Here is a 57671-nt window from a genome sequence, read left to right as displayed (position 1 = left end):
GAATCTAAAACGTGTTGGTTTTTAAATTTAAAGTATAAACAAACATTTATACTTTAAATAAATATCCAATGAAAAAAGTAACACTATACCTCGTATTATTTTTCGGAGTTACAATCATATTAAGTAGCTTTAAAAATATTGAAAAACCAACAAACAATCCACCTTCAGAATTTGAACTTTTGGTTCAATATTTAGAATCAAATGGAAATTTTATCAACACCTTAGCTCCTGCACTAATTACAGCTGAAGAAGTTAAAGAAAATCTGAAAAACGAAAAATATTTAGTTTTAGATATTAGAAGCGGCGACTGGTTTGACTATGGTCATATTAAAAAATCTAAAAATGTAAAAGGCCCAGAGTTATTAGATTATTTTGAAAACAAAATTGATCCTACTGCTTACGACAAAATCACAATTATTTGCTATTCTGGTCAATCAGCATCTTACTACACAAGTTTATTACGCTTATACGGATTTAACAATGTGTATAGTTTAAAGTGGGGAATGAGCTCTTGGGCTGAAGAATTCGCAACAAATATTTGGATTAAAAATTCAAAAGATGAATATATAGATCAAGTTGAGAAAACTGCAAATTCAAAACTTGAAGCTGTAAGTACTCCTATGTTAAACACAGGAAAAACTGATGCCAAAGAAATTTTACAAACACGTATTAAAGAAGCATTTGCGAAACCTTATAAAGAATTTATTGTAAAATCTGCAGTAGCTTTTGAAAACCCTGCGGACTATTTTATTGTGAATTATACTTCCGAAGAAAGCTACAATGAAGGCCACCTAAAAGGAGCCGTTCAATACCAACCTAAACAATGCTTAGCTTCATCTACTAGTTTATACAAAATTCCTGCGAACAAAAAAATATTGGTGAATTGTGATACTGGACTATCAGCTGCCTATGCTGTTGCCTACTTAAATGTGATAGGCTATGATGTTTATAATTTAGCATACGGCTCAAACAGTTATATGAATTCAACCTTAGTTGAAAAAGGACTAAATGGATGGACTAAAAATGAAATTAAAAACTTCCCTATTGTAGAATAATTAAAATAATACAAACATAAACAACCAAACAAATCATGAGAAAATTATCTTTAATAGTAATCGGACTATTGTTAGTCCCAACATTTTTATTGACCTCCTGTGACCAAGGTGACGAACCTGAAGTTTTAACACCTGCTTTCACATTAATGAAAGATTATATGATTAACAACAATCTAGACATTGATAAAATTATTACCAATGCCGATGGAGAAAAATTTGTTGTAGGAGCTCCCGCTGAAGCCGATTTAGCATCGTTTTTAGCTAAGTACTATATTATTGATATTAGAAGTGGTACCGATTTTGCTAAAAATCATATTGAAGGTGCTAAAAATGTTACTTTCAAAGACATTTTAAACGAAGGTGCTGCTGCAGGGTCTAAACCTGTATTGGTAGTTTGTTATACGGGACAAACTGCTTGTTACGCAACTGCTTTAATGCGCTTATATGGTTATTCTCATACACGCGCTTTAAAATGGGGAATGTCGGGCTGGAACACAACTACGGCAGGTTCTTGGAACAACAATATAAAAGATGTAGCAAAAGGCACACCTAGTTGGAGTTACGACAAAGAAATTGCCCCGTTAGTACTAAGTGATCCAATTATTTCAAGTTTATCTCAAAATGGTGAAGCAATTTTAAAAAGTAGAGTTGAACAAGCAGTGCAAGATGGTTTTAAAACCGTTACAAATGCCGATGTTGTTGCAAACCCTAGCGGTTATTTTATAAACAACTTCTTTAGTGGTGCAGATTATATTGGGTTTGGGCATTTAACAAATGCGTACAGAATACTTCCGCTAACATTGGCTAGTAATTCTTATAAAGGGCTAGAGCCTACTCCTGGAGCAAAAGTAGTAACTTATTGTTATACAGGGCAAACATCAGCGGTTATAACTGCATGTTTAAGAGTTTTAGGTTATGATGCTTATAGTTTAACTTTTGGTATGAATGGTTTATACCATTCAAACAGTGCTTGGACATCAAACCAGTGGAGTGTTGGGTCAAGTGTTCCAAAGGAATTACCATTAGTAAATTAACACCTATCAACTTAAATAAATCATTAAAATCAAGCCTTAAAATAAATTTTTAAATAAATTCTTTTCAAAAAAAGAACCGTTTTAAGGCTTTTAAAATCTAACACAAATGAAAACAAAAATAATTTACCTATTCACCATCGTATTAGTTCTTAGTAGTACTTCAGTATTTTCTCAAGGATGTGAAGATGATTTACCTGCTACTTCAACAACAGGTGGAGCTCCAAAAACCAGTAGTTTAATATTTTTTGGATACATTCAGCCGCAATTTGTAGCGCATTTTACCGAACCTTCTACCAATACATTTAACTTTAAAAGAGCACGTTTTGGTGTTAGAGGTAGAGCTAATAGAAGCTTTTCTTATTATTTCTCTATCGAATCTAGTGATTTTATTTCTGCAGATGGAAACATGTATTTACTAGACGCCTTTGTTACTTATGATAAATACAAATGGGTAAAGGCTTCTTTAGGTTCTTTTAAACAACCTTTTAGTTTGGAAAACATCACTGCTTGTTATGGATTAATGACCATTGACCGATCAATTGTTGTAAACCAAATTGTAGCTCCTCAAAGAGATTATGGTCTAATGCTATTAGGTGGAGATAATACCACTAAAGTTAGATATAGAGTTGCTTTAATGAATGGTAGAGGACTTGGAGTTGTTGATAATAATACCAAAAAAGATTTTATTGGAAATGTTGTTTATACTCCTTTTGATTTTCTAAATATTGGTGCAAGCTTTAGATATGGTTACCCAAATAATAACACCCAAGAAAGATCTACTTACGGATTTGAGTTTGTGGCAGATTATGAAGGTTTTGCTTTACAAGGTGAATTTATTCATGACAATGGAGATTATAATAGAGCCGCTGGTGGTGGTTGTGGTTCAACTCCTTTAGAATTAGGAGACAACAGACAGGGAGCTTATTTAATGCTTTCATATATGTCGAAAATTAAATTACAACCTGTCTTAAAGTGGGAGTATTTTGATGCAGATACAGACATTAAATATTTAGGCTACCAAGAAATGCTTACAATAGGTGCTAATTATTTCTTTAACGATAAAACACGTTTACAAGTAAACTATCAGAGCATAAGCGAAACACCTTCTGTAAAAAACGATGCTTTACTTTTTCAAATGCAAATAAGATTCTAATCTAAATTATATTTTAAGTTTAAAAAACTTCTAACAAATGTTAGGAGTTTTTTTATGAATATTTGTAACTTTGTTAAGAGTGCACTATTCTCATAAAAATATGACTACAGATAAAGAAATTTTACGTGAAAAACTAGAAGATTATTATACTACTGTTTTTGAAAAGGAGCTAATTGACGAAATTATTAAGGTTGGTATTTTAAGAACCATCCATAGCAATGAGATTTTAATTGATATAGGTGATAAAATGACCCATGTTCCTTTAATTTTAAACGGTGCTGTTAAAATTATTAGAGAAGATGATAACGGAGAAGAAATTGCACTTTACTATATAGAAAAAGGTGATACTTGTGCAATCTCTTTTGTGAACTGTCTTCATAGAACCGAAAGTATGTTTAGAGGTATTACTGAAAAAGATACTGAAGGTATTTTTATTCCTGTTGATATGATTGATGCTTGGCTGGCTAAATATAAAACTTGGCGAGAATTTGTGATTGACACGTACCATATGCGATTAATTGAAATGGTAGAATCTATTGATAGTTTGGCTTTTATGAAATTAGACGACAGGCTTCACAAGTATTTGATAGACAAAGTTAAAGTGCTTGACACCAATATTTTAATCATTACACATCAAGAAATTGCAAATGACATCCACACATCAAGAGTTGTTGTTTCTAGATTGCTTAAAGTTTTAGAAAACGAAGGGAAAATTAAAATACGTAGAAACAGAATTATTATTGAAAATATTTAATTTTTTATTAAAGAAGAAATCAATAAAGCCGTTTAAAACGGCTTTATTATTTTTATAATTTAATTGTTTTCTAGCATAGCCATATAATCTAATTCTGAAATAATTGGAATCCCCAAACTTTCAGCTTTTGCCAATTTACTAGGTCCCATATTATCCCCTGCAATTACATAATTGGTTTTTTTAGAGATTGAACTCGCTACTTTACCTCCATTATCTTCTATAGATTTTTTTAAGTCGTTTCTATTAAATTCGGTAAAAACACCTGAAACCACAAATACTTGTCCGGTAAGTACTTCAGTTTTACCTTCAAGCGATTCTTCAGAAACTTCTAATTGTACACCATAAGACTTTAAGCGATCAATCAATTGAATATTAATTAAATTCGAAGAAAAATTAAGAACGCTTTCTGCAATTTTATCCCCAATTTCATCAACTGTAATCAGTTCCTCAAAACTTGCACTTAGCAACGCATCAATAGATTTAAAATATTTTGCCAGTTTTTTAGCTACAGTTTCACCAACAAATCGAATTCCCAAAGCAAACAAAACTTTTTCAAAGGGGATTTCTTTTGATTTTTGTATTCCTAAAATAATATTTTTAGCTGATTTCTCAGCCATTCGCTCTAATGGAATTATTTGCTCTTCTTTCAAATCATACAAATCTGCATAATTATGAATCAACCCTTCCTTAAACAATAACTCAATGGTTTCTGCTCCCAAGCCATCAATATTCATTGCTTTTCTGCTAATAAAATGTTGAATTCGACTTGTAATTTGTGTTGGGCAACCATATTCATTAGGGCAATAATGCTTGGCATCGCCTTCATTTCTCACCAATTGAGTATTACAATCAGGGCAATGAGTTATATAGTTAGTAGTTTCAGAATTTTGTGGTCTTTTATTGAAATCAACTCCAACAATCTTAGGTATAATCTCCCCTCCTTTTTCAACATAAACAGTATCTCCAACTCTAATATCAAGCTTTTCAATTTGGTCTGCATTATGTAATGATGCTCTTTTCACTATTGTTCCTGCCAATTCCACAGGTTCTAAATTTGCAACAGGAGTAATAGCACCTGTTCTTCCAACTTGATACGTAATCTCTTTTAAAATAGTACTTTCTTGCTCCGTTTCAAATTTATAAGCAATTGCCCATCTTGGGGCTTTTGCAGTGTACCCTAGTTCATCTTGCTGAGCTAATGAATTTACTTTCACAACAATTCCATCTGTGTCATAAGGCAAACTGTATCGTTTCTCATCCCATTTTTCAATAAAATTAAAAACAGCATCAATAGTTTTACAAACTTCTATCGCCTCGGGAACTTTAAAACCAATTTTTCTGGCCTCATTTAAAATATCAAAATGTGTTGATTTTGGATAACTATTTGCAACCACATGGTACAATAAACAATCCAATGGTCGCTTTGCAACTTCTCTACTATCCAAAAGTTTCAAACTACCACTTGCCGTATTTCTTGGGTTTTTATAGGGTTCCTCACCAATATCTATCCGTTCTTCATTCATTTTGTTAAACCCATCAAGAGGTAAAATAATTTCTCCTCTTATTTCAAATTCATCAACAAAATCATGCTGTAACACCAATGGAACAGATTTTATAGTTCTTACATTGGCTGTAACATCATCTCCTTCAACACCATCTCCCCTGGTAACTGCACTTAGTAGTTTTCCTTCTTTATAATATAAATTTATAGAAGCCCCATCATATTTTAATTCACAAGTATATTCAACATCATTGGTGCCTAATAATTTTACTGTTCTTTTCTCCCAATCTATTAAATCTTCTTTTGAGTAAGAATTAGCCAAAGAATACATTCGGTTTTTATGGGTTACTGTCTTGAACTTTTTTGTGATTTCACCTCCTACACGTTGCGTTGGAGAATTAGGATCAAAATATTGTGGATTTTCTAGTTCTAATTTTTCTAACTCTTTTAACATTAAATCAAACTCATAGTCAGAAATTGTAGGGTTATCAAGTACATAATAATTGTAATTATGAATTCTCAATTCCTCTCTAAGTTTTAATATTTTTTCTTCAATATTTTTAGGCATACTTCATAAATTATGGGTTAAAAGTAATCATATTTTTTTGAATTTTAGAGCAATATCATACACACTAAAAATTAATTGCACCCCTTTAGTGTGTAACCAAAGTAACATAGTTATGTGACATTTATCATCTTAAAAAATATGTAACCTAAGTAACTTTACTAAGTGTTTAAAAGCTATGATTAAAAGTTCATATTTTATAAACTAAAACTAAAATACTCAATATGAAAAACTTAGTAATATTAGGAGCAGGAACAGCTGGAACTATGATGGCCAATCATCTGCGACCAAAGTTGTATTCAAACGAATGGAATATCACAATTGTTGATCAATATAAAACACATTATTATCAACCTGGTTTTTTATTTCTTCCTTTTGATATTTACTCAAAAAAGCAAGTAAAAAAAGTTGGAAAGAAATTTATTCCAAAGTTTGTAAACTACATTCAGAAAAAAATTGAGAAAATTATTCCTGAAGAAAACAAAGTTGTATTAGAAGATGAAACGCTAAACTACGATGTACTAATAATTGCCACAGGTTCTAAAATAGCTCCAGAAGAAACTGAAGGGTTAATAGGCCCGCTTTGGAAAAAAGATATTTTTGATTTCTACACTTATGAGGGTGCTGTTGATTTAAGAAACAAACTAAGAAATTGGGAAGGTGGAAAATTAGTAGTTCACATTACTGAAATGCCAATAAAATGCCCTGTAGCGCCTTTAGAGTTTTCATTTTTAGCAGACACTTATTTTAGAAAAAAAGGGATTAGAGATAAAGTAGATATTACGTACGTTACTCCGTTATCTGGAGCTTTCACAAAACCAACGTGTACCAAAGCTTTAAACTATCTTTTAAATGAAAAAGATATAAAAATTGAGACTGATTTCGCTATTGAAAGTGTTGATAACGACCAAAAAGAAATTGTAGATTACGAAGGACGAAGAATTCCTTTTGATTTATTGGTAACTATTCCAACAAATATGGGAGATGAAGTGATTGAAAAATCTGGTTTGGGAGATGATTTAAATTTTATTCCTACAGATCATAACACACTTCAATCTTTAGCCCACGAAAATATTTTTGTGATTGGAGATGCAACCAATGTCCCAGCTTCAAAAGCAGGTTCAGTGGCACATTTTCAAGCAGAAACCTTGACTGATAATATTCTTTTATACATTGATGGATATCCATTGAAAAAAGAATTTGATGGTCACGCAAATTGTTTTATTGAAACAGGAAACAACAAAGCTTTACTAATTGATTTTAATTATAAAACCGAACCTGTACATGGTAATTTTCCATTCGCAAAAATTGGTCCTTTAAAATTATTGAAAGAAAGCGTATTAAACCATTGGGGAAAATTAGCCTTTAGATGGATTTATTGGAATATGTTGCTAAAAGGTATTGCTATTCCGTTTGTTTCAAGAAATATGAGTTTCAAGGGAAAAGTTTTTGATATTAAACCTGAAGAAAAATAAAATTATTAACTATAAATAAAATAAAATTATGTCATTAAAAACAATAGCAGGAGTTGAGTTAAATGTTTCTGAAGAAGGATACTTAGAAGATATGACTCAATGGAACGAAGAAGTAGCAAAAGAAATTGCAAGTGAAATTGGAATTGAATTAACACCAAAACACTTTGAAGTAATTAATTATTTACGTGAAAAAACAGCTGCAAAAGAAGCATTAACAATTAGAAATGTTGGTAAATCTGGGATTGTTACAATTAAAGAACTGTATGTTTTATTCCCTAAAGGACCGCTAAAATTCTCATCAAAAATAGCAGGAATACCAAAACCAACAAGTTGCATCTAATAAAAACCTAAAAAAATGGAAACAAAAGAAAAAAAACCTTTAGAAAAAGTGTGCTTAATATGCGCCAAAGGAAGCTTAGAAGATGTGTATGCTAGTTTAGTTATGGCAAATGGAGCCGTTATGGAAGGTATTGAAACCAAAGTGTTTTTTACGTTCTTCGGATTGGATGGTATTACCAAAAAATCAATGAATCATTTACACACTGCAACAACTGGAAACCCTGCAATGCGTATGCCTGGCGGACTTCCATTTCCAACTATGCTAGGTGGTTTACCAGGTGTAGAATCGGCAGTTTCAGGAATGATGCGTAAACAAATGGATGAACTTGGAATGCCTCCTGTTGATGAATTTTTAGAAATGATTACTGCTGGTGGTGGTGAAATTTACGCTTGTAAATTAGCTATTGACATGTTTAAATTAAAAAAAGAAGATTTATCTGAGGAAGTATCCGATATTATTACCATTGGTGAATTTTATGAAATGTGTGATGGAGATCGAACACAAATTATTTTCACTTAATAAGATACCTACTTATTTTGATAGTTTTAAATATCACAAATCCACAACTAAAAAAACTATTTTGGTTGTGGAATTTAATATTTATGCCATGATTATTTTTTTTAAAATAAATCTGTTTTTAAAACAGCTCCGTTACTAGCATTCGTTACCAATGCTCTGTACTGCTTCAACCATTTTGAATTTAACTCTTTTTTAATTGGAACAAATGCCGCTTTTCTTGCATCGATTTCTTCTTCACTTAAATTTACGGATAAAATATATTGATCTACATCAATATGAATTTCATCTCCATCTTTAAGTAATCCTATCATACCTCCTTCTGCAGCTTCTGGACTTACGTGCCCAATACTTGCGCCTCGGGTTGCGCCACTAAATCTACCATCTGTTATTAATGCTACTTTAGCACCTAAGCCCATTCCCATAATTAATGAAGTAGGCGCTAACATTTCTTGCATCCCTGGACCTCCTTTTGGACCTTCATACCTAATTACGACAACATTACCTGCTTTTACTTTCCCTCCTAGAATACCATCAATGCATTCTTGTTGGCCATCAAAACAAACAGCAGTACCTGTAAAAACTCTATCACCAGTAATTCCGGCAGTTTTAATAACAGCACCTTGTTCAGCTAAGTTTCCATATAAAATAGCCAAACCACCTACTTTTGAGTATGGGTTATCTATGGTATGAATAATGTTGGTGTCTTTTATAAAAGCGTCTTTTATTTTTTCTAAAACTGTTTCTCCTGTAATTGTAAGATTGTCAATTAACACATTATCTCCCCTTTTCGACATTTCTTTCATTACAGCATTTACACCACCTGCAGTATTGATATCTTCCATATGTACGGTTGATAAACTTGGTGAAATTTTAGCGATATGAGAAACTCTTTTTGAAATAATATTGATATCTTCCAAATTAAAATTCACATCAGCTTCTTTAGCGATTGCTAACATATGCAAAACAGTATTAGAACTTCCCCCCATTGCCATATCAACAGCAAATGCGTTTCTAACAGCATTTTCATTCAAAATATTTCTAAGTTTGAATTTTTCGGTTGCTGCGTTGTCTTTGGCAATCTCACAAATTCTTCGTGCAGCTTGCCTGTAAAGTTGCTCACGCTCTTTTGTTAAAGCTAAAATAGTTCCGTTTCCTGGCAATGCAATTCCCATTGCTTCCATTAATGTATTCATTGAGTTGGCCGTAAACATTCCTGAACAACTTCCTCCACTTGGGCAAGCATTGCACTCAATATCATTCAGCTCTTCATCAGTCATTTCACCAGCTTCGTGTTTACCAACAGCCTCAAAAGCTGTAGCCAAATCAATAGGTGTACCATCTTTTGTATAGCCTTTTTTCATTGGGCCACCACTTACAAATATTGTAGGTACATCAACACGTAAAGCCCCCATAATCATACCTGGCACAATTTTATCGCAGTTTGGAATAGCTATCATTGCATCTAATTTATGTGCATTCATAACTGTTTCAATAGAGTTTGCTATAATTTCTCTTGACGGTAATGAGTAAAGCATTCCATCATGCCCCATAGCGATACCATCATCAACACCAATAGTATTGAATTCAAAAGGCACACAACCATTGGCTTTAATTTCTTCTTTAATAACTCTAGATACCCGGTCTAAAAAAAAATGTCCTGGAATAATTTCAATATAGGAATTTGCAACCCCTATAAATGGTTTATCAAAATCTTCATCAACCAAACCAGTTGCTCTAAATAATGATCTATGTGGGGTTCTTTGATGCCCCTTTTTTACTTCATCACTTCTCATAATATATATACGCTAAATTTCTATGTTTTCTATTTAAGAACTTCAACAGTCCTAAATTTTCGATAAAATTAATCTATTTTTTCTAATCTATTTTTTTCAATGAAAATTAAACTTTTTTATGAAAAATGAACAAATTCTTAACAAAAACAGTCATAGACTAAAATATTTCAGTAATTTTACAAGAGAAAAATATAGGCGAACAGTTTAGTTAAATCATAAAATACAAGTACTATAATTTACTAAATTTATCGCTCTTTTGGTATAATATTAAACACTCTTTGTTAGTTGAATTTACGTTTATATGTATAATATTCATTCAAAAATCATTAGTATTCATTCAAAATTTTCAAAATGATAATTGAAAGTTATTTTGAATTAATTCTACTTATGGGAGGTGTTTTATCCTTTCTATTATCAATTTATCTTATTTTTTACCCTGGTAATTTTTTTCCGAATAGAATTTTAGGTGCTTTGGTATTTTCGTGGACCATTACTGTTTTTGTTTTTATTTTGTATTCAACAGATTTTTATACAAGGTATGTACACTTATATGCGGTTTTCGATGTTTTCACGTTGATGTTTTTTCCATTAATGTACCTGTATCTAAGAAATTACTTATACAGAGACATTAAAAACCCAAAACGTCAATTTTTTCATTTCATACCTGCAATTCTCTATTTATTTGTGTTGATGCCTTTCTTTCTTCAAACTGGAGATGCAAAACTAAAAATGCTTGAACAGGGTTTTCCCCTGTGGTATAGAATTTCACAATCCGTTTTTAACATTGTAATTATTCTTCAAGGTGTATTTTACAGTATTTTTTGTTTAAGAGAAATACACCGATTTCAATATTTTCGTAAAAAGCATCTTTCAAAATTTCAATTATCAACACTTCATTGGTTAAGATTATTTGTTTTAATAAATATAATTCTTTGGATGTTTGGTACTACCGGTACTATCTTAGATATATTAAGTATTAAGATATTTGTAGATCTTTTTAAAATATTTTATGCAGGTCTAAGCTTATTTACAATAATTTTAGCAATCTTCACTATTAACAGACCTGAGTTATTTTCTGAATCTGAAGATATTATAAACTTAGTTCGTATTAAAACACCTGGAAACAAAACAATTACTGACCAAAACAAAGATGATTTTGAAATATTATCTCAATTTATAGAACGTGAAAAACCTTATTTAAAAACAGATCTTAAAATGCAAGATCTTGTGGATTCAACAGGTATTGCCTATAAACGAATATCAGAAGTATTCAATAAAAATTATAATAAGACCTTTTATGAGGTAATGAATGAGTTCAGATTGGAAGAAGCAAAGGGTTTAATTGAAAAAGGGTTTCATCAAGATCACACCTTAAATTATTTAGCCGAAAAAGCTGGGTTCAATTCTAAAACAACCTTCAATAGAATTTTCAAAAAATACACTGACCAAACTCCTTCAGAATACATCAAAAATTTAGATAAATCTTCGATATAAAATAGTTACAACTACCCTTATTTTAAATATCACACCACTTCGTTAACTATTTAAAAATATTCATACCAATATCGCTTTTTCTATATAAAATTCACACTAAACATCAACTTCGCCTAGATTAAACCTAATTACAAAGCAATTACGCTCTTTTTTCACTTACTCTAAAAAAACAAGATAACAACCTGATTGTAAATAATTTAGCGAAAAGTCTCATTATGTAAATCCGTATCAACACATGCAATGACACCTATAAATACTTAGCGGTACTGTAATTTTCAAGTAAATATTTAATTATGCCAAAGCTGAATGTGAATTTTAACTAAATATTAAATATTAATTAACTTAAATTTTAACTTATGAAAATTAGAACTATTACTGCTTTAATGTTAGCAGGTATGTTATCGCTTAGTAGTTGTGTCAATAATGGAGATATTGACGAATTACAAGATCAAATTAACGATTTAAACTCAACCGTAGAAAATATTCAAAAAACGCAACAAGAAGCTTTATTAGCTGCAATTGCTAGTTTAGAAGCAGACCTAGTAACCTTGGAAAATGAGTTAGGATCTGATATAAATGAATTAGGGACTGATTATCATGCTTTATTAGCTGATTTAGGGGTTTTAGAAGAAGAAGTTGAAGGAAATGCAAATGCTGTTTTTTACGGAAACGTAATAACTGAAGCAGATTATACTGCTTTAACAACACAAGGCGCTACTATTATTACAGGTAAAGTTGTTATTACAGGTGATGCTCACGTGCTTGCTTTAGCTAATATAAAATTAATTGGAAAAAGCCTTGAAGTTAAAGGTGGTTCAACTATTACAATGGATGCTTTACAAAGTATTGGAGAAGACTTAATGGTTATGAGTGTTGGCGCTAATGCTAGCATAAACTTAGCTAAATTATCTTCAGTAGGTGGAGATGTTGAAATTATGAATAATACAGGTTTAACAAGTTTCATGGCTAACGAGCTTGCGTTAATTTCTGGTGGTTTGAGTTCAGAGAAAAACGTAGCTTTAACTACTATATCTTTAGCAAAATTGGATCAAGTTTACGAGGTTAATATTAATGAATATCTTGTTGACGATCCAGAATATTTAAATATAGGAGCGTTAGCTATGTTAGATCTGTCATCAGCCAATGTTACAAAAAGTGTTGAAATAAGTTATGTTGGTGCAGTTGAAAACCTAGCGCTAGGTAGTGTTGGTGGAAACTTGATCTGTGAATATTCAAAAGTAAAAAAAATAACTCTAGATGGAACTTCTTTAGGTGGAGATTTTGTTATAGAAAACAACCTTTCTATATCAAACATTGATGTTCCAAACCTTTCAAGAATAGAAGGGAAATTGAGAATTTATTACAATTATGATTGGAATACTGCAGGATCTGGATTAGTTACTATGCCTTCTTTTGCAGCTTTAACATATATTGGCGGTGATGTTTATATTTCAAATAATTCAAATTTAATTACTGCTGAAGCTTTTAATAATGTAACAGAAGTAAGAGGTGAAAATATTGAATTCTCTTATAACGGTAATTTAGAAAACGTAAGTATATTTAATGCGTTAGTAGACACTAATAATCCTGCTAGTCAATGGGGAGATAATTCACACGCAGATATAACTGTTCAAGCTAATACATTTTGGTTTGATGGTTTTAATTCTCTAGTAGAAATTACTAATTTAAATGTATCAGTATCAAAAACATCTGGGGTATTTGATGAGACTACCGGAATGTTTGAACCAGGTGGAGACACTGCTAAATTAGAAGGTTTCGATGCTTTAACGGATGTTTCCTCTTTAAACTTAACTGTTACTGAAGCTACTGATTTTAATGCATTTGCTTCATTAAACAACTTCAAAAACTACCAAACATACCTTACAGTTGCTATGCCTAGTGATACTAATGTAGGATTATGTACTATGGAGCCAATTTTCACAAGAATAAAAAATGGTGATTTTGAAAATTGGAACAATACTAGAATTCCAGTGTTTAAATATAATTGGTCTGAGATGGATAGAGATACTGCTATCGATCAGTTACTTGCTCCTTGTGGAGTTTAATTAAATACTATAAAAAAAGATTAATAAAAATCAATTTCCCTGCATCCTTAATTCGGGTGCTGGGAAAATTGATTAAACAAACACCTTCTATACTAGTAGGTAATTTAACATAATTATATCATTATATTAATTCAATAAAGAATGAAAAGACTAAAAGGCTACCTTATTTTATTGTTCCTTATGGGGGTAAATTACACATTTGCCCAATCAATAACAGTAGAAGGTAATGTAAATGATGAGAAGGGACTACCCTTACCCGGCGTAACAATTGTGGTAGCAGGTACTAGCCAGGGATCATTAACAGATTTTAATGGTTATTATGCAATAACTGCTCCTAGTGGAGATGCTAAGCTTGTCTTTTCGTATATCGGAATGCAAACATTAACAGCGCCCGTTAATAACAGATCGGTTATCAATGTTGTCCTAAAAGAAAATTTAGAAGCATTAGAAACCGTTATGATTGTAGCTTATGGTACTACAACAAAAGAAGCTTATACAGGAGCTGCTGCAGTTATAGATAATAAAATTATTGAAGACCGACCAGTAAGTTCTTTTGAAAAAGCGCTACAAGGTACTACGGCTGGTCTTATGGTATCAAACAGTTCTGGACAACCAGGAGCTGGATCTACTGTAAGAATAAGAGGTATTGGTTCTTTAAGTGCAGGTAGTGCACCTTTATATGTTCTTGACGGGGTTCCAATGTCAGGATCAATTTCAGATATCAATCCAAATGATATTGAAAGCGTAACAGTTCTTAAAGATGCGGCCGCATCATCACTATATGGTTCACGAGCAGCCAATGGTGTTATCCTTATTACTACAAAACAAGGAAAATCTGGCTTTACAAAAATTAGTTTTAGTAGCCAATTGGGAGTTTCCCAAAGAATTTCAGAAGGGTATAAATTAATGAATTCAACCCAATTTTACGAACAGTCATGGATGGGATTATACAATCAAGCAATCCTAGATGGACAAACAGTTGATCAAGCGCAAGATTATGCGCACAATGAAGTAGAACAAATTGTAGGTTACAATCCGTTTGGAGTTGAAAACCCGTTAGACAGTAATGGTAAATTAATTCCAGGAACACAAGTAGTTACCAATACAGACTGGAGAGATGAAATTTACAAAACAGGTATTATTCAAACCTACAATTTAAACGTATCAGGAGGTTCAGAACTAACTAAAATGTTTATGTCGTTAGGTTATTTTAACGACTCAGGAACGACTATAGGTTCTGATTTCTCTAGAATTACTAACAAAATTAATGTATCACATCAAATTAATAGCTTTCTAAAAGCAGGGATTAACTCTCATTTATCCTATTCCAAAACCAATGCACCTCCAAGTGGTTCAGGTGGCGCTAACCCAGTAAGATCTGCTGAAGTAATTAACGCTGCATCTCCAGTTTACGACGGTGCTGGAAATTACGATTGGGGTAACAAAGCTATTTTTGACTTTAACCCAGTTGGTTTAGCGGCTTTAGATAAATATATCTATAAAACTAAAAGAGCGGTTGTAAACATTTATTTAGATGTGAATATTTCTCCTTCTTTTAAATTCCGTACAACAGCTGGTGTAGATAACAGTATTTCAGATGGATTAAATTATTACAACCCAGAGCATGGGAATGGTGCTGGTGTTAATGGACGTAGTTCGGCTTCAAGATCTGATAACTTAGCTTGGAATATTTCAAATATTTTAACCTATTCTCGTTCAAAAGATATATCCTATTTTGAAGTATTACTTGGGCAAGAGGCTTTAGGTTCTGATTATTCTGTATTATCAGCTGGTGTAACAGATTTTGCTGTACCAGGAAAACCAGATTTAGTATGGGGAGCAAAACCTGAACAGCCAGGAAGCCTTACTTCTTCATGGAATATGGTATCTTATTTATCTCAAATAAAATACGATTATGATAGCCGTATTTATTTATCAACTAGTGCACGTGTAGATGGTAGCTCTAGATTTGGAAAAAACAACAAATATGGTCTATTTTATTCTTTTGGTGCTGGATGGCAATTATCAAAAGAAAGTTGGATGCCACAATGGACATGGTTAAACAATGCCAAACTAAGAGCTAGTTATGGTACATCAGGTAACAATAACATTGGTAATTATGCTTCTTTAGGTTTATATGGAAGTGGTGCAAATTATGGTGGCTACCCAGGATTAACACCAGTTCAATTAGCAAATGAAGACTTAAGTTGGGAAAAAATTCAAAGTTCAAACATTGGTTTAGATTTAGGTTTTTTCAATAAATTAACTGCTTCATTCGAATTTTACAACCGTAACTCTGATGGCTTATTATTTGCTAGACCTTTATCTGCAGGTACTGGTATTGGCTCAATTCTTTCTAACCTAGGAGCTATGAAAAATTCAGGTATTGAAGCTTCATTTAAATACAATTTAATTGACAGTGATAAATTTTATAGTTCAATAGGCTTTAATATTTCAACCAATACCAATAAAATTATTGATTTAACTACTGAAAAAATTGTATCTGGAACTAAATTATTAGAAGAAGGAAGTAGTATTTATCAATTTTATATGCGCGAATGGGCTGGTGTAAATCCTGATAACGGAAAACCAATGTGGTATGTAAATGCTGATTCTGATGATAAAGATGAAAATACCCTACCCGATTCTGCTTACGATGACCCTTTAGGTTCAGGTAAACAAGTAACTAGCGAATATACTGATGCTGAAAGAAAAAGGTTAGGAAATTCACTACCTAAAGTATATGGTGGACTTAACTATGATTTAAGTTATAAAAATTTCGACCTTAACTTTTACCTATACTACAGTTACGGAGGTAAAGCTTATAATAGTGATTATATTGCTAATATGCACGATGGTACACAATCTGGTAACAACCTTGCTTTAGATGCTGCAGATGCTTGGACACCAAATAACAGATATACAAATGTACCTAGATATGTGATAAATAATACGAACCAATCTGAACAAATGTCTTCTAGGTTTATTGAAGATGCTTCTTATGTTAGATTGAAAAATGTGAACATATCTTATAATTTACCTGTAAGTACCTGTGAGTCTTGGAAGTTAAAAAGTTTTAAGGCATATGTTTCTGCAGAAAACTTATTTACACTTACAAGTTTTAAAGGATTTGATCCGGAGGTTGCTATTAACGGTATTACAAATAATAACATTCCGGGTGTTAAAGTTGTAACAGTAGGGTTTAAAATAGAGTTATAGAAAAATGAAAATATTTATAATGAAGAAAAAAGTATTAAATCTAATAAAAACTGCATTTCTAACCTTAGTTTTAGTAAGCTGTAGCAATGATTTTTTAGAATTAGAACCAACAGATGCCATATCTGAAAAAGAAGTTTTTGATTCTTATGTGACTGCCAATTCAGCATTAATGGGAGCTTATGACCAATTAAGTGGTTTTAATTTTGGTGGTCTTTACAACCCTATTATGGCTGACATTATGGGTGAAGATGTGATGATTAATTCAGTAGATAACTGGAATTGGTTTATTCCCGTTTATCAAATGACGTTATTACCAAACTATGTATATATTGATTCGCCTTGGTGGGCTGGATTTAAATTAATTTATGATGCCAACAGCATTATTAATAATTCCATTTATATTCCAGATGCAACACCTGAACAAATAACAAATTTAGTAGGACAAGCTCAGGTATTACGTGCATATGCTATGTTAAAGTTAGCTCAAATGTACAGTCCTGCTTATGCTAAAAACCCTGAAGCTCCATCTATATTACTTAACACAGGTACAGATGATCTTTATTCAGGTTTTGAGCGCGCAACATTAAGTGAAGTTTATGCTCAAATTGAAAGCGATTTAATAGCTGCAGCAAGCCAGCTTGAAGAAAATAACGACAAAGGCTTTTTCGATGGCCGTGCAGCAAACGCTCTTTTAGCCAGATTGTATTTAGACATGGGTGAATGGGAAAAGTCAAGAGACCACGCAAAATTAGCTTCAGAAAGTTTAACATTAATGAGTTTAAACGATATGTTTGCTGGTTTTAGTACTAGAAATTCAGAAACTATTTACTCCATTGCTTTTACGCAAGAAGACAATAATACATACCTATCATTACCTTCATTTTATTGGCCTGTTGGTGGGTATAGCTCAATGCGTGCAAATAACAATTTTGTAAGTGAATTTTCTGCGGCAGATGCTAGAAAATCTTTCTTTCTAAAATACGATGAAATTGACCCAGACAGATACATTATTGTTAAGTTTGGACATAATAATTCTGTAGGAAATGCTGAAAGAATTTGTATTCGTGCTTCTGAAATGCTTTTAATAGAAGCTGAATGTGAAGCTGAATTAGGCAACTATTCTGAAGCTCAAAATGCTTTATACGAAATTCAAAGAAGATCAAATCCTGGAGTTTCAAAAAGTACTGCAACCGACCAAGCTTTAATTGACGAAGTTTTACTAGAAAGAAGAAAAGAATTATTTGGTGAAGGCTTTAGATGGCAAGATATTAAAAGAAGACAATTGCCTTTTATTAGAACTGGAGATCATTGGGTTACTTATTCATTTACAGCACAAGATCCTGATTATTTTAGATTAACATTTCCTATACCACAATCTGAAATTGATGCAAACCCTGCATTATCTAATTCAGATCAAAATATTGGGTACTAATACATATTAGAAGATGCTAAAAAATATAGTAATAAAATTTAAAAACACTAAAGAAATACTAAGTTGGAGTATATTACTTCTAACTATAGTATTTCTTATAAATGCCTGTTCTAAAGATGACGACGAGCCTTTGCAATTATTTCCAAATGCTGGCCCTAGCTTTATAGATATAGAGAATGATGGATATGTTGTACAGTTAAATGCTGTACCCGTTAAAGAGCCACTTACTGGTACTTGGCGTATTTATAATGGAGAAAATGGTTCTTTTGAAAATGTTAATGATCCAAAGTCTAAATTCTATGGTGAGCCTGGAGAATCTTACACTTTAGGTTGGGAAATTGGCAATGGGAATGATTATGGGGCAGCTAGTATCACGGTATCTTTTGTGCCTCTAAATCCGGTTATTATAGCACCTACCTCTACTATTGACACCCTAACAAATAATGTATCTGCATATCTAAAAGCAGAAGAACCAAAGTTTGGAGCAACAGGTAAATGGGAAATTGTGAACGGAACCAATGGTAGAATTGAAAATAGCGACAATTTTAAAGCCGAATTTATTGGTAAGGAAAAATCTGACTATAAATTACAATGGACATTAAGTTATGGTTCAAAAGCTGTTTCAACGGAAGTTTCTTTTGTTACTGATGTGTTAAATGCTGATGCAGGACCAGATCAGTTAGATGTAAAAAACCTAAAAGAAGAAACCGATAAATACTTTTCTCTAGAAGCTTATTTACCTGCAGGAGCAACTGCTGTATGGGAAATAGTTGAGAATAAATCTTCAGCAACTATTTACGATACAAACAACCCTAATTCATTAATAAAAGGAATTGAAGATACAACCTACACACTTAAATGGAAGGTTGAATTAGACGAATACACTTCAATAGATAGCGTAGCCATTAGATTTAGAGGCAAGTGGGGTGTTTGGAAAGACAGTAGAGACAATCAAACCTATAAATTTGCTGAAATAAATGGGTTGGAGTGGATGTCTGAAAACTACAATTATGCTGCAGATCCTGGTAATGGTTCTTGGTATTATGGACACGCTTATAGAGCTGTTATTGAAGAGGGTTATCCTTTAGAAACCCCTGATGATCGTAAAAAATATGGTCGTGTTTACACTTATTTAACAGCAGCAGATTATGCACCTGAAGGATGGAGATTACCTACAGGTGAAGAAATGTATAATTTAATTGTTTCACAAGGAGGAACATTATATGCTAAAGACAAATTAACAACTGGAGGAAAAACCGGGTTTGACCTCAATTACCCAGGGTATTTAGAGTTCTCTAGTTTTAGTGATCCAGCTTTTAGAAATGTATTTAGAGGACAAGACAAAACAGCATTATACTGGACAAACGATTACAACGAATTTAACGGTGCTGCTGTTGCTATTGCGACTTCAATTAATGGTGAATCTATAGATTCAACAGTGTTGTTTGAAAGTTATTATGCATTACCTGTACGTTATGTCAGAGAAATTCAAAATTAATGGTTCATATTGTGTGATTCTAAAATGAAAAAAATGAAAAAATTTAAAATATACATGCTTCTTATATTGGGTATTCTTCACTTTAGTGTTTCGAATGCACAAGTTGAAAGCAATCCTGAAGATGATATTGTAAAAGGTAAAATCAGGTTAAAATTTAAGCAAGAGTCGCTTAACCAAGCCAAAAGTGTAAAGGTTACAGAACTAAAAAAAGATACCAAAGAAGTTGGTCTACAAAATATAGATAAGGTTAGTAACCAAATTGGGATTACTAAAATAAAAAGAGTGTTTCCTTTCTCTCCTAAATTTGAGGCTAAGCATCGCAAATATGGACTTCATTTATGGTATGAAGTAGAGTTTGATACAAATAAGTCGGCGAAAGAAGTTATGCACCAATATGAAGGTTTAGCTGAAATAGAAATTATAAAACCTATTTATAAAAAAACCAGAATAGACGCTAACAAAAAACCCGTTGTTTATAAACCTGAATCAGTAAATAATTTAAATAGTATAGCAGCTTTTGAAGCAAATGATCCTTATATAACAGATCAATGGCATTACGAAAGTGATGGACGCTTTGGTGAATTTAGTTCAGACATCGATTTATTTGATGCTTGGGAAACAACTACAGGGAGCTCAGATATTATTATTGCAATTGTAGATCAAGGTGTTGACTTTAACCACGAAGATCTTAAAGATAATATGTGGGTAAATGAAGCTGAATTAAATGGTGAAGAAGGTGTTGATGATGATCAAAATGGGTATATAGACGATATTTACGGAACAAACTTTAACGTTCCTGGAGCTATTACTCCAGGAGATCACGGTACACACGTTGCCGGAACTGTAGGTGCCGTAGGAAATAATGGCATTGGTGTTGCTGGTGTTGCTGGAGGTGACGGCTCTGGAAATGGTGTTAAATTAATGTCAACACAAGTGTTTGATGCTCGTTCAAACGATGGTATTAATTTTGCAGAAGCTATTGTTTACGGGGCCGATAACGGTGCTGTAATTTCTCAAAACTCTTGGGGATACAATAGAGCAGATTATTACGAACCTGAAGTATTAGATGCTATTCGATATTTTATTGCAGAAGCAGGTCAATATCCTGGAAGCCCTATGAAAGGTGGAATACTTTTCTTTGCAACAGGAAACAACGGACTTGAAGTTACCAGATATCCAGGTGCGTTTGATGAAGTTGTAGCTGTTACTGCAACCGGACCAACGGGCTTACCTGCTCCTTATACAAATTTTGGTGACTGGGTAGATATTGCTGCTCCAGGTGGTGATTCAACAAATTTTGGTGAAGAAGGTGGTATTTTAAGTACCCTTACAGGAGACCAATATGGTTATATGGAAGGAACTTCAATGGCTTGCCCTCATGTATCAGGTGTTGCTGCATTGATAATTTCTAAAAGTGGAAATGAAAATCTTACTCCAGATGATTTAAGAAGAATCATTTTGAATTCTGCATCTCCATTAAGATTTCAACATAACAGTAAATACGGTAAAGGAATTTTAAATGCATCAAGAGCACTTGTTGATGATAATAGAATCCCTCCTAACCCTATAACAGATTTAATAGCTAGTGAAACTTTCCACAATGAAATACGTTTAGCATGGACTGTTCCAGATGATGAAGACGGTTTTAGCCCAAGTTACTATTATTTAGCTATAGGTGAAGAACCTATTACAGCAACTAACTTTGAAAACCAAGGTCTTTTCTTAGTTGAAAATAATATTGAATCAGGTAAAACTTTCAACTTAAATATTGGTGGACTCATTAAAGAAACCGAGTACTGGTTTGCTGTAAAAGCATTAGATCAGTTTGAAAACATCTCTGATACCTCTAACATTCTTGCTGTTACCACCTCTAGCGAGCCTCATTTTATGGCTTCTACAAGAAGTATTGATGTAACTATTGATATAAATAATGATGCATTGGCTAATATTCCAATCACATTTTCAAATATTTCAGAAGGTATTATTTATTGGGAAAGTTTAATTTCAAACGAGACCTACTTCAGAAGTATTGATGAAACTACAACTGCTTCAAAAATAAATTACAAATCGGCACTTTCAAATCCAAATACTGACAATACCGATTTAGGAACTCCCTTTGAAGCTGTAAGATATTTAACGGATGCTGAATTAGCAGGAAGTTCAATATTGGCAAATGAACATTGGGAAAATGATAGCCCAGAATTTATAGCTGGACTATCTTATGAAAATGGCACACCTCCAGCATTCTTAGCCGGTTCAGGTAATACCAATGCAGGATTAATCATGGGAACACGATTTGATATTCCTTATGATTATTCTTTTAATTTAACACATCTTGAAGTTGCATTGTTGCCTGAAACTAATGAGTTTCCTATAACTATAGAAATTAGAAAAGGGTCTAGAAATGATATGACTAAAGCGGTAACAGTCTACCAACAAGAATACTATCCTGATGTGGCTAATGAATTAAAGTATTATAGAATACCAATTTATAAGCCTCAAAAATTTCAAGATAACGAATCGTTTTGGGTAGTATTTAATTTCCCTAAAGAGATGCTTAATCCACAGCTTATGCAATTTGGTGGTGGCGAATATAATGAACGATTTATTGTATCTCGAGATAATGGTAGAACTTATATTCAGGCTAGAGATTTATTATTCAGACCTGCTTTTCCAATGCTTAGAGTATTTAGTACAGGTGAAAATGGTTCTTTTGTTTTTCTAGATCCTAATAATGGTGAAATTCAGGAAACCTCAGAACAAAATGTTGATATTACGGTTGATGCTAATAATTTAACAAATGGAAATCATTTGGCGTCTATTGGTATTTTAACCAATGATATTCATAAACCGGTTGTGAACATTGAATTAAAGCTTAAAGTAGAAGGACAGGTAGCTGTTGTTGATAATACAGCATTGCATGAGTATGAAGCTTTTACTAACGTTGAAAACAATCTAGAGTTCGAAGTACAAAATACCGGTTTAGCTGATTTTGAAGTATATGGATATACCATTCAAGCTGCCGGAAATACTGAGGTGTATGCAGATACCTTGGTTGTAAAACCATCAGATTTAGCTACAGTTCCTTTCAAATATACGCCAAGTGTAGAGGGTGTAATTAATGATAAAGTAACCCTAAATACAAACATTGGAAATTTACCATTTTCAATACGTATAATTAGTGAGCAAGGTCCAAGCATTGGATTAAGCTTGTCATCCTCAAATATCGAAGTAAATTATGATTCTAAAAGACAAGTATCGTTATCCATAACAAATAGTGGTCCCGGAGCAGCTTTAGATTACGACCTAAGTCATTATAGCATTGCAAATAAGAATTTAGGCTTAATGGATCAGAAGTTCAATTATGCGATGAGTTCTTCATTAGATATTGATGGTCCAGAGGCAAATTTATGGGATGATATTTCAGATTTTGGAACCGTAATTTATAGAGAAAATTTAAGAAATGCTATTCCTTTAGGAATGAAATTTCCGTTCTTTAATCAAATCATGGAATCATTAAATGTTGAATTATATGGAGCTATTCGATTGTTTGATTACAGAGCTTTAGTACCCTTAATTATCAAGGGAGAACCTTTAAATGTAACGCGATTTTATTATCATGCTTATGGCGATAGAACGGTTTTATCATTAGAGTGTAATTTAATGAAAAACGCTTCAAAGGGCTATGCTCATTATGGTCAAACAGTAGAATTTCAGATCGTATTGTTCAAGGATGGCGCTATCGAGTATCGTTACAAAGATGTAAATGATGTTACACCAGATAAAGATTATACCATTTATTTACAAGGTATATTAACGGAAGATAAACTGGTTTTTAGAGATTATGGGGATACCCTTGAATTATCAAACGGACTTGTTGTTAGGTTCACACCAGATCGTTCTGTTTCCATGATTGGCGAAACAAATAAATTAGACGGTACAATACTAAGTGGTAATACCGATAATGTAAATCTAAACATTGAGCCTAAGGCCTATGGAATAACAGCAGGGACTTATAATGATACTATTGTATTGTATAATAATACTGCCTCAAAGTTTAGTAAAATTCCGTTAGTTATAAATGTATTAGGGACACCAGAAGTAAAAGTTAATGATTCATTACATTTTAAAGAACCTGTATTTATTGGAACATCTAAAACTAAGTATTTAAAGGTTGAAAATACAGGAGGTGATGCCATTAATGTTACTTCGTTGTCAACTAATTTATCACAATTTTCGATAGATACATCGTTATTCCCAATTCGTTTGAAAGGGGCCGCAAATGTGATGTTACCAGTAACGTTTACTCCTGTAAATTCCAACGAATTAGTTGGGAATATAACAGTTGGTTTCGAAGATGGTTCTATTCAACAAGCAGTTTTAAGAGCTAAAGGTATTGAAGATGCCCAGTACACGCACAATTTGCCGCTTCCTATTACTGTTAACTTAGTTGGAGGAGAAACAACTTCTCTACCTTTTTATATTACGAATACCAGTAATTCTTTAGAACTTGACTATGTGTTTAGAAATAGCACTTTTACATCGGTAGCTAATGAAACTACTGGAAAAGCCATTGGAGAGAACAGTCGTAAAGCAACCGAAGACTATGGTTATGCTTGGGAATTAAGCGATTCTTTAAAAGTTTTCCATAAATGGGACGCACTAGATATAAATGAGGGGAGATTAGAACTTGAAGTAAACAAATATACATCTATAGATTTACCATTTGAGTTTCCATTCTATGGGGAATATTATAATACTATTTGGATTTCTACCAATGGTTATATTTCTGTAAAAGAGCCAAAAAATCAACCTGTAGAGCCTGATTTTATTATTGGTGATGATTTTAATGGGATTATAGCTCCATTATGGACCAATTTAATTCTTCAAGAAACAGGGGATGGTTTAAATTACAGATTAGAAGACGATAAACTTATTGTACAATGGAATGATTTAGCGGCACAAAACGCTAGTTTAAACCCTGGTGCTTTAACGTTTCAGGTAGAAATTAATTCAAACGGATATATTAAATTTCATTACAAGAATATTGAAACTTTTGGTGGATTAATAAAGTATGGAATAAAAAGTCCAGACGGAACTGAATTTCTTGATGAAGCTAGGTCACTAATTATCAGTTGGGCTAATATAAAAGATAATACATCCTATATTATTGCACCGCCACAGGTTGGAAATATTGCTCTTCAACAATCAGAAGCTTTAAATTTAACTGTTTCTGCAGAAGATATTTATTATCCAGGTACATACCAAGATACTATCAGTATTGTATCGAATAGTGATAATCAAAAAACTTTAGATATTCCAGTTGAAATAAAAGTAACAGGTTCACCTAAAATGGCTGTTACCGATACTATAAAATGGGATGATGTAATTTTTAGAGAGAGCCTTACACTTCAAAATACCATTCAAATCACAAACGGAGGCTATAATATTTTAGAGTTAACACAAATAGCTTCTGAAGGCTTAGATGGATTTAACCTGTATGATGATGCGGGTAATAAAATTATAAGAAGCAGTTCGGGTATTTTACTTAATAGTTTACTTATTAAGCCTTGGGAAACGTTCACGTTAACTGCAGAAATGTCAGTTTTGACAAACCAAAATCAGGCTGGTAAAATAATTTATACTGGTAATACTGGAACAAATGAAACTATTGTTGAAGCAACCATTGTAGATTCGCCTGTGTTTAGTTGGGATGCCGAAGATCAGGAGTATACACTTCCGAGTATTCAAAAAGAGGTATATGCATTTAATGTTGAAAATAAGGGAGAATCAAAATTGTTCTATAAATTATCACCTGCAACAATGCCTGAGGTATCTCCAACCCCAACAGAGCCCTACATTTCAGAAATAGAGGGAACGTACGATTTTCAGAAACGGGTAACAATAGACTCATTAGCTATAGAAACAAAAGAGGTGGGTGATGGTGTATTAACGCCGTTTGCTATAGGAGCTAATCTAGCATTTGCCAATCGTTTTACGGCTCCAGCAGGAGGTTTCAGTTTAACGCATATCAGAGCATATACCTATTTAGATAAATTGGAAGAAATTGTTAATGTGATGGTTTATAAAGGTGGTGATTTACCTCAAGATGGGGAAAAACTTTATGAGCAACAATTTGTTATAAGTGAAAATGTAGATCAGGAATGGGTTTACTTTCCTTTAGAAAAACCATTTTTTATACCGGAAGGAGAAGTTTTTTATATCATCATGACGCATCCTGTTACTAATAAATATATGGGATTTGATAATTCTGAAGATGAATCAATTCTACAACACAGTTTTTCAGGTGTATATCAAGGTAAAGATAATTATTATTGGTGGGGTAATTATGTACAGAGTATGCGTGTAATATGGAAAATCAGACCTTTAACCGCATCAGGTAAAAACAAATGGTTAACCTTAGACAAGTATGAAGGTGAATTATTAGGGGGAGAATCTTTAGCCATTAATGCTTCCATAGACCCGGCAATTGCAGGAAAGGGACAACATATAGGTAAAATTATTGCAACCTCGAACGATATTAATAATCAGAAAGAGGAAATTACAATAACTTTAAATGTAAATGGTGGTCCAGAATTAAATTTCTACCCGAATATTTATAAAGATACTTTAAGTATTGTTGAAACAGAAACTAAAGTATTCAATTATTTATTCGAAGATCCTGAAGGTGAAGAAATAACTATTTCTATGGACGAAACTATAAAAGGTATTGAGTATGAATTGTCTCAAACAAGTTCAAGTACAGCACAAGTAACAGTAAATACCGATTATGAAAGTGAAGGTTATTATAAAATCCCTGTGGAATTAAAAGATGCTATAGGTAATGTAAAGAAGGATACCATATCAATTGAAGTACTTGAAAAAAACCGAGCTCCTGTATTTAATACAAAATACGAGATTATTACGCTTAATATGGCAGCTTCTAATAAAACGGTAACTATTGATCCGTTTGATATGTTTAAAGATCCAGATGGAGATCCAATACAAGTACTAGCAGGTAATTACAGTCCAGATATTGTAGATATGGCATTGGGTAGTAGCTTTATCAACTTAAACCCTCTAAAAGTAGGAACTGGCCAACTGGTATTTGGAGCAGATGATGGAAAAGAAGGTGGATTTGTAATATATTTAGTATACGTAAATGTAATAGATGATTCTGAGGCTGCAGATGGTGTTTTAGATGGAGTTTTTAACAGAATTGGGTTTGGCGAATTAGAAATCCCAGCAATTTTTGCTCCTAATCCAGTTGTAAATGATGTTGCTAAAATTTATTACAAGTTAGATGAGCCTGCAAATGTAAGTGTTAAACTATACAATTCGTATGGTCAATTGCAATATGCTACAAGTAAAGACAACGTTGCTGTTGGTGAACATGTTGAAACAATGTCTTTTGAAAAATTTGTACCAGGACTTTACATCTGTGTTTTAAATGCGAATGACAAAGCTTATAAAAGTTTTAAAATCATTATAAAATAATACCTTATAAAAAATGTCAGGGTAAATTAATCACCCTGACATTTTTTAAAAATTGAAAACTTAAATAACAAAATTACATTTCATTTATGTCTTGGGAGAATTTAAAAATAGTGAGAAATATGATGAATCATGATATAATTTCATCTGATGAATTGAACGAGGAAGAATTTGAAATTACTAGTGCCGAAGCCAAACATTGTGATGGTGTAAACAAGATTATAGGTGAATTAACAATTACCAATAAACGTATAATCTTCTCTGCAAAATCAAGAGAAGATATCTCTTTAGGCTTGGATGAAATTGAGTTGGTTAAATCTAATAAACCTATTTTTTCTATGAAGGATAAACTTACCATTGTAGGTAAAAAGAAAGAAAATATATTTAAATTAAACTATTCTGAAGATTGGGTTTCGTTAATTGAACAATTATTAAAAACTAATTCAAAAGACTTAGAATAAAACTGATTTTTAATAAAAAATTATCCTTAAATAATTCAATAATTTTCTTTTATAGATTCTTAACTAATAATAACCAAACTATATAAACCCTGTAAACAAATTTGTTTACAGGGTTTTATTTATTAAATAAATTTAGGCGTATCCTAGCTGTTATTCCGAAAATAGGACATCAAGTGTCGGCATTTTAAATCAAATCTATATTTATAGTATCTTTGGCATAATTCATGTAATACCATGTTGTAAATTAAAAAATTAAAAAATTATGAAGATCTTTTTTAAGAATATAAAAATCATTGGATTTTTGTTTTTTATGCTAACTACAATAGTAGTAAGTGCACAAGAAACAAATTCAACCTGGCCAAAAGACATTAAGTCTGGTGATTATATTATTACTCTTTACAATCCTGAAAATGAAAGCTATTTAGATAATAAATTGATTTCTAACATTGCTTTTGCAATAAAAAAAGACGGGAATGAGCCAATCTTTGGAATGCTTTGGACCACATCAATACTTGATGTTGACAGGACTACAAGAATAGCATCACTTGCTTCTGTAAAAATAGATGAAGTAAAACTTTCCGAAGAAATTTCAGAAAATGACAAGAAAGCGTTTGAAACTCTAATTAATAATGAAATCCCTAAATGGAACATTGAATTTCCATTGGATGAGTTTATAGAAAGTTTAAAGCAAGTAACGGTAAATACCTCTGAATTAAATAACGAAGCTCCTACAATTGTTTTTTCTAATGAACCAGCTGTTTTAATTTTAATTGATGGTGAACCTAAATTAAAAGCTGCCGAATCAGGTTACGAATTGGTTGAAAATAGCGATACTTTTATTATTAAAAAATTAAAATCAAATACCTTCTATTTAAAAGGTGGCCAATTTTGGTATACTGCTAAACAAGTAATTGGACCTTGGACCACTATTGATAAAGTACCTTCAAAAATTAAAAAAATTGCAAAAAAAGCCCAAACTAACGATAAAGATAGTGAGGATGAGTATACAGGAGAAGCCCCAAAAGTTATCGTTGCCAGTCCACCTACAGAATTGATTGTTTTTGAAGGAGAACCTAAATTTACTCCAATTCAAAAAACTAATTTGCTTTTTATTGAAAATACTGGTAGTAATATTTTCATGAATATTACCAACCAAACCTATTATATTTTATTATCTGGAAGATGGTTTACAACCAAAGATTTAAAAGCAAAATGGACTTATATTGCTTCCGAAAAACTTCCCGAAGATTTCAAAAATATAGGAAGTGATAGCACAAAAGCTGAAGTTTTAAGTAGTGTTGCAGGAACTAAAGAAGCTAAAAATGCGATCTATGATGCACAAATACCACAAACAGCTGCTGTAAAAAGAGATACAAAAGCATCAACAGTAACTTACAACGGTTCACCTGAATTTCAAAATATTGAAAATTTAGAATTACAATATGCCGTAAATACAGAAAGTGATGTTTTTAAAGATAATAACACTTATTATTTATGTGATAATGCTGTTTGGTTTAAATCTTCATCTCCTAATGGTCCTTGGCAAGTTGCCGATGAAAGACCTTCTGAAGTTGAAAAAATTCCTGCAGACAACCCTAAATACAATACCAAGTATGTTTATATTTATGAAACCTCTCCTACTGTAGTTTATGTTGGTTACACGCCAGGTTACTACGGCAGTTATGTGTATGGCCCAACAGTTGTATATGGAACAGGTTTTTATTACAACCCTTGGTATAGAGGATTTTACTATCCACGCCATTATACTTATGGTTTTTCAATAAGATATAGCCCTTGGTACGGTTGGAGTTTTGGATTTGGATTTGGATCTCCTTATGGTTGGTATGGTCATTCATATTGGGGATATCATCGTCACCATTGGGGACCACCTTATTACAGACCTCCTTATCATAGACCACCACATCACAGGCCTCCAAATCACAGACCTCCAAATCACGGTGAAAACAGGCCAAGACCAAGACCTTCTCAACCAATTTATAAAGATAGAGACGGCATAAAAGATTATACTAGACCTGCCCAACGTCCAAGTACACAACCTTCAACAAGGCCAAGCACTAGACCTAGTACGCAACCCTCAACAAGGCCAAGCACTAGACCTAGTACACAACCCTCAACAAGGCCAAGCACTAGACCTAGTACACAACCTTCAACAAGGCCAAGTACTAGACCTAGTACACAACCCTCAACAAGGCCAAGCACTAGACCTAGTACGCAACCCTCAACAAGGCCAAGCACTAGACCTAGTTATACACCAAACACAAGGCCTAGTACTAGACCAAGCACTCCTAGTTATCGTCCTGCTCCTAGGCCAACTTCAAGACCTACAGCTAGACCTTCAACTCCAAGTAGAAGCAGACCGGCTTCAACTGGTATGAGAAGAGGTTAAAAGCTATTTGCAACAATAAAAAAAGCTGTTTAAGAAGTAAATCAATTTACTACTTAAACAGCTTTTTTATGTATCTCAGTTTTAGATTTTCTAAAACTTTATTTATTTAAAATGTAATGGTATTGTTTTTAATAAAATCTTTCTTCAAAAACTGAGGTGTATATATAACAATTCCTAATTCAAAACCAGCACCTTTTTCACCATTTAATGCTGCACCATATGTTCCTGCAAGAGTAATCCAAGCATTTGGTTCCCAACGTAAACCTGCCTTATACTCAGGTTGTGAATACGCTTTACCCTCAGTTCCATAAATTTCGCCTACTATGGCTGTTTCAGGTATTACTTTATAAATAGCAACTCTGGAACTGTAAGTAAAACCCCAAGCCGTTGTTTTTTTAAGATTTTCTTCAAAACCAAAATCAACCAAGGCTCCAGGCATGATATCCCAAAAAATTGAATTGCCAATAGGTATAGTTACAGGAACTGCAGTCCAATAATTTTGGTGCATCTCAGAATATTCATTTTGGGTATAATACCCTGGAGATCTTCCCATACCTAAAAAAACAGCACCTCCTCCATTGTCTTTTTTATTTTTCCAAAAAGTATACTTTCCGTAAATATTTGTAGTAAAATGATTTGGAATAGCATTAGACACATTTTCTTTAAACAGGTTGGTTTGTATATTTAATTCAAAATTATTGAACAATGCAAAAACCATATAAAAAGAAGCGTCTCTTTCTCCATAATTAACAACAAACGTTCCTGTACCTTTAGGCATGGTCACATAATTATCAGAATTGAATTGTTGTGCTTTTGTAAATGTAACTGTAATAAGAAATAAAAAAATAATACCTATTTTTTTTCGTATCATAAATTTGGGTTTAAAATGTATCATATAGTGTACTAAACTTATGCTAAATATTTAACAAATATATAATTTACAAAACATCAAAAAAAACTTATTAAACTAATTTCAAAATACATATTGCTACATTATATAAATCAATATAAAATTACAGGTTGCTTTTAAGCAAAAAGAAGCTGTCTTTACAAACAACTTCTTAAAATATGTAATCTAACAATTATGTTAGCCTAATTAAATCGATATCTACAACCAAGCATCCAGTAAAAGGTTTCTTTTAAATCCTCTTTAACAATGGTATCATCAACAACAATAGTTGCTTCGTTAAAAGGAAAAACTAAGGAAGGCATAAATGAAACTGCAAATGATTTATGAATGTACCACATTGGCAAACTAACCTCAACAGCCATTAAATTAAATTTTTCACTTTCCTGAATTACTAGTTCTGAAATTACTTGTGAATCAGAGGTAGTTATAGTTCCAGAACCTGTTCCTGAACCATTGCTTGTGCCGCTGCCAGATCCACTTCCTGAACCACTTCCTGAGCCTGTACCTGAACCACTTCCTGAACCATTTGATTTTGGTCGTTCTCCATTTCCATAACGGTTATTTATGTAATAAGATTCATAAAAATTTTGAGAGCCAAAATAAATTCCTGCAGTTGGAGAAAATTGAAATTTTCGATCGTTTGTTACAAAGTCGTGGCTTATTTCTGAAGACAAAAAGAAATCTGTACCACTACTGCTTCCTCCAAAATAAGTACTTGCAGCAAGCATTAAATTAACAACTTTAAAATCATAACTACCCATTGCTGAAACAGTGACATCAACTTCAGAAAGCACATTATAACTCTCTTCATTAAAAAAATATTTTGTTACTGAAAAATCTCCTGAGAAATTTTGTGCCGTAAAATTATAACCCACGTCTAACAAAAATAAATCGACTCTACCTTCATCAGATTTTGTAAGATATGAAACAGATCCACTAGTATAAAAGCCCGATTTATGTTGGTATCTAGCTATAAAATACAAGTATGGAGCTGTAATTGAATCTTTTCGCCCCATAAAAACATAGTCATTACTATAATTCAAAAGTAATGAAAAGTACGATTTGGTATTGTTGGTTGATTTAGAGTTTGTTTCAATATTTTGACTGAATATATTACCACCTACTAAAATGAAAATCCAAATAATTACGAGTTTTATTTTTGTAGTTTCCATTTGATCCATTTTTAAATTATGATTAAAAGAGGTTGTCTAAAAAGTTCGCTTTTCGTAACCTAAATTTGATTCGCTACGCTGAATCTTCGATCTTAGTTTCTCATACTGATTTAAAAATTACAGAATGAGATGCTGACATCAAACTATGTTTCCCTTCAATGACCAATTCAGCATACCGATTTTTAGAACCTTTTAGGCACCCTCTTTGTTTTTGCTAACTGCCTTTTTTACCACTTTGCTTTTGAACGCTTTTTTTAGGCATATTTTTATTCATTTTCATGTTTTTTTGAACATTCATTTTTCGATAGGTATATGCATTTTTATACATTTCTCCATCCATATTTAAACATTCACCATCTTTAAGTCTAGTGCGTTCTCTATTACGCTCTTGGTAAGTACCATCAGGGTTTACAGTACTTCCGTTCCCTAACCTTAATTGATTTTGAAGTTTTTCTTGTGACTGATTTTTAATCTGATACATTTCACCATTGATCATTGTAACCATATAGCGATTTTGATTTCTGGCTTGAATTTGAGCTTGTGACAATCCTTTGTTTTCTTGTTGTACTTTATAGCGGTATTGATATTCGTTTCTATAATAAATACCATCATTATCTAAACAAGAACCATCTTTTAAACGCAACCGTATTTGGTCTTTTGTTACATAAGCACCATCTGGACTTAAAACTGTACCGTCATTCAACGTAATTTTATCATGCAATCTTATTTGATCTCGATCTCTTATTTGAAGAACATCTCCATCAACCAGCATGATACGATCTCTATCCTGATCTTGAATTTGATCTTTGTCTTGTGCTACTAATCCTAAAGTTCCCAGAACCATAAGAATTAAAAAAAATGATACTTTTTTCATATTATAAAATTTTAAATTATTAGTACTATTATTTTAATTATTTGAGTCGTTAAAAATAAGCCCATCTTTTATAAAGAAGCATGAGCTTATTTTTTTTAATTAATGATGTCCACTACCTGATCCGCCGCCAGAGCCACTTCCACCGCCAGAACCATTTCCACCGCCGCCATTACCTCCACCACCGTTACCGGTAGTTTTAGGCGTAATTAAAATATCCATATAGGTTAAGTTGTTGCTTACATCAATTATACCTTCTCCACCTCTATTACCTTCTCCTGAATCTCCAGAATCATCAGATAACGTTGTTATTTCTACCTCTTCTTCTGCCAATAATATTTCGGTAAACTGATCAAAGAACGTGTTTAATATAGGGCCACCAGTTTCATCAAAACTAAATGTAATTCGGTAATAACCATCCTCTTCATTATCTTTACGTACATTCCAAGTATATCCATAAATCACTTTACCTTTTACATTTACTTCTGCATTGTAAAAACCTGGACCGTCACTTGCTTCATTAATTACCATATTAAATAAAGGTTCATCATTTATTATTCCTGAATGTCCTTCCGATTCTGTCCAACCTTCTGCTGCATTCCATTTCAATTTCCCTTCAATCTCCTCTATATCATCAACTTCAAATTTTTGAATGGTTAACCTTGCATTAGGTGTGTACACAGTTGCTTGCATTCCTTGATTTTCCAATCCTTCAACTGGTACATTACCCATATCCGTTTGTAGTCCATGAACTTCATCTTCACCCCAACTAAAACAGTGTCTCATAGCATATTCGGTAACTTGTGTATCTAAGTCTTTATATAACACTGTTTCTACACGTACCTGCGATTTAAGATTCCAATCAATAGATTCTAAATTATCACCCCAATCAATTGAGCTAACGTATACTGGCTCATCTGCTACCCAATTAGAAGCTTGCCATTGATTAAGTTCATCTTTTTGAATATAGGCTTTAAATTCAGTCTCATTACAAGGATTTACATTCCCTATATAAGGTCCACAACTATACAATGGTGCTTGTGGATCAATTGGGTCTTCACCCCAAACACCCCACCAAGTACCCGTTAAAGAAACCTCTCCTTGGGTTCCTCTTAAATCTTTCGAAATTCCATCCGACCATATTACTGGGAATGATAAATTGTTTCCTGTAGTTTCATCAGTAGTTACTACTTTTTTTCCATTTTTTTCACTCAATTCAGAGTTTAGATCATCCGTTAGTATACCATCCTCACTACAGTTCGAAAAAATAAGAACAAGAGAAAGTATAACTAGCCTAAAAAATGTTTTTTTTGCTTTCATCATTGTTTGTTTTAATGTTTATACTCTATAAAAAAATAAGGGTGAAAAAAGGGCGAAAGTGGGTGAAGTTGTTTTAATTACATATCAAAGTAACTCATCTAAGTGCTAACAAAAAATGATATCTCTCAAAAAAGGAAATGAGAATTATCAAAATACAAATGAGGATTATCACTAAAAATTTAACACATCACACACAAACTAACAATATCCTTCATGATTATGTAATTTTTTTTTAAGATTTGTATAAACTTATGTCAATAAATATTAATTGTGCTTTAGGCTCAAAAAAGAACGAATGCATTTTTATAATATTGAATTACACCTTATGTTAAATTTCCATTTTAATCCGTAGAAGTATGAATATTTATTTTATACTTTAGCCAAAACTTTACAATACAGCTATAAAAACCTTTTTATTATATGAAAAAGATAAAAGTTATCTTACTTCTAAGTTTTCTAGTACTTACTACCAACACAATTTTGGCTCAGAAATTGACCGAAGAAAAAGATAGTACATACACAGCTTATGAACTACTCTCAAGCTATTACAATAACCACTTTAAACCTTTTAAAAAGAATAATATTTATATTGGTTTTGCGTTTGCTTTAGAGGATAAAAAATTACAAAATGTAGACTATCTTATAAAAGAGGTAATTGATGGTGAAAAAATCGATTATAATATTCATTTAAAAGGAGGCTATTATACCGGTGATTATGGTATGGTTGGCATCAATTTTAATTATTACCAAGATAAATTTATAGGAGAAACTTTTAGTGACCCAGACACTATACAATCAAATTCATTTACTAGAGGTTTTGGTATTACGCCAAATTTTAGATCTTCTATTCCTCTTACAGCTAATGAACGCTTAAGTTTCTTTTCAGAATTTGGGCTAACTTTTGGAAAAAGCACTACCATAACTAGAGATATTAAAAATATTGATGAAATTAATAAATCCTATGCTACAAATTACAATTTTAGAGTTGGAATAAGTCCTGGTATTACATTTTTTGCCATGGAAAACTTTGCATTTGAAGTACAATTAAATGTGTTAGGTTACGAACTAAATGTAACAGAAAAAACAACGAATGATATAGATGAATCAAGTAAAGTGCGGCAAAATGTAGATTTTAACATAAATATCTTGTCACTTGATTTAGGACTTGCCTATTATTTTGGAGCTAAAAAATAACAACCTATGAAAAAAATATCCGTTATATTGTTACTTGTATTCACCACGCTTTTTTCATGCGTAAAAGAAGATTATTTTGGTAAATCCATCTATGGAAATATAAAACAAATTGTAGTTAGTAATCAATCTGGAAATGCTAAAATTTCAACTGACAGCCTATTGGTTACTGTTGAAATACCTGCTGGTGTAGATTTAACTAGTATTAGCATACAAAACCTCGAAGTTTCATCATTTGCAATTGCTGATAAAGAGGTTGGAGCTACTCTTGATTTAAATGAAGATGCCATAATTCATGTTACTTCTGAAGACGGTACAGTTTACAATTGGATCATTAGAGCTTTTGTTGCATCAGCTAACCCTCAACTAGATAATGCCAATTTAAATTTATGGTACAAAACCGCTTCTGATTATTTTGAACCTGGAGAAAGTGCTTCAAACACTATTTGGGGTACTGGTAATCCAGGAACTCAAATTTTAAACAAACTAGCAACCATACCAAAAGATTTGGGTAATGGCAATTTAGCAGCGCATATGATTACCTTAGATAATGGTAAACTAGCAGGTACATTTGGCGCTCCAATTTCAGCCGGTTCCATTTTTACTGGTGTATTTAACCCTGATAAAATTGATCCAAGCAACCCACAAGCTGCAATAGAATTTGGCTCTCCATTTACTGGGCGTCCTGAAAAAATTCGATTAAAATACGCTTATAGCCCGGGAGAAGAAAATAAGGACAAAAAAGGTAACATACTTAGTTATAGCGATGCTTGTGATATTTATGCCCTTTTAGAAGTAAGATTGGGAGGTAAAATAGAACGTTTAGCTACAGCTTGGTTTAGAAGTGAAGATTTACAAGAAGACTTAACCTCGCTTGAATTCGAATTTACATATGGTGAATTAGACAATAGTTTTCCTGAATATATGAAACCTATAGATTATAATTTTGTAAGTGCAGATTCTGCAACTTTTATTTTACCAACACATATTACTTTTGTAGCATCTTCAAGTTTTGATGGTGCTAATTTTGCAGGTGCTGTTGATAGCGATTTAGTTATCGATGCTATTGAATTAATTTATGAAGAATAAATAAATTTCAAAACATTTTTATACCTTTAAAATATGTGGAATAATATTTTTATTGGATGCTTGCTAATTTTAATAACAACCTTTTTACATGGGTTAACAACACGTTACACAATGTATTTAGCTATTAAATATACTGAAAGCAGTAAAAAACGATTTAAAATAGCAAAAGAATATCTAGTAAGTATAACGGTGTTAATTATTTTTTTCACAATAATTATTGAGTCTATAGTTTGGGCGCTTGGTTATATGGTACTTGGAGCTATTGAAAAGTTTGAACCTGCCTTTTACTTTTCATTAGTAACCTTCACAACACTTGGTTATGGAGATATAACGTTAGGTGAAAATTACCGTTTGTTGGCTTCTTTTGAAGCTGCAAATGGAATTATAATTTTTGGATGGTCAACTGCCATTGTAATCGCAGTTGTTCAAAAAGTTTATCTTCAAAAGTATTCAAAAAAGGATTAATTTTTACTGTAATAATTTAATTAATATTCTAAATACACAATATGATTTGGGTTAGAGTGTGTTTCAGAAATTTTAAAATTGTAAGCGCCAACAATTTCAAATCCTATTTTTTTATAAAAATGAATAGCTCTAACATTTTCTACCCAAACAGCCAACCAAACACCTTTTTGATTACTTCTTTTTGATAATGCTATATTGAAATCAAGTAATTTTACACCTAAATTTTGACCATAAAAAGCCTTCAACAAATAAAGTCTATCCAACTTTGTTACATGTTGTTCCTGAATATTTTCATTAGGAACATCAAAAACTATTTTTGAATACCCAGCTAATTCATTATCAACATAAATAATATGATATTTATTTTCTGAATGCTGCAATTCATTGTTAAAAGCAGCTTTACTATAGTTTTTAGCTGTAAAAAACTCAATATCTTCTTTTGAAGCACTATTTCCGTGAGATTCTATAAAGCATTGTTTACTTATTTTGGATAATAAATCACAATCGTTAATTGTTGCTTTAACAATGTCAATCATATTTCAATTTTAATAGTTGTTGTATCTAGAATTTTGAAGGTTTAAATTTAGTGTATTTTAATTTTAATAGTTGTTGTTACTGGAATTTTGAAGATTTAAATTTAGTGTATTTCTTTGGAAAAAACTTTTATTGTACATTTATAAAATTCACATTACAACTAAAAAATTTAAACGTTACTATTATGTCTAAACTTTTATCGCCACTTACCATAAAAAATAGCACATTTAAAAACCGCATTGCAATTTCCCCAATGTGTATGTATTCCTCAGAAAATGGATTTGCTAACGATTTTCATTTGGTGCATTTGGGCAGTTTTGCTCTTGGAGGTGCTGGGTTAATTATACAAGAAGCAACGGCTGTTTCTCCTGAAGGAAGAATTTCTAACGGTGATCTTGGTATTTATAACGATGAACATATAGTAATGTTGAAAAAAATCAATGCATTTATTGATCAGCAAGGTTCGGTCGCTGCAATACAATTGGCACATGCGGGTCGTAAAGCTGGGTTTGCAACACCTTGGAATGGTGGAAAACTATTAAGGGAAAACCAAGGCGGTTGGGCAACGGTTGCTCCTTCCCCTGTTGCTTTTAGCACTTCAGATAAAACACCATTAGCACTAGATAAACAAGGAATTGAAAAAGTTATTTCCGATTTTAAAATAGCAGCCTTACGAGCATTACAAGCCGACTTTAAAGTGGTTGAAATTCACGCCGCTCATGGTTATTTAATTCATCAATTTTTATCACCTTTAAGCAACCTTAGAACTGATGATTATGGTGGCAGTTTTGAAAACAGAATACGTTTGTTACTTGAAATTATTGCAGCTGTAAAAACAGTTTGGCCAAAAGAATTGCCTTTATTTGTACGTATTTCAGCTACTGATTGGGTTGAAGGTGGTTGGAACATCGTGGAATCTGTTAAACTTTCATCTATTCTTAAAAATGAAGGAGTTGATTTAATTGATTGTTCTTCGGGTGGTGCTGTTGCCAATGCTAAAATTCCTGTAGCACCTGGTTATCAAGTGCCATTTTCAGAACGTATTAAAAAAGAGGCAAACATACAAACTGGGGCTGTTGGTTTGATAACTGAAGCGAAACAAGCAGAGGCTATTTTACAAAATGAACAAGCCGATCTTATTCTTATTGCAAGAGAAGCGCTAAGAAATCCTCGTTTTGCCTTAAATACAGCAAAAAAACTTGGAGATACAATTGAATGGCCTCAACAATACCGAAGAGCAATGTTATAAAACTAACTTTTTAAGTTAACTATGAAAAATTTTTTTATTTAATTTTATACGGACAAGCCGTGTCGTATTAAAACTTGAACATGTGGCATATCTTTGTGGTATAATAAAAGTTTTTCATAAATAAGTTTGGTTAATAAACTGCTCGGTCTGTTAAAAAGGTTGGGCAGTTTTTTTATCTTAATTTATTAAAACTATTATCGTGTTTTTATATGCTATTCAAATTCAATATTTTTATCATCTCTATAGCAATATTGGTACAATTCATTAAAATGAATCTTCAATCTTGCTTTTGTTTGTTTAGGATCTTGATTTTTAATTGCTTCAAAAATAGCTCTGTGTTCTTCTATTCCTAAATTTGCCTTATTAGTGTCACAAACATGGTATTTCTCAAAGTTGGTCATAATACCAGGTGTAATAATTAACATTAATTTATTTAAGGTGCTATTTCCACTAGCACTTGCGATACATAAGTGAAACAACAAATCTTCTTGAATTGCATCCTCTCCTTTCAAAACTTTTTCTTCATACGCTATAAATGCAGACTCCAATCTTACTAAATCTTCTTTTGTTCTTCTTGAAGCAGCTAAACCACCTGCTTTTAATTCTAATAAAATTCTTGTTTCAACTAACGATCTAAAATTAGGGTCTTCCATTCCTAAAATTTCATCAATCATTCCGTTAAGTGCTACAACCCCTATATTAGCAACAAATGTTCCACTTTGTGGAATAGATTTTAACAATCCGTAAAATTCTAGTTTTTGAATGGCCTCTCTAACATTAGTTCTAGACACTTCAAATCTATCTGAAAGCATTCTTTCAGAAGGTAATTTATCACCAGGTTCTAAGTTTTTAAAATTTATTAAATCTCTTATTCTTGAAATAATAGAATTTTGAATTTCGTGATTGTCATTTTTTGTTATAATATCTAAATTCATTTTGAATATTGGTTAAGAGATTTGCGCTTAATTCATAAAAGGGTAAAGATATTAAATAATACTCTTTACTCATAACATTTAAAATAAATGCTACTATTTTTAAGATTTAACGGGTCTTATAATTGAACTTATATCATCTGTAATATACTCAAACACAAGATACCATTAAAATAGATTTTTATAGTTTACACAACACCTTGCTTAATAAAATGGATTTTCAACTAAAAATTCACCCTTTTATTTTATGCAATAAAAAAGAAAATTATTTAGTTTTCTGGAAACTATTTTCAACTGGAATTAATGATATATAGCCAAACATTGATAACATAGCTCTCCTAATATTGTCAACTATTCTAAATCATTCTTAGCTTTCGTAACGTTCGTAAATGTAGGCGAATTCTCGGTAATTCTTCCTGCGCCTTTTTTATTTATCTTGAAAGTAACATCCTTTGCCGTAGTAAATAAAAGAACAGATGAAAAAGATGTTCTGAGATGCGTTTTCAAAAAAACAAAAGCCTCTTCTAGTGGAATTTCCATCTCCTCATCCTCAGTTTCTTTAGACCTGTAACGCAATTTCACTAAGACTTTAAAGTCATCTTCAGAATAGACAGGTCTAACAAATATATTTCTCAAATTTGGTTTACCTATGGTCTTTGCCATCGTTAATTTAGCGAAGTTACCTTCTTGAAAACTCTCTTTTACTTGCTCCCAGAAAAGAACAAAAACATCTTGGTATGGCATAAACTAATGATTAATAATTAACTATTTTGGTAATGTAAATTTAACATTAATAATTCAATTGATAAATTTGAACCTATCTTAATCAATTATTATAAAAATAAGAACGTAACAAAACTGTAAAGTAAACTTTTTATATTGAAAAATTAGCTTCAACAATTTAAATGTTCTATTTATTTACCTTACCAATAATATTCTCTACTGATATTATCTTCTGCGTTAAGCATTGACTTTTACCCTTACGAATATCAAACTTAAGTGATGCATAAACTCTATCACAATCTGGCTCCAACAAATCATAAGACTGTTGAACAATAGCTAAAGCTTCAGACATTGTTTCGGTCTCAATTATAGTGCCCATTGGTGTAAGTTGATATGTAGCTCCATTTTCGCGTATCATTTGTATAATCTTACTTACGTATGGACTTACGCTCTCCCCTTTATCGGTTGGAAACATGGCAAATTCTAATAGTACTGACATTAATTTAAAAGGTATTAATTATAGTTACAAAGGTAATGAACATCTAAATTCTATAATATACAATATTTAAAAAAAATGATGAATTTATAAAAGATGTAGCTTTGTCGGGTGATATGGGATATACCTATGGCAAATATGTTTATACAACAATAGACAGCGTTTGTCATAAAAATATAGTTGAGGGCGTGTTTCATACGGTGTGGAAAAGGCAAACAGATAGAACGTGGAAATTTGTTTGGGATTAATTAAACATTATGATACTTGTGTATATAATAACACAAATGACTTAAATCATACTTTACATGTTTAATAAAACCTATTTTAGGGATGAAATAAATTACCATCTAAATTATATTTTACAGTTGCATTTTAACCTGAAAAAAAACTACTGAAAATTGTTTTGTAATTGACACAATAAATTGGCATCAATGAATAGAAAGCCTACATACAAAGAGTTAGAACAACAATTAGAAGAATTCAAAAAGAGTAATGCTGATAAATTCAACCAACTCATTAAAAATTCATTTGATATATTAGTACTTTTAGATGCTAATGGAATTCAGCATTATGTTAGTGAATCATGTGAGCGAATTTTAGGTTTTAAGCCAGAAGAATTAATTCATATTTCTGTTATCGAAAAAATGATTCATCCGGAGGATCAGGAAAAAACATTGGCAGGGCTCAAAGCCATATTAGAAAATGATACAAACGGTGGTGTACATTACAGGCATTTACATAAAAATGGTAGTTGGGTTTATTTGGAAGCATTTGGAACCAATCAAATTAATAATCCGTTAATTAAATCTGTAGTACTTAATGTTCGTGATATTACCGAACGGAAAAAAACGGAAAAAGAATTGTTAGAAATTAGCACTCGTTTACGTGAAGCTAATCGCACTAAAGATCGTTTTTTTTCAATAATTGGACATGACCTAAGGAGTCCGTTTAATGGTATTGTTGGATTTAGCGAAATTCTTTTAAACCAAATACAAAAAAAGAACTATAATGCTATTGAAAATTATGCCAAAATAATTCGAGATTCTTCTGAACGTGCTATGAATTTACTTACAAATTTATTGGAATGGTCTAGAACACAAACTGGAAGTATTAAATTTAATCCAGAGAACTTTGAGTTTGTTGCTACGGTAAATGATGTTGTGGATTTATTGAATGATTCAGCGCAACAAAAATCTATATTTATTTCAAAAAAACTACCTCAAAAGATACATTTAATAGCTGATAAAGCTATGGTGAAAACCATTTTAAGAAACCTTATAACCAACGCAATAAAATTCACAAATCCTAGTGGTAAAATTACAATTAGCATTGAAATTAAAGCGGAAGAATTAATTGTTTCAGTAACTGACAATGGTATTGGAATTGAAAAAGAAGATCTCGCCAAGTTGTTTCGAATTGATTATAGCCACTCTACATTAGGTACTAATAAAGAAACAGGTACAGGTTTAGGCTTGTTACTTTGCAAAGAATTTATAGCAATGCACAATGGTTCTATTTGGGCTGAGAGCAATAAACTAGTTGGAAGTAAATTTAATTTCTCATTACCTCAAAAACACTAAAATGGGAATTTTAAAATAAAAACTAACACCTTGTAATACAATAAACGGTTGTGTTGCAAAATATGCATTCGTACATTAATAATTAACAGTTCTGATTCAAAAAATCAGGAGTTTAGTAACATTTTCTTATTCTTTTCTCTCATTATTTTTTCAATAATTTTAAAAATTTGCTTTTTATTGTTTTTAAAAAAATAAAAATATTTTTCAATTTTATTGTGCAAATTTCTATGCTTTTTCAAAAAAATCTTGTTTTCAGTTGCACTGTTTTTTGAAATTAAATCCGCTAATACTAATTCATGCTCTTTAATAAGTTTCAATAATGTTTTCCCATTTTTTTTCTGGGTGGTTAATTCATTTACAAAATATTCAATTTTTTTATATAAACCCACATGTAATAATTCTATATAATTGAAACTTAATAAATGTTCTAAAAAACGAATTTCATCTTCTATAAAATTAACTTCAGATTTCCAAAGCCTTGCATCGTTATGCATTTCTTCTATGGTTTTTTCTGCACCCTGCCAATCTTTTTTTAGTTTAGTTTTCATCATAAATAAATTTTTTATTTCACTAAGTACGTTAAAACAAAAGGGGTTTTAAATGATATCAATCAACCAAAAAACTTAAATTAAACACACACTTATTCTAAATTCTTTTAGTCTGCATACCATTGAGGAATATCATTTCAATTTAGCCCTTCTAGTTCTAATTTTAAGTATACCCCAAGTTAAGTATGAAAGCACCAAATCAATTTCCAGGCTTCTTGCTCTTTAATAATTGCTTTATTGAAAAAAAACAGAAACAGGATATCAAAAAATTTAAACACTTTACAATGGCACTAAATTTTGATCACTTTGCAACCGAAGCAGCTACTTTTATGAAAAAGTACGCTAAAAAATTACAACTGGAAGATGATATGAGTAAAGCGGGGAGAGTTTTATCTTCAGTTTTACACGGATTACGTGAAATAATATCTACTGAAGAATCACTACAATTATTAGCTCAACTGCCTATGTTTTTAAAAGCTGTATATGTTAATGGCTGGACCACACATATCAGAAGAAATAAAATAAAAAAAATGAGCGAATTTATTGAATTGATTCGAGATTTTAACGGTGTAACTGCTTGGCATGATTTTGAATCCGATGCGCAAGCAAAAATTTACATAAACAATACATTTAAATTATTACGTATGTATATTTCTTTAGGAGAATTGGAAGATATTAGAAGTGAATTGCCTAAAGATCTTAAATCTATCATTTATAAAAAAATGATTATTTAAATCTATTTTTTAACACAACAAGCTTTATAATTTAAAAATTAAAAACATGTTTAAAGACAGAGAAGAAGTTGGTGAATTACTAGCTAATAAGTTAATAGAATACAGCAATAATAAAAATGTTCTGGTTGTAGCAATACCAAGAGGAGCCGTTTCAATAGGAGCTATTATTGCTGAAAAATTAAATGCTCCGTTAGAAATTGTATTGTCTAAAAAAATTGGACATCCTTAAAATAAAGAATATGCTATTGACGCAGTAACATTAAAAAGTCAAACCTTGAATGATGGTTTGATTGGAATTTCAAACACCTATATTGAAGAGGAAACACAACGTATTAGAACTATTTTAAAAAAAGACTTCAATTGTATTATGGTCATAAAAAACCCTTGGATTTTAGAGGTAAAATTATATTGTTAGTTGACGATGGAGCAGCTACAGGAAGTACATTGCTATCAAGTATTAACTTGATACATCTAAAAAATCCAGTTGAAATTGTTGTAGCATTGCCTGTGGCCTCAAATTCCGCCTATAAAAAAATAAAACAAAGCCCTTATATTCATCGGGTAATTTGTTTATTAATTCCTAGTAATTTTAATACTGTTGGGCAATTTTACGAAAACTTTAATCAAGTAAAAGATGAAGAGGTTATTCAATGGTTGAAAAAAACAGCTGAAAATTTATCTATGAGTAACTTAAATACCTAACTAAACATAAATAGTTCAACTGTAATTTTATTTAATGATAAGAATTCTGTTTTGAATCGTATTTTTTTAAGAAAAAGAAACGAGCGATTAAAATCGCTCGTTTCTTTATGAAGTGCTAAAATTTGTATTCAATGTATTTATCCAATTTCTTATGTTGGTCTTATGTTTACCAAAACTAAAACTGGTTACTACTGAACTAAATTATAACCCTTATAGCTAAAACTAAATATGATAAGAAACAGGAAGCCTAAACCTCCTGTTTCCCTTATGAAAAGATTTTAGTAACTTTTTGACATTGAAATGATCTTTCAAAAAATTTTTACTGCTAAAAATTTAACATACTAAACCAAACCCATCAATTGTATCTAAACCTCTTCATTATACTTTTTCAACTTTAAATTCAAAGAACTATTAAACTATATTACAAATATATATGCTAATTCTGACCAAAAAAATGACGACCATCAATTATTAATATGATAGTTATCATTATAAATATTAATAAAAAATAATTCCATAACCTTTATTCAATAAAAATATTCCTATAAAAAACAGTAGTATATAAATTAATTGAATAAATTTAATATTGATATAACTTAAACATTTAACTGTTTGTTTTGGAAAAATAAACAGTGTTAATCCTATAAATAAAGCTAGCCAACCTATTAGTGTAATAATTATTCGATAATCACGCTCCCAAACATCGTGAAATAAAATATTTAAAAGGCCTATAATAATTGCTTGAAATGAAGCCAGGATTACAAATTTCTGATCTTTTAAATCGTCCATTATTTGCAATATGCGCTTAGGATTGAAGCTTAATATTAAGAAAAAAACAATTAAGTACCAACCCCAAAATTTCGCTAAAAAAAGTGATATATCTTCCATAATATTCGCTTTTATTCGTGTAACACTAAGAACGGTATTTTTGTATGGTAGCTTATATCTTCAACAGTTGGCTTAAACAAAATACGCTGAAAAAGATTGATGTTTTTTGCTATCATAACCATCATATCAATATCTCTACTTTCAATAAAACACTGAATTCCTAATGCTACTTTTTTATTGGTAACCAAATGAAAACTATGTTGCTCATTTGTAAAAATATTGTGTAGTAATTCTTTATTTTCTTTCTGAAAGGCTGTTAATTCTTCTCCTTTATTTGCCACATGCAATATTCTTATTGCTGATGTATGTTCTTTTGCTAAATCGATAATTTCAATTAAAATATCAGGATTGTAATAAATATTATAATCTGTTGGAAACGCAATTTCTTTTGGAGTGCTATATGTTGCGTTTTCTGGAACTATTAATACCGGACATTTTACTTGAGTAATTAAATCGGCGGTATTACTTCCTATAATCATTTCTGTAAGTCCGGAAGCACCTTTTGTACCCATTATTATAAGATCAATTTTTTTTTCTTTAACAAGTGTTTTTACAGCTTCAATAAAAAAATTATAACTTGAAATTGTGTGAAACGTATGCTTTTTATTAGGGTATAATGTATTTATTTTTTTTTCTGTCGTTTTCAATTCAGCTTTTGCCGCCTTTATTAGGGCTTCTTGAATTTCGAGTGATGCACTAATAGGCGCATCACCATTTACAGGTAATGTATATAAGCTTACATTCAACAGGTAAAAAGTGCAATTTGTATTTTTAAAATATTCTAGCCCATAAACAATGGCGTTCCAAGAATTTTCGGAAAAGTCGGTTGGAATTAAGATGTTTTTCATTTTAATTATATTTTAAGGTTACTTAAATTTAGTAACTTAAAATATCTTGTAAAATGATATATATCAAAACTAAGCTTATTGCGAAACTATTAATTCACCTTTTTTAATTTTTTAAGATCCAATATTTCAATATTATAACCATTTATTTTAATTAAACCTTCTTTTTTAAAGTCGGAAATTGTTCTAATAAAAGTTTCTGTGGCAATTCCTGCAATACTTGCCAAATCACTTCTAGAAATTTTTATAATATCGTCATGATTTTTCTTTATTTTTTCAGTAAATTTTAAAATAGTATTGGCTGTTTTTTTTCGTACAGAGCTATATGCCATTTGTAATAATTGTCCTTTAAAATCTGAAACACTGTCATTTAAAAGATCTATTAATTCAAATGTTACATTGTGGTTGTTTTTTAAAACTAACTGTAAATCCTTTTTAGATAAACGTTTTAATGTTGTTTTTTCAATGGTTTTTGCAGACTCTAGGTAAGGTAAATTTTGCGAGAATGTAGTAAAGCCAAAAAAATCGTTTTCTTTGTAAATTGCTGTTATTAATTCTTTTCCTTGCTCATCAGTATTAAATGTTTTTACAACACCTTCATTTATTAAATAAATATAATTTGAGTTTCCACCTTCGTGATAAATAATTTCATTTGGCATAAATGTATATTCATCAAGTTTTTTATAAAATATTTTTTTTAGATGTTCTAAGTCTTTTATAGGAGCTTCTAATTCTTCCGTTAATTCATTTGTTGGCTTTCCTCCTAAACTTTCTTTAATAATTGCAATCTTTGCAAGCCTACTTTCAATAGCTGTAAACAATTCAGATTCATCAAAAGGTTTGGTAATATAATCGTCTGCACCTAAGTTCATTCCTTTACGAATATCTTTTTGTTCTGTTTTTGCAGAAAGAAAAATAAAAGGAATATGCTTTACATTTTTGTCTCTTGAAAGTAATTGCAATAAGCCATAACCATTTAGCTCAGGCATCATAATATCACAAATAATAATATCTGGAATATGTTTTTTTGCTTGAACAAGTCCGCTTTTTCCTTCGGAAGCGCATATAACTTTGTAATTTGCTAATTCTAAAAGTTCTGCTGTATTTTCTCTTACAACTTTATCATCCTCAATTAATAAAATTTTTTTCATAATTCATAGGCAATTCAAATTTAAACATAGAGCCTTCATTTTCTTTACTTCTAAAGATAATGGAACCTCCTAAATTCTCTAAATGGGATTTTACAATATTTAATCCAATACCTGTGCCTTGGCTATTTAAAGCATTTTCGGCTCTAAAATATCGATTAAATATAAACTTCTGATCTTTTTTGGGGATTCCAATACCTTTGTCTGTAACTTTAAAAACAATGGCCTTTTTTTCTTTATAAAATTCTAAATTAATAGTTGTATCCTGAGGTGAGTATTTTATAGCGTTGTTTATAATATTTGTTAAAACCAATTCTAAAATTTTTTCATCTTGATACAATATATATGCATCTGAATTTTTAGAAGTATTTATTTGTTGCCCAGGTTTTAATAGTAAATTGGAGTTATAAACAACTTCATTAACTATTTTACTCAAGTTAAATTCAGAAAATTTATAAACTACCTTATTTGATTCTAATCGTTCAATAGACAAAAAATCATTTATAATATTATTTAAATAACGAACTTTATTTGTAATTATATCAATGTGTTTATCCCTGTTTTGTTGTTGGTCTTCAAGCTTATATTTTCCAAATAAAGTAGCCGAGGTTAAAATACCACTTAACGGGGTTTTAAACTCATGAGAAACCATCGAAAGAAACTTTGTTTTTAGTTCATTTAATTCTCTTTCTTTTTTTAAAGCATCTTTAATTTGTATCTCTGCTTCTATCCTCCTTTTTATTTCACTTTTATAATCTTTATTTAATTGTTTTAACTGGTTTATGGTATTCTCCAATTCTAACGTTCGCAGTTTTATTTTTTTTTCAAGTTTAGAGTTCAAAAACTTAATTTTTCGTTCATCATCCCTTCTCTTGGTAATATCAATAATTAAAGCTATAATGTAAGTACTTCCATTTACTTTAAATGGATTGAGGCCAATTTCTATAGGAAATTCTTTATTGTTTTTAGTTATTCCAACTAAATTTACATTATTAGAAATTTTTCTAATACTACTTTTTTTTAGGAATGCATCAAAATGCTTTGGATGTTCTAAATGATATTTTTTTGGAATTAATATTTCTATTGGTTGATGAATTAATTCCTCTTTTTTATAACAAAACATTCCCTCAATTGAAGCATTTGTAGCAGCTATCATTCGTTTTTCGTTAACAACAATAACTCCTTCAGGAATCGCTTCAAAAAGAATATCAAAAATATTTGGATTCTGATGAAACATAATACATTACGCTTTTTAACATAGTTATCTATAAATTTCGCAAAAAAAAAATTAAAATTCTAATTTTTAAGTGGTTAATTTGAAATTATTAAAAAACTTGTACATATTAAAACCGCTATATTTTTAGCACACAGGTAGCAAAAATTAAAAAAGATAATTTGATTTTTATGGAAGAAAAACTAACTAATAGCATCCTTTATTATAGTTTCGTATCACTTGCTTGGCCTAATTCTTTTAATCTTTTTATGTGAGATTTTAATGCAGCTAAAAAACTTGGTTTTAAATTATAATTGTAGCCAAAATTAATGGCTGTTTTTTCAATAATTGGCGCAATTTTACGGTAATGAACATGACATATATTTGGAAATAAATGATGCTCAATTTGAAAATTTAAGCCACCAACATACCAGTTTAAAAAAAGGTTATCTCTCGCAAAATCTGACGTAGTGTTTAATTGATGTACCATCCAAGTAGTATGTATAATTCCATCTTTATTTGGCAAAGGTTGTTTTGTTCCTTCAACTACATGAGCCATTTGAAAAACAGTACTTAAAATACAACCAGCCAACCAATGCATTATAAAAAAGCCAAAAATTACTTGCCACCAACTAAAGGGTGTTAATATAATAGGAAGCCCTATAAAAATAACTAAATACATGATTTTCACAAAAACCATTTTAAGAAACTCATACATTATATTTAAGCTAGATTTTACTAGTTTTACTTTATAAAAATATAATAATTGTGTAAAGTCTTTGGTTAATTTCACAATGGTCATTAGTCCATAAAAAAAGAATGCATGAATGTATTGGTACTTATGAATTTTATGCAATGGCGCATGTTCACATAAACGAATAGGACCTTTGGATGCTATGTCTTGATCATACCCATCTACATTGGTATAAGAATGATGTAAAAGGTTGTGTTGTATTTCCCAATTCAACACATTACTTCCTAATAAATACATGCTTGCTCCATAAAAAGTATTTACCCATTGTTTGTTTGAATATGAACCGTGTACAGCATCGTGCATTACACTCATTCCAATACCAGCTAAACCTACACCCATTAAAACAACCATTAATAATGCTACCCAATTATTTATAGACATTGTTAAAATAATTACAAAAGGAATCAAATAAAATGCTAACATTATAATCGATTGCATATACATGGCTAAATTTCCTTTCTTTGAAATTTTATTTTCTTTAAAATAGTCGTTTACATTTTTACGCAATGCTGTCGTAAATTTTTTTTGATGTAAATCGTTGCTTACAAATTTAATAGTTTTCATAATTATACCGCTAACCTACTCTAAATTAAGGTTTAAATATTTTTTTTGAAATGATTTTCATCAAAATTTAGTACCATATCGCATTAAAACAATGGCAAGCTATTTAAGGTAGCCAACCTTATCTTTTATAGGAGGCACCTCCCATTCAATCATTTTTTTTAAAAACTCATCAACCTTTTCTATAATTACCTTCTCGGTTATATTTTGAGGTGTATAAATTGCTAAATCAGCATCAGTTTCGTTCTCATTCATATTTGTTGGAATTGGAAATAACATAAATACATTTACATCTCCGCTGTACGATTGAGAAAAAACCAAGGCGCCTCCTTGAAGAAATTGATATGTTGGAATTAGATTGGTTTTATCAATTAAATCTACCGGAAAAGAGTCGAATGTAATATTTACAGCTTCATTGGTATTAATCCAACTAAGTGCCTGTACTCTCCAGCCAATATCATATTTTTTCACAATATCATTTAAGGTTTTAAGCAGTAGATCTCTTGTTTCTGTTTCCCAAAGAATTTTCTTTTCAACCACTGTTTTTATGGATACTTTATAATCTTTAACACGCTCTTCTAAATGTTCAACTTTCATAATTCAAAATTTTAATTACGCCTAAGCTTCTTTGCTTCTTTTGCTTTTTGTTTTTCTAATTTTTTAAAATAACCACGCGTTAAAAAATTATGTTTTAAGGCTTCTAAATTTTCATTTAGTTTAACACTACTTACTTCTAAATTTTTAACAATTGCATCTATACTTCTAACCAAAGTACTATCGTTTAGAATATAGTTTATAGTCCCAGAGCCGCTATTGGCACTTAATAAAACTTTATTTACATTTAACATTAAGCTATCAATTCCACGACTTGAGGTTTCTAAATTTGTAATAATTGATTTTAATTGCGTTGCCGAAATAGAATCACTAAGAAGAACGGCCGCAAAACTTTCATCGTAATTTACTGCAGTTATAATGTTTTTTATTTCAACCATGGTTTTATTGGCATTTAAACTCATACTTCTTAGATTTGAGGTGGTTTTTTTTAAATTAAAAGCCATTTCTTCATCGGTAATTAACAAGCCTAGCGTTCCTTTCCCTTCTGTTATTGCTGAAGTAATTTTCAGTAAATCAGACACTAACAATGCTGCGTTTTCATTGGTAGTATTTAGGGTTGAAAGCATATCGGTTGTTGTAATTCTACTGTAAGACACAATGGTATCTCCAGGTATAAGAGGAGTAGACGCTTCGCTATTAGGTGCAATATTTATAACCATACTACCTACCAAACCATCTGATCCAATAGCGGCAATGGCATTCTTTTTAATGTGTTTCAACATTTTATTTTCTAAAACCATATCAACGCAAATTGAGGTATCATTTATCATTGTAATGCCTTTTACAGTCCCTACATTAATACCTGAATACCGAACATTATTTCCTAACTGCAAACCGTTTACATTGTTAAAAATAGCGCTGATTTTAAATGTTTTACCAAAAATATTTTGCCTATTTCCTATAAAGTATAGTATAGAGATTAAGAGTAATGTTGATATAACAACAAATACTCCCAAACTAATTTTTTGTGAATTTGACTTTTTCATTTTCTTGTTATTTAAAAAATGCCTTAATTTTTTTATCCGTTGAGTTTGCTAATTCATTAAAAGTTCCTTCTGCATAATTAACTCCATCAATTAATAAAATCATCCTATTTGAAATTACCCTAGCACAATCAATATCGTGCGTAATTATTAATGAAGATGTATTGTATTTTTCTTGAATTGCTCTCATTAATTGAATAATCTCTTTGGCGGTTATTGGATCTAAACCTGTTGTTGGTTCATCATAAATTATAATTTTAGGTTTTAGTATTAAAGCTCTGGCTAATGCAACACGCCTTTTCATTCCTCCAGAAAGTTCCTCTGGCATTAAATCAATGGCTGAAAGCAATCCTACACTTTCTAAGGTTTCAACAACTAATTCGTCTTTTTTTTCATACATTTCTTTGTGTTTCCGCAATGGAAACTCCAAATTTTCACGAACTGTCATAGAATCATACAAAGCACTTCCTTGGAATAAAAAACCTATTTGCATTCGCAAAATATTCATATCAACCTGTTTTAAATCCGCAATATCATTCCCCATGATTTCAATTTTACCACTATCAGGAAACAACAAACCTACAAGGCATTTTATCATTACAGATTTTCCAGAACCTGATTTTCCCATAATCACTAAATTCTCTCCTTCATATAAATCCAAAGAAAAACCATTCAACACATGATTGTCTCCAAAACTTTTTCTCAGCTCCCTAATTTTTAAAACGGATTGTATGTTGTTGTATTTTTTCATTTTTAAATTTCAAAGAATATATCAGAAACAAAAACAGCTATAAAATCGATAATAAACAATAACATAGATGCATAAACTACTGCAGAATTTGAAGCCTCACCAACCCCCATAGTTCCTTTTTTACAGTAGTAACCTTTAAAACTGCCTACCAAGCCAATGGCAAATCCAAAGAAAAAAGATTTAGCTGTAGCGGGTAAAACATCAGAAAACTTTAACGCTTTTACTACTTTATTAAAATACAATAAAAACGAAACTTCCCCTTTTAAATACTCTATCAATGCCGATCCTATCAGCGCAATGGTATCTCCAAAAACAATTAATAAAGGCAACATAAGGGTTGCCGCAACAACGCGTGTTACCACTAAATATTTAAACGGATTTGTACCTGAAACTTCCATAGCATCAATTTGTTCAGTTACACGCATGGAACCCAGTTCGGCACCAATTCCTGAGCTAATTTTCCCAGCACAAATTAGTGCTATAATTACCGGACCTATTTCTCTAACTATTGAAATACTTACCATAGATGGCATCCAAGCAACAGCACCAAACTCCAATAAAGTTGGACGAGATTGTAACGTAAAAACCAAACCTAAAATAAATCCCGTAACACCAACTAGTAATATAGATCTGTTACCCATATTGTAGCATTGACGAAGTAATTCTTTAAACTCAAATGGTTTTGTAAAAGCTTCTTTAAAAAAACGAATAGCGAAAAATGATAGTTCACCTATTTCAAGAAAAAAAGACTTAATATTTTGTGATATTTTAAGTGAAATTGCCATAAATAAAAACTTTAGTCAAGATTCACTTATTGAAAGTAGGAAGAATCCTATTGTTTTGAAATGATATTCCTCAGCTTGAAGTGTTATTAAAAATAGAAATATTATAAAAAACAATAGCAGTGCTCAATACAATTTGTTATGAAATATTACCTGAACAGGTATTACGCTGTTTTTAAAGAATTAATTCCCAACTTAATTTAAGGGTAAAATACCTTCTTCTTCTAAAGAGCTTACTATAGCATCTACACAATCTTTAATGGTAGCTTTTATTTTTTTTGGATCAATAATATCATACGAAGCTACCCAAACTAAAGATTTTTCAGTTTTACTTTTTAAATCGTATAACGATATTTCTATATGGTAAACTTTGTATTCCTGATAAATTTCATCGTCAAAATATACATCTTGATGTAAATAGTAATAGGGACCAAACCTATTAAATCTTATATCATTTCTAAGCAATTCGCCTCGGTAAGTTATTCTGTTTTCATACCCTTTAACTGCTGATATTAAAATAGCATCGTAGCCTTTTTCCAACAAGGTATCAATTTGTTCTTCAATATCCTCTTCTGTTTGCTTTAAATTGGTGAAAGAACGCTTAAAAATAGTAGTTCCTTCATTGGCCATAACACCTTTGTGAATAAATGCCAATTTCAATTTTTCTTCATAAATTTTTCGAGCTGTTAGATTAGGAGTTATGCCTAATATCAGTACCTTACTGGGTTGATAATTCACATACTCAGGATTCCTCCAACTTTCATTAATTCTAGTTGAAGAACAACTTAAAAGTATAAAAAAAACGAATATAATTACCCAGTTTTTCATATATCAATTTATTTAATTAGATGATAATAAACACTTAACCCAAAGCGGTCTTAAAATTAATTTTAAGACCGCTTTGGTTATTTAATATCTATATAAAATTACCTTCAATATCGGTTTTTATTTTAATGCGTTTGTCTCCATTTTCTAAAGTAATTTTGTAACGTTTAGAAATTTTACCAAAATCGTAATAATTTACTAAATAGGTATCTTTAGCAAAGGTCCAATTTGGATATTGTTTAGCTACAGATTCAATAACTTCTCTTGGTAATTTCACATTATTAAATCGTTCAACAGTTCTTATAATATTTCCGTCACTATCATACGAAGCTAAAACTTTACCTTGTGGAATGAAAAAGGAAACTACGTACGAATCATTATCTTCACTATAGAAGTCAGCTGATTTTAAATCAAAATTAGCAACCTTTTCTTCTAATTCTGATACTAATACTGAAGCATTTTCAAGACCTACTTTTGTTAAATATTTGTAATTAGAAGCTGAGACAACTACTTCTGAAAGCTCCTCAACCTGAGCCTGTGCTTGGATGGCAAATCCAATAATAATTAAGCCAATAATTAATTTTCTCATGACTTTAAATCTTTTAAATAAATTTATAATTGAAAGTATTTTTAAAAATACTTCACTTTTCTTTGATGAAGGTATGATAGAAACCTTTAGTAAAAAATGAGTTGAATCAGTTCTATTTATGATGTTTATCAGCCTACATAAAAAAGTATTCTCAAAAAAACTATAAAATGCTACAATTATTTTAAGAATACTTCAAACCAAATTAACTATCTATTAAATGAATAAAATTAGATAACCATTGCCCATAAACTATGTGAAATTTATAAGACAACTCCTTAAAGTAAAAAGATTAAGAAATTTTAACCTCTTTTGGTTGTAGCTTTTTAAACTTTTCATTTTTTGATTTACTAAATTTAAGAACTCCAAGGTAATATTCTTCTAAAATTTACTAATAACATAATTCTGAGTTTTTAACTATCTAAAATTACCCTCATAATTATTCACTCAAAATGATATTCCTCAATTTGGTGTAAAACCACATTACATAAAAAAAAACAGCTAATTAACACATATCATTGCTACAACTTAAAAAATATTGTTATTTCACTATAAATAAACAAGTTATGGTTTTAACAGGTAGTATACTCGTATTTCTTTTAGTTGTATTATATGTATTATTAATGCCTATCATTTTATTTATTGACACAGATACCAATGAATATTATGTGCAGGTTAAAGGATTGGCAAAAGCAAGCTTAGAACCCATTAAGATTGAGTTGTTACGAGTAAAACTAAACGTGTTATTTATGACTTTTTATTTTTACCCTTTAAAATACAAATGGTCTAAAAGGAATAAAAAAGAGCAAAAATCTTTCAATAAACAACCTGTAAAATTTAAAAAAATAGTGCGCATTTTAAAATCTTTTAAGGTGAAGAAAATGCTCCTAAAAATTGATACGGGAGATCCTATTTTAAATGTAAAACTGTACGCTATATTTTCATTATTAAATTATTCCGCAGGAAACTTTAGTGTGAATTTTAAAAATAAAAATCAATTGGCACTGCATATAGAAAATAGGCCGATTGATATGATAAGATCATTTATTAATTAAAAAATAAAAATTATGGAAGTACATTTTGACGAATTATTAAAACAAATTACAGACTTCATAAAAACTGAAGTAAAAACAGAAACAGTTGTTGGACAGCCATTTGAATTGGGAGAATTTAAATGTGTACCGGTAATAAAAGTCGGATTTGGATTTGGATCTGGCGGAGGAGAAGGTTTTCAAAAAAAAGACCTTAAAGGTGAAGGAATGGGTGCTGGAGCAGGTGTAGGAATTGAACCTATTGGATTTTTAGTAACTAAAGGCGATGAAATTTCATTTCTTGAAACAGGTAAAAGTCATGGCTTAGCTGCTTTATTTGAAAAAGTTCCTGACCTTATTGAAAATTTAGCTAAAGTTAGAATGACAAAAGAAGCTGAACCCGCTTAATTTTTTAAAAAATTAGTTCAACTAAATTTAGTTAAAGTATTGACTTTGCTTATTTGATATTAATATAAAATAAGCAAAGTCATTTAATTTATTACATAGCTGCTTTGTAAATAGCGATGGCATCTTCTACAGTTACATCTCTTGGGTTACCTCCTGTACAAACATCAGCAATAGCGTTTTTAGCCATCGCTTCAAAATCTTCTTCTTTTACACCTAACTCTTTCAATCCTGAAGGAATTCCAACAGCTTTAGATAATTTTTTAATAGCTTCAATTGCCGCATTTGCTCCTTCTTCATCACTCATATCTAAAACTCCAACACCCATAGCTCTTGCGACTTTTTTCAATTTATTAGCACAAGCAGGAATATTAAATTTTTCAACGTGTGGCAATAAAACCGCATTTGCAACCCCATGAGGTAAATCATAAGTTCCACCTAATTGGTGCGCCATAGAATGTACAAATCCTAAACCTGCATTAGAAAATGCCTGACCAGCAATAAATTGCCCCCAAGCCATTTTACTTCTAGCTTCAAGATTTGAACCATTATGTACAGCTTCTTCTAAACTTTTTGAAATCAATTTAATAGATTCTAAAGCCAAAGCATCACTCCATCCAAAAGCACCTTTAGTAACATACGTCTCAATTGCATGTGTTAAAGCATCCATACCTGTTGCTGCAGTTAAAGCAGCTGGTTTACCTAACATTAAAACAGGGTCGTTTACAGCAATAGAAACCAAACAGTTTTTATCCACCATTACCATTTTTACCTGACGTGCTACATCTGTAATTACGTAATTAATGGTTACTTCACTAGCAGTACCAGCAGTTGTGTTGATTGCTATAATTGGTAATGATACTTTTTTTGACACATGAATTCCTTCATAATCTTTAATATCTCCACCATTTGTAGCTAAAATTCCAATAGCTTTTCCACAATCTTGAGGAGAACCTCCTCCTAATGTTAAAATAAAATCACAGTCATTTTCCTGTAACATTTTTAAACCATTAGTAACATTTTTAACCGTTGGGTTAGGTTGAACATTGTCAAAAATAACAGCCTCTACACCTGCTTCTTTTAAAACTTCTGATACTTTTTCTGCAACACCTAATTGTACCAAAATTTTGTCGGTTACAAAAAGACACTTTTCGTAAGGCAACCCTTTTAATTCTTCTCCAAGATCGTTTAAGGCTCCAGGACCAATTAAACTTAATGGTGGTAAATAGATTCTTCTACTCTCTAACATTTTTATATTTATTTTATTTTTATTTGTTAAATTAAAACGACTGTTAAACTCATAGCTCCTTGTGCACCAACCACTAAACACTGTTCAATATCTGCAGTTTTTGAAGGCCCTGCTATAAAAACGCCAAAAGTTCTTTCTCTTTTTGAAGTTAAAGCATACGCTTCGTGTAAATGTTGGCAAATAGCTGTTTTGTCTAAAACAATTACTAAATCATTGGCTATAAAAGGTAATACTCTTATTGGAAATTGAGTTTCTGAAA

Annotated in this window: 49 protein-coding genes; 25 read left to right on the top strand and 24 right to left on the bottom strand. The window is 31.1% G+C overall.

Going from position 1 to position 57671, the window contains the following annotated elements; translation table 11 throughout:
* Positions 1 to 68: 68 nt before the first annotated feature.
* From CHB67_RS15035 to CHB67_RS15020, 4 genes are all read left to right on the top strand, one after another.
* A complete protein-coding gene (locus tag CHB67_RS15035) occupies positions 69 to 1055 on the top strand; it encodes a rhodanese-like domain-containing protein (protein ID WP_089382620.1) in 987 nt (328 codons plus the stop codon).
* A 35-nt stretch (positions 1056 to 1090) separates the two neighbouring features.
* Positions 1091 to 2089 carry a rhodanese-like domain-containing protein gene (locus CHB67_RS15030; RefSeq protein ID WP_089382619.1) on the top strand — a complete coding sequence of 333 codons (999 nt, stop codon included), beginning with the start codon at positions 1091 to 1093 and terminating at the stop codon, positions 2087 to 2089.
* Between the two features lie 106 nt (positions 2090 to 2195).
* On the top strand, positions 2196 to 3242 hold the full coding sequence (locus CHB67_RS15025; protein ID WP_089382618.1) for a porin: 1047 nt from the start codon (positions 2196 to 2198) through the stop codon (positions 3240 to 3242).
* A gap of 100 nt (positions 3243 to 3342) precedes the next feature.
* Positions 3343 to 3996, top strand: coding sequence for a Crp/Fnr family transcriptional regulator (locus tag CHB67_RS15020; RefSeq protein WP_089382617.1), 654 nt, complete (start codon positions 3343 to 3345; stop codon positions 3994 to 3996).
* 59 nt (positions 3997 to 4055) lie between these two features.
* On the opposite strand, the gene ligA is transcribed toward CHB67_RS15020, so the two are convergent.
* On the bottom strand, positions 4056 to 6065 hold the full coding sequence (ligA, locus tag CHB67_RS15015) for an NAD-dependent DNA ligase LigA (protein ID WP_089382616.1): 2010 nt from the start codon (positions 6063 to 6065) through the stop codon (positions 4056 to 4058).
* A gap of 221 nt (positions 6066 to 6286) precedes the next feature.
* Between ligA and sqr the strand changes: the two genes are divergently transcribed.
* From sqr to CHB67_RS15000, 3 genes are read left to right on the top strand one after another with little or no spacing between them, the layout of a single operon-like run.
* Positions 6287 to 7537 (top strand): type III sulfide quinone reductase, selenoprotein subtype, encoded by a 1251-nt coding sequence (sqr, locus tag CHB67_RS15010; protein ID WP_089382615.1) that lies wholly within the window; start codon positions 6287 to 6289, stop codon positions 7535 to 7537.
* A 28-nt stretch (positions 7538 to 7565) separates the two neighbouring features.
* A complete protein-coding gene (locus tag CHB67_RS15005) occupies positions 7566 to 7877 on the top strand; it encodes a TusE/DsrC/DsvC family sulfur relay protein (protein WP_089382614.1) in 312 nt (103 codons plus the stop codon).
* A gap of 15 nt (positions 7878 to 7892) precedes the next feature.
* Positions 7893 to 8396 carry a DsrE/DsrF/DrsH-like family protein gene (locus tag CHB67_RS15000; protein ID WP_089382613.1) on the top strand — a complete coding sequence of 168 codons (504 nt, stop codon included), beginning with the start codon at positions 7893 to 7895 and terminating at the stop codon, positions 8394 to 8396.
* 101 nt (positions 8397 to 8497) lie between these two features.
* Here the strand turns inward: CHB67_RS15000 and ilvD are convergent, their stop codons facing one another.
* Complete coding sequence (ilvD, locus tag CHB67_RS14995; protein ID WP_089382612.1) at positions 8498 to 10189, bottom strand: dihydroxy-acid dehydratase; 1692 nt, start codon at positions 10187 to 10189, stop codon at positions 8498 to 8500.
* A gap of 351 nt (positions 10190 to 10540) precedes the next feature.
* On the opposite strand from ilvD, the gene CHB67_RS14990 reads away from it, so the two are divergent.
* From CHB67_RS14990 to CHB67_RS14955, 8 genes are all read left to right on the top strand, one after another.
* Positions 10541 to 11683, top strand: a complete 1143-nt coding sequence (locus CHB67_RS14990; protein ID WP_089382611.1) for a helix-turn-helix domain-containing protein — start codon at positions 10541 to 10543, stop codon at positions 11681 to 11683.
* Between the two features lie 356 nt (positions 11684 to 12039).
* Positions 12040 to 13749, top strand: coding sequence for a hypothetical protein (locus CHB67_RS14985; RefSeq protein ID WP_089382610.1), 1710 nt, complete (start codon positions 12040 to 12042; stop codon positions 13747 to 13749).
* A gap of 141 nt (positions 13750 to 13890) precedes the next feature.
* Positions 13891 to 16968, top strand: coding sequence for a SusC/RagA family TonB-linked outer membrane protein (locus CHB67_RS14980; protein ID WP_089382609.1), 3078 nt, complete (start codon positions 13891 to 13893; stop codon positions 16966 to 16968).
* A 19-nt stretch (positions 16969 to 16987) separates the two neighbouring features.
* Positions 16988 to 18400, top strand: coding sequence for a RagB/SusD family nutrient uptake outer membrane protein (locus tag CHB67_RS14975; protein WP_176461298.1), 1413 nt, complete (start codon positions 16988 to 16990; stop codon positions 18398 to 18400).
* Positions 18401 to 18413: 13 nt separating this feature from the next.
* A complete protein-coding gene (locus CHB67_RS14970) occupies positions 18414 to 19898 on the top strand; it encodes an FISUMP domain-containing protein (protein ID WP_089382607.1) in 1485 nt (494 codons plus the stop codon).
* 33 nt (positions 19899 to 19931) lie between these two features.
* A complete protein-coding gene (locus CHB67_RS14965; protein ID WP_176461297.1) occupies positions 19932 to 27395 on the top strand; it encodes a S8 family serine peptidase in 7464 nt (2487 codons plus the stop codon).
* Positions 27396 to 27514: 119 nt separating this feature from the next.
* Complete coding sequence (locus CHB67_RS14960; RefSeq protein ID WP_141119732.1) at positions 27515 to 27853, top strand: hypothetical protein; 339 nt, start codon at positions 27515 to 27517, stop codon at positions 27851 to 27853.
* Positions 27854 to 28163: 310 nt separating this feature from the next.
* Entirely contained in the window at positions 28164 to 30260 is a 2097-nt protein-coding gene (locus CHB67_RS14955; RefSeq protein WP_089382604.1) for a hypothetical protein, read from the top strand.
* 106 nt (positions 30261 to 30366) lie between these two features.
* On the opposite strand, the gene CHB67_RS14950 is transcribed toward CHB67_RS14955, so the two are convergent.
* The 4 genes from CHB67_RS14950 to CHB67_RS14935 all read right to left on the bottom strand — a co-directional run bounded on the left by CHB67_RS14950 (position 30367) and on the right by CHB67_RS14935 (position 34533).
* Positions 30367 to 31131, bottom strand: coding sequence for a hypothetical protein (locus CHB67_RS14950; RefSeq protein ID WP_141119731.1), 765 nt, complete (start codon positions 31129 to 31131; stop codon positions 30367 to 30369).
* Positions 31132 to 31352: 221 nt separating this feature from the next.
* Positions 31353 to 32342 (bottom strand): hypothetical protein, encoded by a 990-nt coding sequence (locus CHB67_RS17255; RefSeq protein WP_176461295.1) that lies wholly within the window; start codon positions 32340 to 32342, stop codon positions 31353 to 31355.
* A 214-nt stretch (positions 32343 to 32556) separates the two neighbouring features.
* The gene (locus CHB67_RS14940) at positions 32557 to 33216 is read right to left on the bottom strand and encodes a DUF6799 domain-containing protein (RefSeq protein WP_089382601.1); all 660 of its coding nucleotides are present in this window, start codon (positions 33214 to 33216) and stop codon (positions 32557 to 32559) included.
* A gap of 99 nt (positions 33217 to 33315) precedes the next feature.
* A complete protein-coding gene (locus tag CHB67_RS14935; RefSeq protein WP_141119730.1) occupies positions 33316 to 34533 on the bottom strand; it encodes a hypothetical protein in 1218 nt (405 codons plus the stop codon).
* A 420-nt stretch (positions 34534 to 34953) separates the two neighbouring features.
* On the opposite strand from CHB67_RS14935, the gene CHB67_RS14930 reads away from it, so the two are divergent.
* From CHB67_RS14930 to CHB67_RS14920, 3 genes are read left to right on the top strand one after another with little or no spacing between them, the layout of a single operon-like run.
* On the top strand, positions 34954 to 35727 hold the full coding sequence (locus CHB67_RS14930; RefSeq protein WP_089382599.1) for a hypothetical protein: 774 nt from the start codon (positions 34954 to 34956) through the stop codon (positions 35725 to 35727).
* Between the two features lie 6 nt (positions 35728 to 35733).
* A complete protein-coding gene (locus CHB67_RS14925) occupies positions 35734 to 36813 on the top strand; it encodes a PCMD domain-containing protein (RefSeq protein WP_089382598.1) in 1080 nt (359 codons plus the stop codon).
* Positions 36814 to 36846: 33 nt separating this feature from the next.
* Positions 36847 to 37278, top strand: coding sequence for an ion channel (locus CHB67_RS14920; protein WP_089382597.1), 432 nt, complete (start codon positions 36847 to 36849; stop codon positions 37276 to 37278).
* 20 nt (positions 37279 to 37298) lie between these two features.
* Here the strand turns inward: CHB67_RS14920 and CHB67_RS14915 are convergent, their stop codons facing one another.
* Positions 37299 to 37814, bottom strand: coding sequence for a GNAT family N-acetyltransferase (locus CHB67_RS14915; RefSeq protein ID WP_176461294.1), 516 nt, complete (start codon positions 37812 to 37814; stop codon positions 37299 to 37301).
* Between the two features lie 182 nt (positions 37815 to 37996).
* Here CHB67_RS14915 and namA point away from each other — a divergent pair, with 182 nt between their 5' ends.
* Positions 37997 to 39061 carry an NADPH dehydrogenase NamA gene (gene namA / locus CHB67_RS14910; protein ID WP_089382711.1) on the top strand — a complete coding sequence of 355 codons (1065 nt, stop codon included), beginning with the start codon at positions 37997 to 37999 and terminating at the stop codon, positions 39059 to 39061.
* 212 nt (positions 39062 to 39273) lie between these two features.
* Here the strand turns inward: namA and CHB67_RS14905 are convergent, their stop codons facing one another.
* The 3 genes from CHB67_RS14905 to CHB67_RS14895 form a co-directional block, all read right to left on the bottom strand.
* The gene (locus CHB67_RS14905; protein WP_089382596.1) at positions 39274 to 39996 is read right to left on the bottom strand and encodes a FadR/GntR family transcriptional regulator; all 723 of its coding nucleotides are present in this window, start codon (positions 39994 to 39996) and stop codon (positions 39274 to 39276) included.
* A gap of 348 nt (positions 39997 to 40344) precedes the next feature.
* Entirely contained in the window at positions 40345 to 40737 is a 393-nt protein-coding gene (locus tag CHB67_RS14900) for a hypothetical protein (RefSeq protein WP_089382595.1), read from the bottom strand.
* A gap of 166 nt (positions 40738 to 40903) precedes the next feature.
* Positions 40904 to 41215, bottom strand: a complete 312-nt coding sequence (locus CHB67_RS14895) for an MTH1187 family thiamine-binding protein (RefSeq protein WP_089382594.1) — start codon at positions 41213 to 41215, stop codon at positions 40904 to 40906.
* Positions 41216 to 41643: 428 nt separating this feature from the next.
* Here CHB67_RS14895 and CHB67_RS14890 point away from each other — a divergent pair, with 428 nt between their 5' ends.
* The gene (locus tag CHB67_RS14890) at positions 41644 to 42792 is read left to right on the top strand and encodes a PAS domain-containing sensor histidine kinase (protein ID WP_089382593.1); all 1149 of its coding nucleotides are present in this window, start codon (positions 41644 to 41646) and stop codon (positions 42790 to 42792) included.
* Positions 42793 to 42896: 104 nt separating this feature from the next.
* On the opposite strand, the gene CHB67_RS14885 is transcribed toward CHB67_RS14890, so the two are convergent.
* The gene (locus CHB67_RS14885; protein ID WP_089382592.1) at positions 42897 to 43343 is read right to left on the bottom strand and encodes a hypothetical protein; all 447 of its coding nucleotides are present in this window, start codon (positions 43341 to 43343) and stop codon (positions 42897 to 42899) included.
* Positions 43344 to 43624: 281 nt separating this feature from the next.
* On the opposite strand from CHB67_RS14885, the gene CHB67_RS14880 reads away from it, so the two are divergent.
* The 3 genes from CHB67_RS14880 to CHB67_RS14870 all read left to right on the top strand — a co-directional run bounded on the left by CHB67_RS14880 (position 43625) and on the right by CHB67_RS14870 (position 44776).
* Complete coding sequence (locus CHB67_RS14880; protein WP_089382710.1) at positions 43625 to 44074, top strand: DUF2267 domain-containing protein; 450 nt, start codon at positions 43625 to 43627, stop codon at positions 44072 to 44074.
* Between the two features lie 46 nt (positions 44075 to 44120).
* Positions 44121 to 44303: a phosphoribosyltransferase family protein gene (locus CHB67_RS14875; RefSeq protein ID WP_089382591.1), complete on the top strand. Its 183-nt coding sequence runs from the start codon at positions 44121 to 44123 to the stop codon at positions 44301 to 44303.
* Between the two features lie 131 nt (positions 44304 to 44434).
* Positions 44435 to 44776 carry a phosphoribosyltransferase family protein gene (locus CHB67_RS14870; protein ID WP_089382590.1) on the top strand — a complete coding sequence of 114 codons (342 nt, stop codon included), beginning with the start codon at positions 44435 to 44437 and terminating at the stop codon, positions 44774 to 44776.
* A gap of 498 nt (positions 44777 to 45274) precedes the next feature.
* Here CHB67_RS14870 and CHB67_RS14865 read toward each other — a convergent pair whose 3' ends face one another.
* The 11 genes from CHB67_RS14865 to CHB67_RS14815 form a co-directional block, all read right to left on the bottom strand.
* A complete protein-coding gene (locus tag CHB67_RS14865) occupies positions 45275 to 45664 on the bottom strand; it encodes a hypothetical protein (protein WP_089382589.1) in 390 nt (129 codons plus the stop codon).
* 11 nt (positions 45665 to 45675) lie between these two features.
* Positions 45676 to 46512, bottom strand: a complete 837-nt coding sequence (locus CHB67_RS14860; protein ID WP_089382588.1) for a universal stress protein — start codon at positions 46510 to 46512, stop codon at positions 45676 to 45678.
* Positions 46513 to 46601: 89 nt separating this feature from the next.
* A complete protein-coding gene (locus CHB67_RS14855; RefSeq protein WP_089382587.1) occupies positions 46602 to 47660 on the bottom strand; it encodes a response regulator in 1059 nt (352 codons plus the stop codon).
* Positions 47638 to 48894 (bottom strand): PAS domain-containing sensor histidine kinase, encoded by a 1257-nt coding sequence (locus CHB67_RS14850; RefSeq protein WP_089382586.1) that lies wholly within the window; start codon positions 48892 to 48894, stop codon positions 47638 to 47640. Before CHB67_RS14850 ends, CHB67_RS14855 begins: the two co-directional genes overlap by 23 nt.
* A 199-nt stretch (positions 48895 to 49093) precedes the next feature.
* Positions 49094 to 50188, bottom strand: coding sequence for a fatty acid desaturase family protein (locus CHB67_RS14845; RefSeq protein ID WP_089382585.1), 1095 nt, complete (start codon positions 50186 to 50188; stop codon positions 49094 to 49096).
* Positions 50189 to 50287: 99 nt separating this feature from the next.
* Positions 50288 to 50782 (bottom strand): hypothetical protein, encoded by a 495-nt coding sequence (locus tag CHB67_RS14840; protein WP_089382584.1) that lies wholly within the window; start codon positions 50780 to 50782, stop codon positions 50288 to 50290.
* A gap of 11 nt (positions 50783 to 50793) precedes the next feature.
* Complete coding sequence (locus CHB67_RS14835) at positions 50794 to 51786, bottom strand: MlaD family protein (protein WP_089382583.1); 993 nt, start codon at positions 51784 to 51786, stop codon at positions 50794 to 50796.
* A 7-nt stretch (positions 51787 to 51793) separates the two neighbouring features.
* Entirely contained in the window at positions 51794 to 52534 is a 741-nt protein-coding gene (locus CHB67_RS14830; protein ID WP_089382582.1) for an ABC transporter ATP-binding protein, read from the bottom strand.
* Positions 52535 to 52536: 2 nt separating this feature from the next.
* On the bottom strand, positions 52537 to 53319 hold the full coding sequence (locus tag CHB67_RS14825) for an MlaE family ABC transporter permease (RefSeq protein WP_089382581.1): 783 nt from the start codon (positions 53317 to 53319) through the stop codon (positions 52537 to 52539).
* A gap of 192 nt (positions 53320 to 53511) precedes the next feature.
* Complete coding sequence (locus CHB67_RS14820; protein ID WP_089382580.1) at positions 53512 to 54144, bottom strand: hypothetical protein; 633 nt, start codon at positions 54142 to 54144, stop codon at positions 53512 to 53514.
* Between the two features lie 88 nt (positions 54145 to 54232).
* Positions 54233 to 54730, bottom strand: coding sequence for a nicotinate-nucleotide adenylyltransferase (locus CHB67_RS14815; protein ID WP_245813569.1), 498 nt, complete (start codon positions 54728 to 54730; stop codon positions 54233 to 54235).
* A 563-nt stretch (positions 54731 to 55293) separates the two neighbouring features.
* Here CHB67_RS14815 and CHB67_RS14810 point away from each other — a divergent pair.
* A complete protein-coding gene (locus CHB67_RS14810; protein ID WP_089382579.1) occupies positions 55294 to 55782 on the top strand; it encodes a hypothetical protein in 489 nt (162 codons plus the stop codon).
* Between the two features lie 12 nt (positions 55783 to 55794).
* Positions 55795 to 56166, top strand: coding sequence for a GerW family sporulation protein (locus tag CHB67_RS14805; protein ID WP_089382578.1), 372 nt, complete (start codon positions 55795 to 55797; stop codon positions 56164 to 56166).
* Between the two features lie 91 nt (positions 56167 to 56257).
* Here the strand turns inward: CHB67_RS14805 and CHB67_RS14800 are convergent, their stop codons facing one another.
* Both CHB67_RS14800 and CHB67_RS14795 read right to left on the bottom strand, forming a co-directional pair.
* Positions 56258 to 57412, bottom strand: a complete 1155-nt coding sequence (locus CHB67_RS14800; RefSeq protein WP_089382577.1) for an iron-containing alcohol dehydrogenase — start codon at positions 57410 to 57412, stop codon at positions 56258 to 56260.
* Positions 57413 to 57438: 26 nt separating this feature from the next.
* On the bottom strand, positions 57439 to 57671 hold a 233-nt coding region (locus CHB67_RS14795; RefSeq protein WP_176461293.1), incomplete at its 5' end, for an LUD domain-containing protein.

It is taken from the genome of Lutibacter agarilyticus (assembly GCF_900188235.1).
Taxonomy (GTDB): domain Bacteria; phylum Bacteroidota; class Bacteroidia; order Flavobacteriales; family Flavobacteriaceae; genus Lutibacter; species Lutibacter agarilyticus.
Note: the sequence above shows the minus strand (reverse complement) of the source record. Positions and strands in the feature narration are given on the sequence as shown.

Bases quoted from the DNA above. Each gene is read 5' to 3' on its own strand.
- CHB67_RS15035 (WP_089382620.1), top strand. From the start codon at position 69: ATGAAAAAAGTAACACTATACCTCGTATTATTTTTCGGAGTTACAATC.
- CHB67_RS15030 (WP_089382619.1), top strand. From the start codon at position 1,091: ATGAGAAAATTATCTTTAATAGTAATCGGACTATTGTTAGTCCCAACA.
- CHB67_RS15025 (WP_089382618.1), top strand. From the start codon at position 2,196: ATGAAAACAAAAATAATTTACCTATTCACCATCGTATTAGTTCTTAGT.
- CHB67_RS15020 (WP_089382617.1), top strand. From the start codon at position 3,343: ATGACTACAGATAAAGAAATTTTACGTGAAAAACTAGAAGATTATTAT.
- ligA (WP_089382616.1), bottom strand. From the start codon at position 6,065: ATGCCTAAAAATATTGAAGAAAAAATATTAAAACTTAGAGAGGAATTG.
- sqr (WP_089382615.1), top strand. From the start codon at position 6,287: ATGAAAAACTTAGTAATATTAGGAGCAGGAACAGCTGGAACTATGATG.
- CHB67_RS15005 (WP_089382614.1), top strand. From the start codon at position 7,566: ATGTCATTAAAAACAATAGCAGGAGTTGAGTTAAATGTTTCTGAAGAA.
- CHB67_RS15000 (WP_089382613.1), top strand. From the start codon at position 7,893: ATGGAAACAAAAGAAAAAAAACCTTTAGAAAAAGTGTGCTTAATATGC.
- ilvD (WP_089382612.1), bottom strand. From the start codon at position 10,189: ATGAGAAGTGATGAAGTAAAAAAGGGGCATCAAAGAACCCCACATAGA.
- CHB67_RS14990 (WP_089382611.1), top strand. From the start codon at position 10,541: ATGATAATTGAAAGTTATTTTGAATTAATTCTACTTATGGGAGGTGTT.
- CHB67_RS14985 (WP_089382610.1), top strand. From the start codon at position 12,040: ATGAAAATTAGAACTATTACTGCTTTAATGTTAGCAGGTATGTTATCG.
- CHB67_RS14980 (WP_089382609.1), top strand. From the start codon at position 13,891: ATGAAAAGACTAAAAGGCTACCTTATTTTATTGTTCCTTATGGGGGTA.
- CHB67_RS14975 (WP_176461298.1), top strand. From the start codon at position 16,988: ATGAAGAAAAAAGTATTAAATCTAATAAAAACTGCATTTCTAACCTTA.
- CHB67_RS14970 (WP_089382607.1), top strand. From the start codon at position 18,414: ATGCTAAAAAATATAGTAATAAAATTTAAAAACACTAAAGAAATACTA.
- CHB67_RS14965 (WP_176461297.1), top strand. From the start codon at position 19,932: ATGAAAAAATTTAAAATATACATGCTTCTTATATTGGGTATTCTTCAC.
- CHB67_RS14960 (WP_141119732.1), top strand. From the start codon at position 27,515: ATGATGAATCATGATATAATTTCATCTGATGAATTGAACGAGGAAGAA.
- CHB67_RS14955 (WP_089382604.1), top strand. From the start codon at position 28,164: ATGCTAACTACAATAGTAGTAAGTGCACAAGAAACAAATTCAACCTGG.
- CHB67_RS14950 (WP_141119731.1), bottom strand. From the start codon at position 31,131: ATGATACGAAAAAAAATAGGTATTATTTTTTTATTTCTTATTACAGTT.
- CHB67_RS17255 (WP_176461295.1), bottom strand. From the start codon at position 32,342: ATGGAAACTACAAAAATAAAACTCGTAATTATTTGGATTTTCATTTTA.
- CHB67_RS14940 (WP_089382601.1), bottom strand. From the start codon at position 33,216: ATGAAAAAAGTATCATTTTTTTTAATTCTTATGGTTCTGGGAACTTTA.
- CHB67_RS14935 (WP_141119730.1), bottom strand. From the start codon at position 34,533: ATGAAAGCAAAAAAAACATTTTTTAGGCTAGTTATACTTTCTCTTGTT.
- CHB67_RS14930 (WP_089382599.1), top strand. From the start codon at position 34,954: ATGAAAAAGATAAAAGTTATCTTACTTCTAAGTTTTCTAGTACTTACT.
- CHB67_RS14925 (WP_089382598.1), top strand. From the start codon at position 35,734: ATGAAAAAAATATCCGTTATATTGTTACTTGTATTCACCACGCTTTTT.
- CHB67_RS14920 (WP_089382597.1), top strand. From the start codon at position 36,847: ATGTGGAATAATATTTTTATTGGATGCTTGCTAATTTTAATAACAACC.
- CHB67_RS14915 (WP_176461294.1), bottom strand. From the start codon at position 37,814: ATGATTGACATTGTTAAAGCAACAATTAACGATTGTGATTTATTATCC.
- namA (WP_089382711.1), top strand. From the start codon at position 37,997: ATGTCTAAACTTTTATCGCCACTTACCATAAAAAATAGCACATTTAAA.
- CHB67_RS14905 (WP_089382596.1), bottom strand. From the start codon at position 39,996: ATGAATTTAGATATTATAACAAAAAATGACAATCACGAAATTCAAAAT.
- CHB67_RS14900 (WP_089382595.1), bottom strand. From the start codon at position 40,737: ATGCCATACCAAGATGTTTTTGTTCTTTTCTGGGAGCAAGTAAAAGAG.
- CHB67_RS14895 (WP_089382594.1), bottom strand. From the start codon at position 41,215: ATGTCAGTACTATTAGAATTTGCCATGTTTCCAACCGATAAAGGGGAG.
- CHB67_RS14890 (WP_089382593.1), top strand. From the start codon at position 41,644: ATGAATAGAAAGCCTACATACAAAGAGTTAGAACAACAATTAGAAGAA.
- CHB67_RS14885 (WP_089382592.1), bottom strand. From the start codon at position 43,343: ATGATGAAAACTAAACTAAAAAAAGATTGGCAGGGTGCAGAAAAAACC.
- CHB67_RS14880 (WP_089382710.1), top strand. From the start codon at position 43,625: ATGGCACTAAATTTTGATCACTTTGCAACCGAAGCAGCTACTTTTATG.
- CHB67_RS14875 (WP_089382591.1), top strand. From the start codon at position 44,121: ATGTTTAAAGACAGAGAAGAAGTTGGTGAATTACTAGCTAATAAGTTA.
- CHB67_RS14865 (WP_089382589.1), bottom strand. From the start codon at position 45,664: ATGGAAGATATATCACTTTTTTTAGCGAAATTTTGGGGTTGGTACTTA.
- CHB67_RS14860 (WP_089382588.1), bottom strand. From the start codon at position 46,512: ATGAAAAACATCTTAATTCCAACCGACTTTTCCGAAAATTCTTGGAAC.
- CHB67_RS14855 (WP_089382587.1), bottom strand. From the start codon at position 47,660: ATGAAAAAAATTTTATTAATTGAGGATGATAAAGTTGTAAGAGAAAAT.
- CHB67_RS14850 (WP_089382586.1), bottom strand. From the start codon at position 48,894: ATGTTTCATCAGAATCCAAATATTTTTGATATTCTTTTTGAAGCGATT.
- CHB67_RS14845 (WP_089382585.1), bottom strand. From the start codon at position 50,188: ATGAAAACTATTAAATTTGTAAGCAACGATTTACATCAAAAAAAATTT.
- CHB67_RS14840 (WP_089382584.1), bottom strand. From the start codon at position 50,782: ATGAAAGTTGAACATTTAGAAGAGCGTGTTAAAGATTATAAAGTATCC.
- CHB67_RS14835 (WP_089382583.1), bottom strand. From the start codon at position 51,786: ATGAAAAAGTCAAATTCACAAAAAATTAGTTTGGGAGTATTTGTTGTT.
- CHB67_RS14830 (WP_089382582.1), bottom strand. From the start codon at position 52,534: ATGAAAAAATACAACAACATACAATCCGTTTTAAAAATTAGGGAGCTG.
- CHB67_RS14825 (WP_089382581.1), bottom strand. From the start codon at position 53,319: ATGGCAATTTCACTTAAAATATCACAAAATATTAAGTCTTTTTTTCTT.
- CHB67_RS14820 (WP_089382580.1), bottom strand. From the start codon at position 54,144: ATGAAAAACTGGGTAATTATATTCGTTTTTTTTATACTTTTAAGTTGT.
- CHB67_RS14815 (WP_245813569.1), bottom strand. From the start codon at position 54,730: ATGAGAAAATTAATTATTGGCTTAATTATTATTGGATTTGCCATCCAA.
- CHB67_RS14810 (WP_089382579.1), top strand. From the start codon at position 55,294: ATGGTTTTAACAGGTAGTATACTCGTATTTCTTTTAGTTGTATTATAT.
- CHB67_RS14805 (WP_089382578.1), top strand. From the start codon at position 55,795: ATGGAAGTACATTTTGACGAATTATTAAAACAAATTACAGACTTCATA.
- CHB67_RS14800 (WP_089382577.1), bottom strand. From the start codon at position 57,412: ATGTTAGAGAGTAGAAGAATCTATTTACCACCATTAAGTTTAATTGGT.